This is a genomic window from Streptomyces sp. NPDC090088 (assembly GCF_044747345.1).
In the GTDB taxonomy this organism is placed as follows: Bacteria; Actinomycetota; Actinomycetes; order Streptomycetales; family Streptomycetaceae; genus Streptomyces.
Genome location: NZ_JBIVDZ010000004.1, coordinates 461,374 through 519,044, shown reverse-complemented (window position 1 = coordinate 519,044; position 57,671 = coordinate 461,374). Strand labels below are relative to the sequence as shown.

Sequence of the window (57,671 nt, the reverse complement as noted above, 5' to 3'; positions counted from 1 at the left end):
GCCACGGGCTGAGCTACACCACCTTCGCGACCACCGGCATGACGGTCGAGGCGACCGGGGACGACACCGCCACCGCGCGCGTCACCGTCACCAACACCGGCGACCGGGCGGGCAGGCATGTCGTCCAGGCCTACGTCGCCACGACCGCCGGACCGGTGCGCCGTCCCGCCCGCGAACTGCGTGCCTTCGCCAAGGTCTCGCTGGCGCCGGGTGAGACCCGGGTGGTCGAACTGGCCCTGGAACGCAGGGCGTTCGCCTACTACGACGTCGAGAACAGCAGGTGGACGGTGGCAGCCGGCGAATACCGGATCCAGATCGGCGAAAGCGCCGCGCGCATCGTCGCGGAGCGGTCCGTCACACTGCCCGGCGATGCTTCCACCAAGGAACTCTCCCTGGACTCGTCCTTCGGCGAGTGGCTCGGTCACCCGGTCCTCGGGCCTCTGCTGCGGGAGACCATGGCGGCGGGAATGTCCGAGGAGCGCCGGCGCGCGAGCGAGCTGAACTCCGACATGATCCATCACGTCGTGTCGGTCCCGGTTCGACAGCTGCTGAACTTCCCCGGCATCGAGTTGGCGGAGCAAGACCTGGTCCGCATGCTGGAGAGCACCCGTTGAGCCGTCCGATGGGTTGAACCGTGCGCCCGTCGCCCCGTCCCGCCAGGCAACCATCGGAACACGTGAACGTGCGGCGGCTGTGCCACCAGGGTCCTCGGCCAGACCGGTCAGCGACGCCACCCGCCACCGCGCCACAACAATCCCGGAGGCCCTCGCCGACGTCGGCTGTCATGTGCGCCTCCTGTCGCCGTCGCGGGTTCGCCCGACGGGACGCCGAACCGTCGAGGCTGCTCTCCTCAGCCGACGAGGCGACGCCTGCGCGGGCCCTGCCCGGGCCGTTGTGCGTTCGACCGGGCAGCCGTCGGCATCGGAAAGAGTGACCGGCGATGAAGGAGGACGCCGTGGCGGCGTGGCTCGGCGGTGAGCCCGGAGTCCGCCAGCGCGGTACGGACCGTGGGAGGCTCCGGCGTCACGGGAGCACCGTGGCGAGGTCGTCCTCGTCATCGCCGTGTCGAGGACGACCCCTCTCCAGTGGCGCCGCTACGACTCCTCGTCCTTCCTACGGGGCAGTGGTGGTCGACGTGGGGCCGGGCTCGCAGGCCACCGAGCTGACGGTGCCGCTGCGTTCGATGGCGCGTGCGTCGGTGCCGAGGTAGCTGGCGATCACCCGGGGGTCGTCGCGGACGTCGCCCGGCCGGCCGTCGGCGATGATCCGGCCGGTCTCCAGACAGTAGACGCGATCGCTGATGCTCATGATCAGCGGCATGTCGTGCTCGATCACGAGCATGGCTGCGCCGAGTTCGCGGCGGATCTCCTGGATGAGCGGACCGAACGCCTCGGTCTCACGCTGGGCGACCCCCGCGGTCGGCTCGTCCAGGCACAGCACCCCGGCGTCGAGTGCCAGCAGCCCGGCGAGTTCCACGATGCGCCGTGTCCCTGTCGACAGATCGCCGATGAACGCGTCGGCGTAGCGGCCCAGCCCGAGGAAGTCGATCAGATCGTCGGCATCGGACCTCTTGGAGCGTTCGCGCCTGAAGGTGTGGGGCAGGTGCAGGGCGGTGGCGAGCAGACCGGTCCGCCCACGTGCCTCCAGAGCGATCTGGACGGTCTCGCGAACCGTCAGCTCCGGGAAGAGCGTGGCCGCCTGGAAGGTGCGCCCCAGACCGAGGCGGGCGCGCGTCGCGGGGGAAGACCCGGTGACCTCCTGCCCGAGGAGTTCGACGGCCCCCTGCGAGGGGACGAGACCGCCGATGGCGTTCATCAGCGTCGACTTGCCCGCGCCGTTGGTCCCGATCAGGCCCACGATCTCATGGGGCCGGACCTGGAGGGAGACACCGTCCACGGCCACCCGCCCGCCGAACCGGACCCTGACGTGACTGGTGGCCAGCGCGAGTCCTCCGGAGGGCAGGGGGGCGCGCAGCCCACGGGTGAGGGCCCGGGGTGGTACCGCGCTCATGGACTTGGGCGGGGGATCCGCGCCGAGACGGTGGTCGGCCCAGGCCAGCAGGGCGTCACGGGCACGGTAGGCGAGTTGGACCAGGCCGCCGGGGAAGTAGAGGAGCAGGATCAGCAGGCCCATGCTGGAGGTCAGCAACGGGACGGTGTCGTTGTCCGGGAAGATCGCCGGCAGGCCGATCACCCACAGCGAGCCGAGCACGGATCCGGACACCGAGCCCAGGCCACCGATCACCACGACGGACACCAGGGTCAGGGAATCGGCGGTGAGGAAGTACCGGTCGGCGTAGGGCACGTTCTCGACGGCGCCCGCGAGCAGCGCGCCGCCGAGGCCCGCGATGCCGCCCGCGAGGGCGAAGACGCGCAGTTTCACCCGGGCGGCGCCCACCGTGTACGCGGCGGCCGTCGTCGGGTTGTCCCGTACGCCGATCGTCGTACGGCCCACGCCCGACTTCCGCAGGCGCGCGACGACGGTGAGCACGGCGACGAGGACGACCAGAACCAGGTAGTAGTAGGCGCGCGGCGTGGAGATGTCGATGCCGAACACCGAACCGCGCGGGAACGAGGCGGTCTTGAGACCCGGGTCGAGGAACACGCTGCGCTGGTAGAAGAACTGCTCGGCGGTGACGGCGAAGGCGAAGGTGGAGACCGCGAGCAGCAGTCCTCGTACCCGGAGCGCGCCCGCCCCGACGATCGCGGCCAGCGCGGCGGTGAACAGCGCCGCCGCCAGCACCGAGACGGGGAAGCCGAGAGCACGGACGCTGTAGACGATGTCACCGGCATCGATGCGCAGTCCACGGCTCAGCGCGGCCGCGGTCAGCGCGCCGAGCCCTGCGAAAGCCATCTGCCCCAGGGAGAGCTGCCCGGCCCAGCCGGTCAGGATCGTCACCGACGCCGCGCTGATCGAGTACCCGATGATGATCGTGAAGAGCAGCTGCTCGGAGGGCTGGGCGACGAGGAGCGGGACGACCACCGCGACCAGGGCGAGGAGGACGAGGGGAGAGCGTTCGAGGTGGCGGACCCACCACACGCCTCGCAGCCGCTCCGGGACCGGCCGGACCTTCGGGGCGAAGGAGAAGACCGATGTCTCCGTGTCCCGTCCCCGGCTGACGAAGAACACGGACCCCAGCACGAGCACGAAGATGACGAGTTCGGTGAGACCGGGCTGGTCGAGCCAGTTGAACTGGACGAACGACTGCAGCAGTCCGAGGAACACACCTGCCGTCAGGGCGATACGGAACGAGACCATCCGGGCGATGACCGCCGCGGCCAGGGCACGCAACAGCGTGGCGGGACCGAGTTCGGTGATCTGGGTCAGCGATCCGGTCTGGGCGGAGACGAGAATCAGGCACAGGGTCCCCAGCAGGCCGGCGAGGGACCACACGGCCGTGGACACCAGTTTCGGGCTGATGCCGTTCAGCCGGGCCAGCTCGGGGTTGGACGCGGAGGCCTTGACCGTCTTGCCGAGCGTCGTCCGGCCGAGGATCCAGCTCAGCGCGACCGCTGCCAGGGGGACCGTCACCAGGACGGACAGCTGCGCTCCGGTGATCTGCAGATCGCCGACGGGGGACCAGACGCCCGACCAGGGAACCGGGTAGGAGTCGTCGACGTAGCCGTCCAGACCCGGATACCCGGTGACGACGGTCGACGCGAGCTGGGCGACACCGATGGTCGCGACCAGCACGATCACCCGTGGCGCGTCGAACAGACGGCGGACGACCGCCAGGTCGACGATCGCGCCGAATGCCGTCCCGGCGATCAGGGCGAGGAGCAGTGCGATCCAGTAGGGCACGTGGTAGCGCACCACGAGGACGGCGAAGAGCACCGAGCCGACCAGGCCCATGTTGGCCACGGCGAAGTTGATGACACGGGTGGAACGGTGCACGAGCACGATGCTCATGGTCAGGAGGCCGATGACCAGTCCGTTGACCAGGCCGTCGAACAGAAGTTGCAGTGGGGGTGCTTGCACGGGGGATCAACCGCCTTCCCGGCCGAGGAAGACCGCGCGCGCCAGATCGTCGCGCTCGGCCAGTTCACGCGCGGGCCCGGTGAACCGGACCTGACCCTTCTCCAGGAACACCGCGCGGTCGGCGATGGCGAGGGCGATGTTCAGCGACTGCTCCACCACGACGATGGTGAGTCCGTCGGCCTTGAGGCGCTCGATGACGGCCAGCAGGTCCTGCACCACCACCGGTGCGAGGCCCAGCGACAGCTCGTCGATGAGCAGCACTTCCGGGTCGTGCATCAGCACCATGGCGAGGGCGAGCATCTGCTGCTGGCCTCCGGAGAGCGAGCCGCCGGTCTGGTCCCTCCGGTCGGCCAGATCCGGGAAGAGATCCAGGACGTAGGCGAATCGCTCCCCGCGACGTCTCGTGTCGCCACGGAAACGGAAGGCGGCCATCTCCAGGTTCTCGCGCACGGTCATGTCCGCGAACACGCCCTTGCCGCCGGGCAGCAGGTGAATCCCGTACCGCCCCCGTTGCTCGGGAGCCACGTACGTGATGGCGCGTCCGTTGAGCCGGACCACCCCGCGCGACGGCGTGCCGAGCCCGCAGACGACCTTCAGGATCGTCGACTTGCCGGCGCCGTTGGTGCCGAGCAGCGCCAGCGTCTCGCCACGCCTGACCTCGAAGGCGACGTCGAAGAGGACCTGTACATGCCCGTAGGAGAAGTCGATGTCGTTCACCTGGAGCAGCGGGATGTGCTCCGGGTCCTGTCGCCGGCGCTCGGCTTCCGCCAGTTCCTCACGCAGCTCCCGGACGACTAGGGAGAGGTCGTTCCTGATGAACCGTGCGCTGCGCACCATCAGGAAGCCGCCGAGTGCCGTGGCCGGAACGGCGAGCACCAGTATCGCGACGCGCGGGTTGTAGGCGTCGCTGATCAGACCCGAGACGAGGGCACCGCCGGTGGCGCCGAAGAAGAAGATGTACAGGGAGCCGAGCGCCGCGCCGAGCCCGCGCAGGCGGTACGGGACCACGGAGGTGATGATCGGGGCCGTCATGGCGAAGGCCACCGAGCCGAGCATGCCGCCCGGGATGGCGAGCAGCATGAACGCCCACCCCGTCGGCATGTACCACTGGACCGGTATGAGGACGGCACTCGGCAGGAGGAGGTATCCGAGCAGCGCCACGGCCCGGGACGGGTCGTGGCGGTAGAGCCGGTCGTAGTAGGGGCCGACGAACGGCAGCAGTGCCAGGACCGCGACGCCGCTGACCGAGCCCCACACTCCGCGTTCGAAGGTGGACATGTGGAAGTGGTCGTCCGCCCAGAGGTTGCTCAGAGTCCCGCCGGTGAACAGGGTGAAGCCGAGCGCCGAGAAGGCGAGGATCACCGTCTTCATGGTCCGTACCCGCACCAGGCGCGCGAACGCGGCCTCGACCGAGATCGGCATCGGCCTGTCGTCCTCGACCGTCTCACCGAGGACCGACTTCATCTCGTACTGTCCACGCCGGGGCTCCGGGAGGCGGAACGCCCAGATCGCCACCGCCACCGACGGCAGTCCGAGGATCAGGAACGGCCATCGCCATCCGTCGGCCCCGCCTGCCAGCGCGGCGATCCCCGCCACGACGAGCGGACTCAGCGCCGCGACGGAACGGGCCGAACTGTAGCCGACCGCGGACATGCGTCCGCGTACCTCGATGGGATAGGAGTCCGCCAGCAGGGAGCCGTGGACGGTGTTGGTGCTCGCTTTCGCGACGCCTACGCCGAACCGGGCCAGGAAGAACAGCAGGGCGTTGGCGGCCAGTCCCGAGGCCAGCACCATCGCGGCGAACATGACACCGGCCCAGCCGATGATCCGGCTGCGGCGGAACCGGTCCGCCAGCCAGCCCATCGGCAGCGCCCCGAGGATCAGGAACGCGCCCGAGGCCGCGGAGATGAAGACGATCACTCCGTCGCTCAGCCCGAACGCGTCGCGGATGTCCGGAGCGAGGATGGTCAGCGCGGCGGACTCCAGCTCGTCCAGCGCGGCGAGGGTGGCCAGGGTCAGGAAGGTCGTCGAACCGCCGGCCAGCAGTCCCTGGCGCAGGGTCACCGGCGCTCCGCCGACGCCGGGCAGCAGTTCGTCCGCGAAGAGGACCTCGCGCCGCGACTCGGCCTGCCGGGCCTGACGATCGGCCTCCGCCTCGATGAGCCCGGCGGCCAGGCCGGCGGCCGAGGGTACGCCGTCGTCGTCGTGTGCGGCGGGCTCGGAGGGCGTCGTCACCGTCGACGTCCCTCGACGAAAGGGCGCGGACAATCGCTTGGGCGCATGGGCGTCTCCGTGTACCAGGATGTCGGTCTTGGGGCGAAAGCACAGGAGCGTCGTGCACGGCTGAACTCCGGCACGGCACGGGCAGGCGTCACGAACCGGTTGCTCAGGAGTTCTCAAGAAGGATGTCGGAGACCCGCTCGCGCAGATCCGAGAGATCCTTCGCCGCTGCCGGGCTCCCGTCCCGAGGGGTGCTCCGGGGCGCCAGGTGGAATTCGGAGTACACGACCCTTCGTTCCGCGGTGCGGGGTGGTGTCGACTCGTGGAGGCAGCAGGACAGGTGCACCGTGAGGTCGCCGGGTTGCGTGGCGACGGCGACGACGGGCAGGTAGGGATCGGCCTTCGCGATCTCCACGGGCATCACCACGCGGTGCGATCCGGCGACGACCCTGAGCAGGCCGTTCGCCTCACTGGTCTCCGTGACAGCGATCCCGACCGTCAACGTGGCGCACGTGTACGCGTGACGGCCGAGGTGGCAGTCGCGGTGGAAACTGACGTCGGAGGCACCGACGACGACGCCCACCGGCTTGATCAGCGCTTCCGCGCAGCGACCTTCGACGGGGGCCTGGACGAGGTCGTCGCCGGCGGCGACCACGCGACGCAGTCGCTGCCACTGCTCACCGCGCAGAAGTGCGGCCAGAGCGGGTGAGCGCTCCACGAACTCCTGCATCCTGACGCATCGGCGCGAGTCGTCCGCGAGTGTGGCCCACCACGAACGGCCGTCCCCCTCACGGTAGTCGGGGAGTGCGGCGTCCATCTCGTCCGAGATCCTCGACACACACGCCGGATCGGTCCAGCCGCGCAGGTGCAGGAATCCCGCCGCACGCAGGAAATGCGCCACGTCTGCCGGATCGTCGTCCGGGGTGAAGCACCGGCCGAGGTCGAGTGGGGTGCCACGCCGGTCGCGGAAAGTGATCTGCTCGTCCATGATCGGCCAGCCCTCCAGGAGGGTCAGCCACAGGGAGTCCCAGACGGACACATCGCGCTTGTCGCCGCCACGGTATCGCAGCGTGCGGGCTGTCATCATGGCGTTGAACGACCGTTGGTTCTGTACCCAGTCGGAGAACTCCTGCTCGGTGAGCGTCACGACGAGCGCTCCGTCGGCGACCCCCCTTTCGGCCTCCAGCGCGCAGGCGCCACCGCGGAACGACCACCTGTCCTCCCCGACCTCGACTGCGAGTGGGGGAGCGTCCAGCGCCTCGATGCCACGAGCCACCAACGCGCCATTGCGGGCCGCGAGTTCGGCGAACTCGCCGGTGACGAATGCGTCGATGCCGATGTGGCGCAGGTCCGCATCGTGGCGTGTGCGCCGGTCCAGTGCGACAGACATGGTTCTTCCTCGACCTTCTATGACGCGGACGGGACGAACTTGCTTGTGACCGAGTCGTACGTGAAGAGCCGGAAAGGGACCGCGCCGTGCGGGGTCTTCTCGGTGTAGTCGGCCTTGTCGGCCTTTCCGGGAAGCGGGAAGGTGCCCAGCGAGAAACCGGCCGACTGGAAGGTCTCGTAGTCGAGCTTCCTGCCGGCCTTGCCGGCGATGGCCCCGAAGAGGTTCAGGCTGGTGCACGCGTCGGTCAGCGCGATCTGGGGGGCGAACGCCCCGGGGGGCAGGGTGGCGGGGTCGACGCCGAGCTTGCCCTTCAGTTTCGGGACGGCGTTCTCGACGGTCCCGACGCACTTCTGCACGGTGGACTCCGACCACTGGTCCACGGTCCCCAGCGTCAGGGCGTCGGACAGGGTGGAGTAGTCGTGCTTGGACTTGTTGTCCTCGGCGTAGATGTTGGCTTCGTCGCGGCTGGTGAACAGGAGCCGGGGACGGTACTTGGTCTTCTCCAGCGCCGCCGGGAAGGTCACCGCCGCCCCACCGGCGAGCACGAGCGTGTCGGCCCCCGAGGCCTGGAACTTCGTCAGGAACACGTTGGCCTGCTGGGCCGTCGCCACGGCGTCCTGGGGGTTCGCGTCGCTGATGGCGACCTGCACCGGGGTGACGCCGAGTTTCTTGAGCGTGGGCACGACGGTGTCCTGGACGAGGCTCTGCTCGTTCGCCACTCCGGCGACGGCGACCTTCCTGCCCTTGAGTGCCGCGGCGAACAGCCCGAGAGCGTCGTAGAGTTCGTCGCCTCCGCGATCCGTCGAGAACCACGGCGCCTTCGCCAGGGCATAGTTCTTCGTGGTCAACGGTCCTCCGACCACGGCGGTCCGGTTGTTCTGCACGTAGCAGAGCGGCTCGTTCGTGCTGAGTGTTCCGATCACCGCGAAGACCTTCTCGTCCTGCGTGAGTTTCACGCAGGTCTCCTGCGCGGCGGACGGCGACGTCACGTTGATGGCGCCGTACACCGGGATGATCTTGCGGCCGTTGATGCCACCGCTGTCGTTGAGCTTCTTGATCAACGCGCCGTACGTCGCTCGGTAGTCCCCGTGGTCGATGTGCAGGTACTGCTTGACCGAGGAGAAGTCCGGGTACACGACGCCGATCTTGATGCTGTCATCGGTGACACCGGGCGCGGCCCTGCCCACGGAGGGCGCGGAGACCCCGCCCGGTGAGGCCGCACCAGCGGCGTCCGCCTTCTTCTCCGCCGTGCAGGCGCCGGCCGAGAGCATGGTGGCGGCAGTGAGAAGAGACCAGACGCGGAGCCTGAGACGACGTGAGGTCATGACGAATCCGCTTCTCGAGAGACGAAGGCGGCGACAGACACCGAGGAGCGACGGTGCGAGGCTCACGGTTCGTTGGTGCCGTCGACGTACAAGGACGGTTCGGGGGCGGCGCCCGGTGCTTCGTCGGGAACCGTTGCGTATGAGTGGCCTGCCCCGGCGCCGGGGAGGTCCTTCGAGGCCGAGGTGGCGCGGCGCCCCGGCCGCTGGACTGCGACGGCCAGAATTTGAACGTGAGTAGAAATTAGCGGCTGTGCCAACGCCTCACAAGACTTCGGACGGTCAAAGTCGCATACGGGACAGTCCCGTCGGCAGACGCGCGTCCGACGCCCACCTCACCGAGGCGGCCTGACAGGTCCTGGCAGAAGTCGTTGATCAGGACCCGCTTGCCTCGCCGGGGCCGGCCACGGAGAGCTTGGTCGTCCCTCACCCGTGGCGGCTCCGGCTTCCCGCACTCCACCACCTCAAGCCCCGGCTCCACCTGCCGCCCTGACCACGGATCGGCGCCCTACGCGGGGCCCACGAGGAGAGTCCTGGTGACTGGGGAAAGGCCGTCGGCTCGGACCGTGACCTCGATCCGTCCCTCGCCGGAGGGACGGACGACCGCCAGTGCTCGGCCGTCGAAGGTGGTGCATTCCGACGCGCCGAATGACTCGTCGGTGTCGGGACGTCCGGTGCCCAGACCTTGCAGCACGCCCGCGCCCGACACGGCGACCTCGATCCGGCGGTCGGTGCCGGTGACGAGGACGCCTTCGGCGTCGCGGAGTTCGACGGTGACGAACGACAGGTCCGCGCAGGACGCGGTCAGCTCCGTTCGGTCGGCGCGCACGTCGAGCACGGTGGCCCGGCCCGCCGTCCGCAGGACCGTGCGGGCCTCTTCCCGGCCGGCCCGGTAGGCGATGGCCACCAGCTCGCCCGGCTCGTACTCCAGGGGGAAGCGGGCCCGGTACTCGTGGTCCGGACCTGCCGGCCCACGGCCCACGGTGCGGCCGTTGAGCCGGAGTTCGACCTCGTCACAGGAGCTGTAGACCTCGACGTCGATCGGTGTCTTCTCCTCGACGGGCCAGGTCCAGCTCGCCAGGGCGTCCGGCCAGGACCACAGGCTCATCGCCGGGACCGCCTCGCGTCCGTGGTGGCAGGGGCGCTCCACCGCGAGGTAGGGCTCGTGCCGCAGTCCGAAGACGGTCTCACGGTAGTACGACTGTGGGCGGCGGTGCCCGGTGATGTCGAGGTCGCCGCACCAGGCCGTCAGCCAGGGATACGGAGCCTCGGAGCTGGTCCTGCTCTCGTCGGCGTAGCGGCGGCGGCCGATGCCGGCCTCACCCAGGTAGTCCCAGCCGGCCCAGGTGAAGTCGCCGAGTACCTGCGGGTTCTCCTGGACCAGCCGCCAGTTGCGGGCGATGCCCTGCGGGTAGGTCTCGGTGCCCACGGTGATCCGGTTCGGGTACTGATCACGGTCCAGTTCGTAGCGGCCCGCGGCGTAGTTGAGCCCGGCGATGTCCACCGCAGAAAGCGACTCCTCGACGCGGGCGGCGACCGCCGCTGACTCCGCGACACGGCTCATCGTGTCGCCGGCGGCGTTGACACCGCCGGCCATGGTTCCGCCGTCCATGGCGCCCCCGTTCTCGGTGGCGCGCTCCTTCATCATCGCGATGACGTCGGGCAGAACCGAGACGAATCCATTGACCGCGTTCGTCACCGGGCGCGTCGGGTCGAGCTCGCGCACCTTTTCGGCGAGTTGCCGTCCCAGGGCGGCGCCGAGCGGGCTGCCGGTCTCGGGGATCTCGTTGCCGATCGAGTAGAGGACGACGCTGGGGTGGTTGCGGTCCTTGCGCACCATCGCCCCGATGTCGCGCTCCCACCAGTCCGCGAAGTCGGTGGCGTAGTCGAACGGCGACTTGGGCTGGGTCCACGTGTCGAAGGCCTCGTCCATCACCAGCATCCCGAGGCGGTCGCACGCGTCGAGCATCGCCTGGCTGAGCGGGTTGTGGGCGCTGCGGACGGCGTTGAAGCCGGCCTGCTTGAGCAGTTCCACGCGGCGTTCCTCGGCGCGGCCGATCGCGGCGGCTCCCAGGACGCCGTTGTCGTGGTGCAGGCAGGCTCCGCGCAACTTCACGACCTCGTCGTTGATCCGCAGGCCGTGGAAGGGATCGAGACGAAGTGTGCGGATGCCGAGCGGCACGGTGTCACGGTCCAGCGCCTCCGAGCCGTCGCGCAGGGTGACGCAGACCCGGTGCAGGCAGGGGTCGTTCACGCTCCAGCGGCGGGGCTCGCGGACGTAGACACGGTGACGCACGACGGCGGTCCCACCGGGTCGGACGGTGACCGGTGCCGTGCCGTGTGCGACCCGGTTGTCCTGTGCGTCGGCCACCTCCGCCTCCACGGTGACGGTCCGCGTCGACAGCCCGGCGTTCGTGACGGGGACGGCGATCTCCACCACGGCGCGCTCGTCGTCCACGTCCGGCGTCGTGACGACGATGCCGTCCTGGGAGATGTGCACAAGGCCGGTGACCACCAGGACGACGTCCCGGTGCAGGCCCGCGCCCGAGTACCAGCGGGAGTCGTCGCAGGTGCGTACGTCGACGCGGACGGTGTTGTCGGCGCCGTAGACCAGGAAGTCGTCGAGCGGCACCGTGAACGTCGAGTATCCGTAGGCCCAATGGGCGGCACGGGTGTCGTTGAGGTGAACCATGGCATCCCGGTAGGCGCCCTGGAATTCCAGGGACACTCGCCTGGCGGACCAGGACTCGGGCACGTGGAAGGTCTTGGAGTACTCGTACTCACCGGAGGGCGGGAAGTATGCCGTCCTGCCGCTGCCCTCTGGTGTGCGGGGCCGACCGATCAGCGCGTCGTGGGGGAGCGTGACGGGTTGCGAGGCGGCGCCGGGGTCGGTGAGCTGGGCCCAGATGTTCGGCTTGGGTTTGACGGCCCATCCGCGGTTGAACGAACGACGACGGTTCATATCGGTTTCCTTCCGTGCCCGGTAGGGGCGGCAGGCGCGTCGGCGCGCGCCACCGGCAGGACGGGAAAGGCTGCGCGCAGGGCCGACTCGGCGCCGGGCCGTGTGGCGCTGCTGCGTCGGTTCACCAGGAGGGCGGAACAGGGTCCTTGACTGCTCGTGCCGAGTTCCCGTCCGTGACCGAAGCGGACAGTGATCACTGAGAGGGCGACGCTCTCTCACCTCTGACTACGAAGTCAGTTGGTACCTTGGTGGAGCCGACGATTTGAGTCAAGGGGTATGGCGCTTCCGCCCAACAACCAGTACCAATAGGGTTGTTCACTGCTCCCGGGCGGTCTGGCGTCATCGGGATCCAGGCGTTGACTGCGCAGTTCATCTTCGTTCAGGGCAGGGCAGGGCAGGGCAGGCGCGGCGGGTGCGCCGATCTGCGTCGGCCGCCAACGATCGTTCCTCTCCCAGCCGTCGGGCGCAGCGCCGTCGCACGCCCTCACAGGCCACCTTTCGTCGCCACCCGAAGGGATTCGTTGCCCATGGACCGGACAACCACCGAAAGCGCGGCAGAGAGCGCCGCCGCGCCGGTCACGAGCCGATGGCCCAACCCTCTGATCCCCGGATTCAACCCTGACCCCAGCGTCGTACTCGTCGACGGCACCTACTACTTGGTGACCTCGACCTTCGAGTACCTTCCCGGAATTCCGGTCTACCGGAGCACTGACCTCCTCGTATGGGAACACGTCGGCAACGTGGCGCAGCGCCCGGAACAGGTCGCGGTGGAACGGGCCCCCGCCCGCTGCGGCGTGTACGCCCCGACGATCCGGTATCACGACGGCCTGTTCCACGTCATCGTCACCGTCGTCGCCAGCCCCCGCGGCTGCGTGGTCTTCACGGCGAGCGATCCCGCCGGTCCCTGGAGCGAGGGCACGCCGCTCCAGGGTGTCGACGGCATCGACCCGGACCTCGCCTGGGACGACGACGGAACGGCGTACGTGACCTACTCCGCCCTACGCCTGTCCGGCGCGGATGTCGGCCGACACTTCGGCATCGAGCAGGTGCGGGTGGACCTGGCCGGCGGGAAGGCACTGGAGAGCCCCCGACCGCTGTGGTCCGGTACCGGGCTGCGGTTTCCCGAGGCGCCGCACCTGTACCGGCGCGGCGACTTCTGGTACCTGGTGATCGCCGAAGGCGGGACCGAGCGCGGCCACGCGGTGAGCGTGGCCCGCGGGACGTCTCCGACCGGCCCGTTCGTCGGGCACCCGGCCAATCCGCTGCTGTCGGCGAGCGGTAGGCCGCTGCCGGTGCAGAACACCGGGCACGCCGATCTGGTCCGCACGCCCGACGGAACCTGGGCGATGGTGCTGCTGGGTGTCCGGACGCTGGGCGACGCGCAGGCCTTCTCTCCGTTGGGGCGCGAGACCTTCATCACCGGCCTCGAGTGGACCGACGACGGCTGGCCGGTGGCCTCCCCGGTCGAGCTGGCTGCCCGGCCGGACACCGAGCGCACGGTGTTCTCCTTCGAGGACGGAGCCACCCTGGACGACCCGGGCTGGCTGGCCGTACGCGACATCCCGGGGGCCCTGGCCCGCCTGCGAAGCGGTCGACTCGTGCTGGAGGGGCGGGGCGTCGGCCTGGAGGATCCACGGCCGGTCTTCGTCGGCCGCCGTCAGCGCCACCTGAACGCGACGGTGTCCGCGACCGTGGACGTCAGTGACGGTGCCGGGGGCCTGGCGGCACGCTGCGACGAGCGCCACCATCTCGGCATCGAGGCGCAGACCGGTGACGGCGGCACGGTGGTGACTGCACGGGCGGTGCTCGCCGGGCTGCGGCAGGAATGGCGCCTGACGTTGCCGGCATCCCCGGTCGAGCTGCGTATCGAGATGCGACCGCCTGCGCAGCCGTCACCGGCGCTGGGCGGCGACCGGATCCGGCTGCTGGCCGACGGCACATTGCTCGCCGAGCTGGACGGCCGGTACTGGACAACGGAGACATCCGCGTCCTTCACCGGCAGGGTCATCGGGGTCTATGCCCGCGAGGGAACGGTGCGGTTCGGCGACTACCGTTACACAGGTTGGGAAGGTACGCCCACGGCAGCGTGACGCACCTGCGGCGACACGACCGGGCCGGCCTACCCGAAACCGTGCAACCGCTAGGTTTTCCCGGGGTGTGCACGTTACGGTACCGGCATGACGACGCCACCATCACTCCGCGGGGAATACTCCAAGAGCGCGGCGCGGCGCCGAGAGATCATCGACGCGGCGGTGGCCGTTTTCTCGGCGGCGGGCTTCCACAAGGGGTCGCTGCGGGACGTGGCCGAACGCGCGGGACTGAGCCAGGCAGGCCTCCTGCATCACTTCCCGAGCAAGCACCACATCATCGAGGCCGTCCTCACCTGGCGGGACGCCCGAGCACGGGAAGTGATCGACGAGGCGCGCGCCGAAGGCGGCCTTGTGTACCTCCGCGCCCTGATCACCCTCATCGAGTCCAACCAGCGCGACAGTCCCGCGCTGACCGAGCTGTATGCGGTCCTGTCCGCCGAGGCGACGTCGCGTGACCACCCGGTGCACGACTACTTCGACAAGCGGTACGCCTGGGTCACCGCGTCCGTGCAGAAGTCGTTCCAGGAGATCGCCGAGGCCGGTCAGCTGCGCGCGGGCGTCGACCCCGGCGATGCCGCCCGGTGGATGCTGGCCCTGGTGGACGGCCTGCAGATCCAGTGGCTCTACGACCGGGACGCGGTCGACATGGCGGGCAGTGTCCGCAGGTACCTGCGGACACTGCTCACCGTCGAGCTGTAGTCCCGGTCCCGGGCGGTGGGCTGCTCATGTTCACGTCTGCGGTCGACCGTGCCGAACACCTGGGCGGGGTCGAGGGAGTGGGTTGCGCCCAGCAGCCGGAACATGAGCCGGCTCAGGCGCCGCGCGAGCAGCAGGTCCGGCGCATCGGCGTCATCGCCCCTGGACATCTGTGCGAGTACTGCAACGGTGCTTGTTCTGAGTGCTGGGCAGTTTCCAGGGACCGTGTCCGCGTCGTTCGTAGTGACTCAGGCGGGCCTGACATTGGCGTCGTCGGCGCCAGGTTGACCATTGCAGAATGTGCTCGATCGGTGCTGGCCGGCGCTCGGTGAGGCGGTGGTCATGTGGCGGTGCCGGCCGGGGTGACGGCGGAGTTGGTAGTCGTCCAGGCCGCATTCCCTTGGCGGTCTGGAAGCGTTCCTCGACCGCCCATCGGCTGCCCGCGATGCGGATCAGCTCGTCCACTTCGACGCGCGCCCAGTCGAAGATCCGCCGGCCATGGGCTCCTTCACCGCAGGAGCGGCATGCGGCTTCACCGCCGACACCCGGGGTGGTGGTGGGCGAGGAGTTCGGCGAGTGTGAGCGTGGAGCGGGGGAGCGCACGCGCCAACGCCGCCGGCCACGGGGAGCCGTACCTCAAGGAACGGGTCGAGCGGGGGTGCTGATCAGTTCCTCGAAAGCGTCGTACGCGGCCGTCTCCAGCCGGTCCCAGACGGCCCAGTACGTGTCCGCGGACCGGGACGACGGCCAGTCCTCCGGCAGGTACCGGCCCGGCAGGCCGGGGTCCGCGCGCAGCAGGTGCAGCCAGTCGGCGACGAGGGCGGTGAGTTCCGTGACCGGATTCCCGGAGGGGGTGCGGTCCGTGCCCCAGGTTCGCAGGAAGCTCTCGTGCTCCGCGCGCAGGGCCGTCAGGTCCCAGGCGCGTTGCACAAAGGCCGCCATCGGCGTGCCCGGCAGAGGCCGCGCGACGAATCCACCGGATTCAGCCAGCGCCTCGGCCAGAGGACTGTCCACAAGGATGGTGTCGAGGCCGGGGGTCCCGGGCGCGATCCACAGTCCGTCCCGTAGACACCCGAAACCGGCCCACATCAGTCGAGCCCGCAGCTGATCACGTACCTCGCGTCGGCTCTCGGGCAGGGAGAAGGTGAACAGCGTCCACGTGTCGTCGGCGGACGTGAACGGCGACCGTGACCGCACCCGCTTGCTCGCGTCGCGCAGCATCCTCTCGGCGTTGCCGCGGAGGCCGTACACGGCGACCCGGCCGTCCTTCCGCTTCTCCAGCAGGCCCTTGTTGACCATGCGGGTCAACGTGGCGCGCGTGGCCATCTCGCTGATCCCGAGATCGCCGATGGTCTCGATGAAGACCCGGGAGGGCAACGGTTCCTCCCGCCGATCCAGGACGAACGTGCCGAGCAGAGCCAGCAGCAACTGCTGCGGCCGGCGCCGCGGGCCCGTCGAGTCCTCCGTCCGCGCGTCTGCCATGGGGTGCGTCCTCCTAGCCTCTGTCGCCGGCGATCCTGCCTGATGTTCCGGACCGCCGAACAGCCACAACGATACTTAACAGTTTATTGACGCGCGTGAGATCTGCGTCTAGCTTCACTCGCATCCGCCTCCCCAAGGAGCCGACGTGATCTATCGCAGCCCCCTCTCCGGACTTCACATCCCGCCGGTCTTCCTGTCGGACCACGTGCTCGCCGATGCCGCCTCCCGTTCGGACAGGGCGGCCCTCGTCGACGCGGTCACCGGCGAAGTCGTCACCTACGGCGAACTCGTGCGGGCCGCAGACCGTGGCGCGGCCGGGCTTGTCGCTGGCGGTATCGCGCCGGGCGACGTCGTCGCGGTGATGAGCCACAACCAACCCCGGTTCGCGGTGGCGGTGCACGCCGTGCTCCGAGCCGGGGCCGTGATCTCCCCACTCAACCCGGTGCTGACCGTAGAGGAGATCGTCAAGCAGCTCATCGACTCAGGTGCCCGCGCACTGATCGTGGCGGAGTCCTCCGCGGACAGGGGCACCGAGGCCGCGCGAGCAGCCGGTGTGCCACATGTGTTCGTCCTCGGCACCCACCCCGAGAACGGCTCCTGGGACGATCTGGTGGCAGATGCCCGGCCGATGCCTCCGGCCCTCACCGCGAACCCCGCCGAGGCGCTCGCCGTCCTCCCGTACTCCAGCGGTACCACGGGCACGGCGAAGGGCGTGATGCTGACGCACCGCAACCTGGTCGCCAACCTTGAACAACTGGCCCAGTGCTGGCGGTTGACCGAGGACGACGTGCTGTGTGCCGCACTGCCGTTCTTCCACATCTACGGCTTCACGATCATCCTCAACTCGGCACTGCTCGCCGGCGCGACCGTCGTCACGCTGCCGCGCTTCGAACTGCGTCCTTTCCTGGACGTCGTACAACGACACGGCGTCACCCGGGGGCATCTCGCCCCGCCCATGGTCCTGGCTCTTGCCCAGGCGGGAGAGGTCGACGAGTACGACCTCTCGTCGATGCGTACGGCGATCTGCGGTGCCGCACCACTGGACGAGGCGCTGGCGGAGCGGGCCGAGAAGCGCATCGGCTGTGTGATCCGTCAGGGATTCGGGATGACCGAAGCCAGCCCCGGCACACACTGCGCCCACGACGAAGTCTTCGCCTCGACGCCGGCAGGCGCGGCAGGACAGCTGTTGCCGAACACCGAAGCACGGCTTGTCGACCCGGTCGGCGGCGAGGACGTGCCGCCGGGTGAATCCGGGGAGTTGTGGGTCCGTGGACCTCAGGTGATGGCCGGGTATCTGGCCAATCCGCAGGCGACCGCTCAGACCCTTACCGACGAGGGGTGGCTGCGCACCGGCGACATCGCCCGCGTCGACGAGCACGGCTACTTCTTCGTTGTCGACCGCCTCAAGGAACTGATCAAGTACAAGGGGTACCAGGTCGCGCCCGCGGAGCTCGAGGCACTGCTGCTCACCCATCCCGACGTCACCGACGCCGCCGTCGTCGCGATGCCCCACCCGACGGGCGGCGAGGCGCCCAAGGCCTTCGTCGTGACCAGCGGGGCCGTCGATCCCCAGGAACTCCTCGACTGGGTGGCCGCAAGGGTCGCCCCCTACAAGCGCATCCGGGCCGTCGGGTTCATCGACGCCATCCCCAAGTCGCCGGCCGGGAAGATCCTTCGGCGCCGCCTCAAGGGCGTGTGATGAAGACCCGGGAAGGAACGAAGGAAACCGACATGAATCTCACCGGCAAGGTCGCGGTGGTGACCGGCGGTGGTCAAGGTCTGGGGCTGGCGTACGCCTACGCCCTGGCCCGAGCGGGCGCCCACGTAGTGATCAACGACATCGACGCCGAGGCGGCTGAGCAAGCCGTCAAGGCCGTCCGGGCCGGTGGCGGGCAGGCCGTCGCGCAGGTCGCGGCGGTCGGCAGCAGCGAGACGGCCGACGCCCTGGTCGCCCGCGCCCTCGACGCCTTCGGACGGCTCGACGTCATGGTGACCAACGCCGGGCTGCCGCGCGACCGGGTGCTGTGGAACATGACGGACGAGGACTTCGACTCCGTCATCGATGTCCATCTGCGCGCCACCTTCACCTGCGCCCGCGCCGCCATGCGACACTTCCGCACGGCCGGGGAAGGCGGGCGGCTGATCCTCGCCGGCTCACCCGCCGGACAGCGCGGCAACTTCGGCCAGACCAACTACGCGGCCGCCAAGGCCGGAATCGCCGCGCTGGCCCGCACCTGGGCCATGGAGTGCGCCAAGGCCCAGGTCACCGTCAACGCACTGATCCCGAACGCGGCCACTGCCATGACCCGTTCCGTTCCCTTCCTCGCGCCGTACGTGGACTTGCTCGACCGGGGCGAGCCGATCCCGCCCGGGATCCGCCGTGCCCTGTCCTTCGGGGGACCCGAGGACTGCGCGGGTCTGGTCGTCTTCCTCGCCTCCGACGCCGCGTCCCGGGTAACCGGCCAGTGCATCGGCATCGGCGGCGACCGCCTGTCGCTGTGGTCGCACCCGACCGAGATCCGTTCCTCGTTCAACGACGGGGGCTGGGACGCCGACACGATCGCCGATTCCTGGGCCTCCGGTGTCGGAGAACACCCCGAGACCTACGGCATCCCGGTGGCGCAGCTGCCCGCTACCCTCCAGGAGGCCACCGGATGACCGCCCCACTCGACGTCGCCTCACTCACGGCCATCGACGTCCATGTCCACTGTGAGGTCTCCAGGGAGGGGCGCCCCTCCCTGCCCCCGGACCTCCTCGCCGCCTCCGAGAAGCACTTCGGGCCGGGCGGCCAGCGCCTGCCACAGCTGGCCGAGGTCGCCGAGCACTACCGTGAACGGCACATGGCATGCGTGGTGTTCACCGTGGACGCGGAGAGCACCACCGGATACCCGGCCATCCCCAACGAAGAGGTTGCCGAGGCCGCCGCCGAACACCCGGACGTGCTGATCCCGTTCGCGAGTATTGACCCGGCCAAGGGACGTAGGGGCGTGCGCGCCGCGCGGCGCCTGGTCGAGGAGCACCAGGTCCGCGGCTTCAAGTTCCACCCCAACATGCAGGCGTTCTTCCCTGACGACCGAGCGGTCTATCCCCTGTACGAGGCGCTTGAGGAACTCGGTGTGCCGGCGCTGTTCCACAGCGGCCAGAGCGGCATCGGCGCCGGACTGCCCGGGGGCGGCGGCATCCGCCTGAAGTACTCCAACCCGCTGCATCTCGACGATGTCGCCGCCGACTTCCCGAACCTGAAGATCATCATCGCTCACCCGTCCTTCCCCTGGCAGGACGAGGCCCTCGCTGTCGCCACGCACAAGCCGAATGTCTGGATCGATCTGTCCGGCTGGTCGCCGAAGTACTTTCCGCCGCAGCTCGTCCAGTACGCCAACACCCTGCTTCGCGACAAGGTGCTCTTCGGCTCGGACTTCCCCCTGATCACCCCCGATCGCTGGCTGAAGGACTTTGCCGCGCTGCCCGTCAAGGACGAGGTGCGGCCGAAGATCCTCAAGGAGAACGCGGCCCGGCTGTTCGGCCTCACCAAGGACTGAACCCGTCCTCGACCCCACTGCCCCCTGTTTGGAGCCCTTCATGACAGCCCTCCGCACCGTCACCGGCCTTGACGAGATCAAGGCTCTGGCCGGCACCGATCTCGGCCGCACCGACTGGCTGGAGATCACCCAGGAGCGGGTGCATACCTTCGCTGACGCCACGGGTGACCACCAGTGGATCCACGTCGACCCCGAGCGCGCGGCGCTGGGCCCCTTCGGCGGGCCGATCGCTCACGGCTACCTGACGCTGTCCCTCGTGATCCCCCTGTTCAACGACCTGCTCGCGCTCGACGGGCTCTCGATGAGCATCAACTACGGCCTGGACAAGGTCCGTTTCCCGAGCCCGGTGAAGGTCGGCGCGAAGATCCGCCTGCACGGCAAGGTCGACTCCGTGGAGGACGTCAAGGGCAACGGCGTCGAGATGCGTCTCACCTTCACGATCGAGGTGGAGGGTGCGGAGAAGCCGGCGTGTGTGGCAGCGGCGGTCTACCGGCACTACGCGTAGCGGAGGCCGATGGGCTCCTGCGCGTGCCGGCCTCGTCACGTGTCGCCCGCCGCCGGGGGAGACCGCTCTGCTGCTCGTGTGCCACGCGGTCCGGAATGGCCGGCGGGAGGGACGTAGGGGGCCGATCATGGTTCTGTGAGGACACCCGTGGGTGATTCTGTCCTGTCGCGGGCGGTGCGGATCTTCGAGGCGTTCACGCCGGACGAGCCGGCTCTGACCGTCTCCGAGATTTCCCGACGTACCGGGCTGCACTTGGCGACCGCTTCGCGGCTGGTGGCCGAGTTGGTCTCGCACGGGTTCCTCGCGCGGGACGCGAACCGCCGGGTGCGGATCGGCGTACGCCTGTGGGAGCTGGGGACGCGTGCCTCGCCCACCCTGTCGCTGCGGGATGCGGCGATGCCGTTCATGGAGGGCGTGCACGACGTGGTGGGGCACCACGTTCAGATCGGTGTGCTGGAGGGCGACGAGGTGCTGTTCCTGGAACGGCTCACGGCGCCGGGAGCGGTCATCAACTACACCCGCATCGCGGGCCGGCTGCCGCTGCACGTGTCCTCCAGCGGCCTGGTACTGCTCGCCCACGGTTCCGTCGATCTGCAGGAGCGCGTGCTCGCCGGGCCGCTGCGCGGATACACGCCGCACACCATCACCACGGCCACCGCACTGCGCCCCACCCTCGCCGCCATCCGGAAGCAGGGATACGCGTACTGCCCCGGATACGTCCACGAGGACGCCCTCGGCATCGCGGCGCCCGTGCGCGACGGCGGGGGTGATGTCGTGGCCGCCCTGTCGGTGATTGTCCCCAACGACGCCGGGGCGGCTTCCGTCGTGCCGGTGGTGCGGACCGCCGCGCGCGGCGTCTCCCGGGCCCTGGCGGCTCGGGGTGCCCGTGCCCTGCCCGGCTGAGGGGCCCGCAACTTCGTCTCTCACTGAATGAGAGTGCCGTCGCGCCTTCCGGACGCCTGCGCGCATTCTCCCCGTAACCCAATGACGGGAGGCGACAACGTGATCGTGACGCTGGAGATATCCGCCAAGGAGGACGTGGCCGAGAACGTGATCGCGCTGACCCTCGTCCATCCGACGGGCGCGCGGCTGCCGGACTGGACACCCGGCTCCCACATCGAACTGGTACTGCCCGAAGGAACGATCCGGCATTACTCGCTGTGCGGGAACCGGTGGGACGCGTACACGTACCGGATCGCCGTTCTGCGTGAGCCGCAGGGCCGCGGCGGGTCCGCGTACGTGCACGACGCACTGCGCCCGGGCGATCGGGTCGGTGTCGGCGGGCCGCGCAACCACTTCCCGCTGGTGCCGTCGGAGACATACTTGTTCGTCGCGGGCGGCATCGGCATCACCCCGCTGCTGCCCATGATCCACCAGGCCGAACTGCTCGGCGCCGGCTGGCAGTTGCTGTACGGCGGACGGACCCGGGCGTCCATGGCCTTCGGCGAGGAACTGTCGAGCGCCTACGGCGAGCGGGTGCACATCGCACCGCAGGACGAGTGCGGACTGCTCGACCTCGCCTCCTGGCTCGGCACCCCGCGCGCGGACACCAAGGTCTACTGCTGCGGTCCCGCTCCGCTCCTCGCCGCCGTGGAGGCCAGCTGCGCCGACTGGCCGCCGTACGCGCTGCGCACCGAGCGGTTCACCGCCGCCGAACAGGCCGCACCGGTGCGGGGCACCTCCTTCGAGGTCGCCCTGCGGCGTACGGGACGCACGGTCACCGTCACCCCGGACGTCTCGGTGCTGGAGGCGGTGCGCCGAGCCGGGGCGGAGGTGCTCTCCTCCTGCGAGCAGGGCACCTGCGGCACCTGCCTCACCCCGGTCCTGGAGGGCCGCCCCGACCACCGCGACTCGATCCTCGCCGATCACCAAAGGGCCGCGAACGACTGCATGTTCCTGTGCGTGTCCCGCTCCTGCGGCGACCGCCTGGTTCTCGACCTCTGAGACCTCCGAGATCTCTGAAACCTCCGAGACATGTGACCCACCGCTGTATTCGAGCCGCGCCCAGGAGCCGCCATGTCCGCAACCGCCGAGCGAGCGCCGGCAGTACCCGTCTGCGACGCCGACCCCTTTTCGCCCCCTGTCCTTGACAAGCCGGAAGAACTCCACCACGTCCTGCGGGCCGCGGGGCCCGTGGTGTACCTCTCCCGCTACGACGTCCACGCCCTGGCTCGCTACGAGGAGGTGCACGCCGCCCTGGTGGACTGGCAGCACTTCGAGTCGGGGGCCGGGGTCGGGCTGGCCGACTTCCGGCACGAAGAACCATGGCGTCCGCCGAGCCTGCTGCTGGAGGCGGACCCACCCCGGCACGACGCCCCACGCCGGGTGCTGCGGGACATCCTCGCCCCGCCCGCGCTGCGCCGCCTGCGCGAGACATGGCAGGCGGCGGCCGAGGAGATGGTCGACCAAGTCCTCGGCAGGGGAAGGGAGTTCGACGCCTTCACCCAACTGGCGAGTGCCTTCCCGCTGCGGGTCTTCCCGGACGCCGTGGGCATCGGTTCCGAAGGCCAGGAGAACCTGCTGCCGTACGGCAACATGGCCTTCAACGCCTTCGGGCCCGTCAACGATCTGGTGAAGGCCGACGCACACCGGGTGGCCGAGCTGTCGGCGTGGGTGAACGGTCGGTGTGCCCGTGAGGCGCTGACCGAGGACGGATTCGGGGCGCGGATCTGGGCCGCCGCCGACCGCGGCGACCTCACCCACGCGCAGGCGCCGCTGGTGGTGCGCTCGCTGCTCACCGCCGGGGTCGACACCACGGTGCACGGCCTCGCGGCCTGCCTGTACGCGTTCGCCACCCACCCCGAGCAGTGGCAACGGCTGCGGGAACGGCCCGAGTCGGCGCGGGTCGCCTTCGACGAGGCGGTGCGCTGGCAGTCACCGGTGCAGACCTTCTTCCGCACCGCCACCACCGACGTGAGTGTCTCCGGCACCGTCATCCCCGAAGGCACGAAGATCCTGATGTTCCTGGGAGCAGCCAACCGCGACCCCGCCCGCTGGGCCGACCCGGACCGGTTCGACCTCGCCCGCGACCCGTCCGGGCACGTCGGCTTCGGCATGGGCATCCACCAGTGCATCGGCCAGCACGTCGCCCGTCTGGAGGCCGAAGCCCTGCTGACCGCCCTGGCCCGTCGCGTCGACCGGATCGAACTCACCGGCGCGCCGCGCCGCCACCTCAACAACACCCTGCGCTCATGGGCATCCCTGCCCGTGCGCGTCCACCCGGCCACGTGAACCGCATCACGGATCGAGAGGAACCACGCATGTCCCACCTGCACGAAGGCGGTCAGCCCGCCACGCCGAGCAGAGCGACTCGGATGCGCGTAAGGATCACGTGCTGGCTGGCCGCCGCCGCGAGCGTGGCCGCCGCCGCGCTGGTAGCGGCCCCTGCGGCCGACGCCGACACACCCACGAGCTACTCGGGCAGTACGTCGTCCGGGGGGACCTGGGTAGCCGACGTGCCTCGTGCGTGGAACGGCACGCTCCTGCTCTTCAGCCACGGATTCGGCCCCGTGGAGGCCGCGGACGCGCCGGACGAGGCCACGAAGCAGGCATTGCTGAACAGGGGCTACGCCCTCGCGGGCTCCTCCGAAGGGCCGTCGACCGGAAACTGGTGGACGCTGGGTGTCGCGCTGGACGATCAGTTCGAGACCCTGGCCGGCGTCCGCGCGAAGCTGCCCGCCCCGGCCCGGCAGGTGATCGCCGTCGGGCAGTCGATGGGCGGCTTGATCAGCGCACTGGAGAACGAGCACGCCCAGGGACGTCTCGACGGTGTCCTGACGGCGTGCGGGCTGGTCGAGGGAGCCGACCCGATCCTCCAGTACCAGCTCCTGGGCCAGTACGCGATGAGCAGGCTGCTGGCTCCGGGAGAGCCCATCAAGCTGGTGAACTTCCCGGGAGCCGCCGCCGGGAGCGGACCGGCGCAGGGGCTGGCGACCGGCAAACAGCTGACGGAGTACGCGCAGCAGGCGCAGCGCACGCCGCAGGGCCGGGCCCGGCTCGCGCTCGCGATGGCGTTCCTCAACACAGCACCGTGGGCCGCCGGCGATGCGAAGCCGGGGCCGAAGGACTACGCCGAGCAGGAGCGGCAACAGTACAAAGTCCAGTTCACTACTGACTCCGGGATGACCCCCATCGAATTGGTGGAGTTGGCCCGCGGCTACATGGAGGAGGCCGCCGGCGGAAACGCGTCCCGGACGGCGGGTGTCGACTTCGCCCGGGAGCTGGGGCGCTCGCCCTACCTGCCGCAGGTTCGCGCCCTCTACCGCAGCGCCGGGCTGAACCTCGACACGGACCTCGCCGGCCTCACCGCCACCGCGGACATCAAACCCGACGCGGCCGCGACCCGGTGGTATGCACGAACCTCACAGCCGTCCGGCCACCTGACGGTTCCCCAACTGAACCTCCACACGATCTCCGACCAGCTCATCCCCGTACAGGCGGAGGACTACTACGGCCGGACCGCGGCCCGCGCGGAGAGTGATCCGCTGCTGCGTCAGGCATACGTCGAGCGCGTAGGCCACTGCGACTTCACACCGGCGGAACTCGTGGCCGGTGTACGCGCGGTCCAGCACCGCGTCGAGAAGGGCCGCTGGGACGACGTCGCCACGCCAGGGAAGCTGGACGCGGTCGCCAAGAGCCTCGACCTCGGCGACGCGGCATACATCCCGTTCCGCCCCGCCCCGCTGACCGGCGTAGCGCCGACGGCGGGCTGAGGACGCGTCCCGCGTCGCCCCGTCGACCACACCATCTGGCCACAGGTGTTCGCCCGCGACTTCGAAGCCATCCCCGTCGACGGCCCTCGCCGATCAGCAGGGCGGGACTGCAAATCGTTCGGCTCTTTCCCGTAATCGGCGGTAGCGCTGTGTAGTGATCACTGGAGGAGGATGCGGTGGCGGAGCAAGGGGAACCCGGCTCGGCCGTGCATCTGCCTCATGATCCGCTTGGTTCGCGTGTCGACGCCCTCGGTGCGGCCGTTGTGGTCGGGGAAGCTGAGTCCGGCGTCGGCGGCGGCGCGGTCGAGTTCGAGGCCGTTCGCGAAGGAGCGCAGGTGGGGCAGGTCGGCGGCGCGGACCGTGAGGCGCACGAGTTCGGTCATCTCGGGGCAGGCTTCGGTGGGTTCCCGCAGCAGTGGGGTGTCCTTGTCACGCAGGTTCCCGGAGGAGCTGGAGGACGGGGACTGCCGGATCTTCCGCGCGGCGGGTGCGCGGATCTGCTCCTCACCAGTTCGTCTCTCCGGCGAAATACTTGGCTGCCTGCACGGTCCCGCAGCACCCACTCAGGCAGGGTCGCCCGGTTGACGCCCAGGTCGGCGGCATCGGCCTTGAACTCGTCCGAGTGGTCCTTCATCGCCATCGGCGGTCTTCTCGCCTCCTCCGGATCAAGCAGATCCAGTATCAGCGTGTCCACCACTCAGGGGGAGGTCCCAAGGCCGGGGCCGAGTTCGTGGGTGAGACCGCTGACGGCCCGGCGATTCAGACAGGTGGAGTCTTCCTGGAGCAGTGCCAGGATGCGGTGTCCGCGCCGCGCCGCAGGGGCGGCGTGCCGGTCGTCCCGGGAGGCTGTGGGCAGTGCGGGTGTGTGATCCGCGGGGATGATGCCGGTGGCCTGGATTACCTCGTTCATGATCGTGTGGCGGAGCGCGTAGTACGCCGATTCATGTTCCCACCGCTGGTGATAGAGACCCACCAGCGCGGTGGCGGGGCTGGTACTCCAGCAGTGTTTCGCTACCTGGCCTGGTCAGAGGCGTCGTCGGGAGTACTGGGTCGCGAACCGCCGCCGCCTGCGCTTCGGCGGCCTGTCAGCTGTTGCCGGAACGGTGGGGCCGGGGTGCGCCGCGTCCACGGCAGCCGACCGTGTCCAGGGCGATCACGGCGTACCTCCGGGCGACCTCCGCCTCGGTCAGCGGAGCGTCCGTCCGGTACCACGTGGCGACCGCCTGGCACATGGACAGGACGGCCCGAGCCGCCTCAGTGGGATAGGCGGTGGTGAACACGCCGTCCGCGACGCCGTCCGTCACGATACGGCGCAGCATCACCGAGAGTTCCTCGCGCTCCGCGCGGTAGCGTTCCCGGTTGCCGGCTTCCAGATTGCGGATCTCCCCGTCCAGAAAAGCAAGGTGGCGCCGGTGGGTCATGTACAGCGTGACCGCCTCGACGACGTCGGCCAGTTGATCCTGGGGCCGGTCGCCCGCCCCCTCCAGAGCGCGCCGGGTGCGGACCAGCACGTCGTGCATCGATCCCATGAGGAGGGCCACGAGCAGCCCCTGCTTACTGCCGTGGTGGTAGTAGAGCGTGGGCAGGGTCACTCCGACCCGACCGGCGATGGCCCGGATCGAACCCCCGTGGTACCCGTGGGCGCGGAACTCCTCCAAGGCGGCTCCGAGGAGGGGCGGGAGTTCCAGTGCGTCGTAGTGCCGCCAGTCCGGTCCCGGATCTGACTCGAATCCGGGTGTCGGCTCGGCGCGCCGCATCCTGTTCGGCTGCTTGGTCCGGGCCTGCTGCCGTACCACGGTGCATCTCCTTTCGGGCCAGGGTTCCTCACAGGCCGCGACGGACCCCGGTTCACCGTACCGAGACCGTCCTCAGATGCGACCCCTGCCGGCGCAGCTGAAGTTCTTCGCCTGATCCATGTCGCCGTGACCCTTGTAGCGCGGCCACAGCGGATACTCGCACAACGGGCGGGTGCGGCCCGCGGTGGCGGGGTTGGCGTCGGTCGCCACCGGACGGACCGGCGAGGCCCCTCCGCCCGCCCACTTGTCCAGGGCCGCGAGCGAGTCCCAGGCCAGGTCGAAGCGGCCGCTCGCGTGGCCGTAGCCGGGCTGGACGTAATACCGCACGAAATCACGGACCGACGGGCCGTAACGCTCGGTCAGCCGGTCGTAGTAGGCGTCGGTGGCTGCCTGAGGGACGAGCATGTCCTCGGTTCCCTGCACGATGATGAGTTTCCCGCCATGGCGTGCGAAACGGTCGATGTCGGGATCCGTGGCGTCGTAGAGCCTGGACAGGGCCTTGACACGCGCCGAGTAGCGTCGGTAGTCGAAGTTGTCCGAGGAGCCGGCCGCGTCCTGCTCGATGAAGTAGCGGATCACCGGATCGGTGAAGTAGTGATACCCCGTGGCCGTCCCGTCGCCCGCGCTGTCCAACCAGGCGCCGCCGAGGTCGGCGCCCCGCAGGACGGGATAGGGACCGATCCGGGTGACTCCGTTGGCGAGCGGGAAGGCGAACCTGTAGGGGGAGGCGGCCGACTTCAGCGTCTCGATCTGCCGTTGCGACAGGCAGTGGTCACCGCTGTCGGTACCGCCGGGGCAACGGAGGGACTCGACAGAGAAGGCATGGTCGCACCCCCTGACGTCGGAGACGATTCCGTCTGCCGCGCCGTCGAGGCCGTCGCACGTGCGGACGACGGCGTCGTGGACCAACTGCTGCTTGGCCGCGTTCAGATAGCCGCCGGGACGGGAGTAGGCCTGTCGCCACATGTGGTACCAGCTGAGCACCAGGGCCTGGTTCTGGTCGGCCGGGTAGTAGGCGATGATCCCGTCGTAGTCGCCGCCGTACCTCTGGGCTGCGACCAGCGCTTCGTGGCCTCCCTTGGACCCTCCCACGTAGTACTGCTTCTCGGGCTGTCGGCCGTAGTACCCGCTCGCGATGTCGATGGCGGCGTCTCGGGTGCGCTTGACGCTCTCACCCGCGTAGTTCGCGAGAGCCTCCTTGTTCAGGGCGAACGACCCGGGAGGATTGGTGCCCACGGCGACGCCGCCGTCACTTCCGAACGTCGCGTAGCCCAGGTCGAGCGGAGGCCGGCCCCGTGCCGCGGAAGGGTTGCCGTACTGGGGAGGCACGTCGAGCCCGGTGACCAGGTCACCGTTGAAGCCTGCGCCGCCGAACTGCACCGACTTCCTGTTCCAGGAAGTCGGCAGGTTCAGCTCGAAGTCGATGTCGGGTGCCGTGCTGTCGTGGCTGTTCACCTTGCCTCGTACCAGGCAGAACTCGGGGCGGCCGGTCTTCGGGTCGGCGGCGGTGAGTGTCGCCGACCCGACATCGGCACCCCGGGTCGGCAGGCCGATCTCCGAAGCGGCCACGTGCTGTCCCGCGAGCGACGCGCACTTGGTCCTGGCGTCGGTCGCGGTCGTCGGTGCCCCGCCGAAGGGCGAAGCGGTGGCCGTCGGCGAGATACCCCGGACCAATCCGAGGCCCGGCACTGTCAGCAGCGCGACGACGGACACGAGGATGCGTTTGTTCACATGTCCTCCTGTGGGGATCGGCTCATGAGTTCTATCTAACGAACGATATAGATGATTGATCCGCGAAGAGCAAGGGCAGCGGCATCGGCAACGGCAACGGCATCGGAAGATTCCGAGGCCGGAGTGAGAGCTGATCGTGAGAGCGAGCGCGTCGTCGGCAGCAGACGGCTTCGGCTGGTTCCACGGAGGCCCGGCGGCGAACCGCCCTTGTGTTTCCGCGCCGCGGTGTCCGGCACGCCACTGGACCTCGGCCACCGCCTCATGGTCCACCTGCGACTGCATCGCGCGCTGGGGCGCAACATCGCGGCCGCCCCGTGGATGTCCGGGGCTCATGTCATGATCCGGCCTTCCTCGGCGACCGGCCCCTTTATCGGCGTCGGCACATGACAGGTCCCGTCGGTGAATTCCTTCGGGTACTCGCCGGGGCTGGCAAAGTCGTACGAAATACACATGGAGAAGCTCTGGTCCGCCATCGATGTAAGCGGGCCCGATTGCCTTCGGTCCACCTTTGCGCCACCGTACGAGTGGCACTTTCGGGCAATGAAGGCACCGTTTGCCGTTCTGGATTTCTTTCGGCCGGTCGGCCTAGCTCAGGGCCGCTTGTCGTACAGCGCCTCGATGTCTTCGGCATACGCCTCGGCGATGGCGTTCCGCCGGAGCTTCAGCGACGGCGTGATATGACCTTCTTCCACGGTGAAAGGACGGGCCAGGACGCGGAACGTCCGGATGGACTCGGCCTGGGAGACGAGGGTGTTGGCGGCCATGACCGCGCGCCGAATCTCTGCCGTGAGGTCCGCGTCGGCCACGAGTTCCGCCGCGGTGAGTGACGGTTTGCCGCGCATCGACAGCCAGTGCTTCACCGACTCGGGGTCGAGGGTGACGAGCGCGGCGATGTAGGGGCGGTCGTCGCCCACGACCGCGCACTGAGCGACCAGTAGATGGTCCTGCACCCGTTCCTCCAGCAGGAGCGGGGACACGCTCTTGCCGCCGGAGGTCACGATGATCTCCTTCTTGCGGCCGGTGATGGTGAGATAGCCGTCCTCGTCGAGGCTTCCCAGGTCGCCCGTGTACAGCCACCCGCCGCGCAGGGTCTGCCGGGAGGCCTCCTCGTCGTTGAGATAGCCGTTGAACAGGGTGTGCCCGCTCACCAGGACCTCGCCGTCGTCGGCGATACGCACGGTCGTCCCCGGAATCGGTTGGCCCACGGTGCCGTAGCGTGTGCGTTCCGGCGGGTTGATGGTGACGGATGCGGCTGACTCCGTGAGGCCGTACCCCTCGTAGACGGAGATGCCGGCGCCGGCGAAGAACAGTCCGAGGCTGCGCTTCATGGCCGAGCCGCCCGACAGGGCATGGCGCAGCTGCCCGCCCATGGCGGCCCGCAGTTTGGCGTAGACGAGCCGGTCCCAGAACTGATGCCGCAGTCGCAGGCGGGCGGACGGACCGGGTCCCGTTCCCCACGCGCGGGCCTCCACGGCCTCCGCGTATTCGACCGCGACGGAGACCGCACGGTCGAAAGCCTCCCCCTTGCCCGCCTTCTCGGCCGTACGGCGGGAGGAGTTGAAGATGCGCTCGAAGATGTAGGGGACGGAGACGATGAAGGTGGGCTTGAACGTCGCCAGGTCCGGGAGCAGCGCCGACGCGGTCAGTTCCGGCTGATGGCCGAGGCGGACACCGCCGCGGATCGCCGCGACCTGCACCATCCGTCCGAAGACATGCGCCAGCGGAAGGAACAGCAGTGTCGAGGCCTGGTCGTTCTTCCGGGAGTGGAACACCGGGTCCCAGCGGCTGACGACGGTGTCCGTCTGGTGCATGAGGCTGCCGTGGGTGATGACGCAGCCCTTGGGAGGTCCCGTCGTCCCTGACGTGTAGATGATGGTGGCCACCGTGTTCGGGACGACCGCCTGCCGTTGCCGGTGGGCCGTGGCGTCGTCGATGCTCGTTCCGGCGTCGAGCAACTCCGGCAGCACGCCCGCGTCGAGCTGCCACAGGTGCCGAAGATGCGGGAGCCGGCTCATGGTCCGGGCCACTGTCATGGCGTTGATCTCGTTCTCCACCACGACCGCCGTGGCCTGGCTGTCGTGGAGGATCCAGGTGATCTGCTCGGCCGAAGCGGTCGGATAGATCGGGACGACCTGGACGCCGATCGTCCAGCAGGCGAAGTCGAACACCGTCCACTCGTAGCGGGTGCGGCACATGATGGCGACCCGTTCGCCGAAGCGGACACCTTTCGCCAGCAAGCCCTTCGCCACCGCCAGCACCTCGATACCGAATTCGGCAGCCGTGACGTCGAGCCACTGGCCATTCTCGTCTTTCCAGCCGAGCGCGATGGCTCCCGGTTCTTCGGCTGCGCGATCGAATACGGCGTCTGCCAGGCCGCCGACCGGCCGGACCGACTCTAATGAAGATGCAGAAAACTCGCGCATTTCGCGACTCCCTTGCGCGCTCTATTTGGCGCGAAGGTAGCGCAGTTCTTCAGGTGTAACTCCCGGTAAACTGAAGTTGCTTAAATGCGGCAAACGGGATGAACGGGGGCGCGCAAATAAACCTGTACACCATCAAAAGGGCACATAATTGCCTCGACTGGGCACGGGATCTCGACATGACCTGCACTGCGGGTTCACACGGCAGGGTCTCGTGTGCCTCGATTACTTCAGCGCCGTCGGCTCCCGAAATGTCACTCCGGATTTCTGAGGCGAATTCTGAATGTAATTCAATGACTCTTGTTCAATGCCGGCGGGCTCGCACATGGTGCGCCGGATCCGTCGTCCGGGGATCGTGGCGAAGGTGTGCGAGCCGGCTCGGCGTCCCCCGGCGTCATCGAGTACACGGGCGCGCCTCACAGTCGGACCCGCCTGGTCGACGCCTCCGATCACGCCGCGCCCTACGGGAACTGCTTCATCCGCAACCGTCCGGCACCGCGGCGCGTATCCACCGACCCTCTTCCGGCCATCGGCCCGTTGCACGGGGACGACCTCGCGGAGGCTGTTGTGCCGGCGCGACGGAACAAGCTCACCGGCCGAGTATCACCGGTGAGCTTGTCCCGAGACGCGGTGTCTGTCCTGTCACAGACGCAGGCTGGTCATGCCCCCGTCGACGCGGAGGATCGTTCCGGTGGTGGATCCAGCGTGCGGAGAGACGAGCGAGGCGACGGCGTGGGCCACCTCCTCGGCGGTCACCAGGCGTCCCAGTGGTTGCCGTGCCCGGAGCGCCTCGGCTGCCGCGTCCGGGTCATCCGCGCTGTCGAGCAGGCGGGCGACCCACGGTGTGTCGGCGGTACCGGGGGCCACGGCGTTGACCCGGATCCCGTCCTGCGCATGGTCGGCGGCCATGGCGAGCGTCAGGGCATGGACCGCACCCTTGCTGGCGCTGTAAAGAGCCCTTTGACGTACGCCGACGAAGGCGACGGCCGAACAGAGGTTCACCACTGCCGCGTGTGGTGAACGTCGGAGGTGCGGCAGCGCGGCCGTGGTGACCCGGGCGATGCCGGTGACATTCACGTCGAGGACGCGGGCCCACTGGGTGTCGTCCTGGGCGTCGATGGCACCGACCGCGCCGATTCCGGCGTTGTTGACCAGTACGTCGAGACGTCCGAAGAGCTCTGCGACCTGGGCGACGGACGCATTGACCGCGCGCGTGTCGGTGATGTCGCAACGCACGGCTGTGACGCCTGCGGGCGCCTTCTCGGTGTGCAGGTCCAGGACCGCGACCTGTGCGCCCTTGTCCCGTAGGAGTGTGGCGGTGGCCGCTCCGATCCCACTGCATCCACCCGTGACGAGTGCGGCGAGACCGTCGAGTTCAGTCAAAGCAGGCTCCTGGATCAGGGAAGGCGCGGATCGACGTGGATCTTCGGGCCGGGGCCGGCGTTCGACGGACGCCGACCGGAGAGGACGGCACCGACCTGGCCGAGGCCGACGGTGGCGGCGACGAGCGGTGTCGGGTCGACGGTCCTGTCGGCGTAGGCCCGGATGGTGGCGGCCAGGCCGGGGGAGGCGGACAGGATGCCGACGGCGGTCACGTCCTTCAGGGCCAGGGTGCGGGTGTCGATCCGGCTGGGCTCGCCTGCCAGTCCGATGTAGACGACCCGGCCACCGGGCTCTACCAGGTCGAGTGCGGCGGCCGGCAGGTGGACGGCGTTCGAGGCGTCGACGACGGCGTCGAAGCGCAGGGCGGGAATCTCCTTCTCCCGCCAGACGTGCTCGAAGCCGAGGCTGCGGGCGAACGCGAGGGACTCTTCGGTCTGTCCCATCAGGTGCACTTCGGCACCGGTGGTGAGGGCGAACATCGCGACCAGCAGGCCGATCGTCCCGGGACCGAGGACCAGAGCGCGGGATCCGGGTCCGAGGTCGGCGGCCTGCGCGGCCCGCAGGGCGTTGCCGCCGGGTTCGACCAGGGCGCCGAGGACGGAGTCGACGCCGTCGGGCAGGACGTGCAGCGAGGTGACCGGAACGGCCAGACGTTCGGCGAGCGCACCCGGCCGGTCCCCTCGGACTCCGACCTCCTGGCGCTTCTCGCACAGGTGCTGGCGCCCCTTCAGGCAGCGCCTGCAGGTGCCGTCGCCGAGCATGGTGTCGCCCATGACCCGTCGGCCGATCCAGGAGCGGGCCACGCCGTGACCGACCGCCGCCACGCGTCCGGACCACTCGTGGCCCGGACGCAGGGGGTAGGAGGCGTGACCGGTGTGGAGGTAGGCCATCTCACCGGTGAAGAACTCGACGTCGGTCCCGCAGACGCCGACCCGTTCGATGTCGACCACCACCTCGCCGGGAGCCGCCACCGGTGCGGGTACCTCCCTGACCTCGTACGCGCCGGGCCCCGTCAGGACGAACGCGCGCATGGATGCGTCGTTCACCGCGGCCCGAGCACGTGCTGCCGCTGGCTGCCCAGCTGCTGGATGCCCAGTTCCATGACGTCGCCAGGCTGTAGCCACACCGGAGGGTTGAAGCCCATGCCGACGCCGGGCGGGGTCCCGGTGTTGATCAGGTCACCCGGTTCGAGGACGAGGAACTGGCTGAGGTAGTGCACGATGAAGTACGGGTCGAAGATCATCGTCTTGGTGCTGCCGTCCTGACGGCGCACGCCGTTGATGTCCAGCCACATGTCCAGGGCGAGGACGTCGTCGATCTCGTCGGGGGTGACGAGCCACGGACCGGCGGGATTGAAGGTCTCGGCGGACTTGCCCTTGGCCCATTGTCCGCCGCGCTCCATCTGGAAGGCGCGCTCGCTGACGTCGTTGACGACCAGGTAGCCGGCGATGGCGTCACGCGCGTCGTCGACCGAGTCGAGGTAGCTGGTGCGCCTGCCGATGACGATGCCCAGCTCCACCTCCCAGTCCGGCTTGGTGGAGCCGCGGGGGATGCGTACGTCGTCGTTCGGTCCGATCAGCGTGTTGGGCGACTTGGTGAACAGGATCGGTTCGTCGGGCACGGCCTGTCCGGTCTCGGCCGCGTGGTCACGGTAGTTCAGGCCGATGCACAGGATCTGGTGCGGCCGGGCGACCGGGGCGCCGATCCGCTCCCCGGCGAAGCGGGAGAGCTGACCGGCGGCGACGCGCTCGGCCACCACGGGACGGACACGGTCGATGCCGCCGGAGCCGAAGAAGGCTTCGTCGAAGTCGGTCACGACATCGGACAGGTCGACGTAGGTGTCACCGTCGAGACGGGCGACGGGCTTCTCGGCGCCCAGGGGGCCGATGCGCATGAGGTACACGGAATGGTTCTCCTGACGAGTGGTGACGGGTCGGTGCGGACTGAGGTTCAAGGAGGCCGTAGGGGACCGGCGCACGGATCGACCGAGGCCCCGTGGTCCGGAGGCGTCCGCCGGCCGGTTCCCGCGCGATGCCGAGCCGCGCGGTGTGCGCGCGGACGGCGGTCCAGTGCGGTATTCCGGCAGGTCGACGGGGCGTGGGGTGTCGGAGCCCGGTCAGTGCACAAGGCTCCTGGGCGGAACGGAGGTCACGGGCGAGCCGTCGTGCCCAGGATGCCGAGCAGTTCCCTGATCTCCCCGACGGCGTCCGTCAGCGTCGTCAGCGGAGTGCGGTACGCCAGGGCGCTCACGCTGACGGCGCCGGTGGGAACCGATGGCGCGCCCGCGTAGACGGGCAGGGCGATGCAGTTGACCCCGGTCTCGTTCTCCTGGTCGTCGACCGCGTAGCCCTGCTGCCGCACCCGTTCGAGTTGCCGATGCAGGTCCGCTGCCGTGCGCGGGGTCCGCGCCGTCGGAGACGGAAGCGGGCCCGCGTCGAACCAGACCGCGACAGCCTCCCGGGTGGGCAGCCGGTGGGCGAGCAGAAGTTTGCCGACGGCGGTGGAGTGGGCCGGGTTGCGTCCCCCCACGGTGGAGGTCAGCCGGACCGCGCCGCTGGGCGGATCGACCTTGGCCCGGTAGACCACTTCGCGGCCTTCGAGCACGGCGTAGTGCGCGGTCTCTCCGAACCGGGCGGCCAGGGTCTCCAGCAGGGGCGTGATGCGTTTGTGCTCCGGGCGAGCCTCGTGGTACGCGAACGCCATGCGGAGGAACTCGTCCCCCAGCAGGTAGTGGCCTCGTCCGTCCTGGTCGGCGAGGCCGGCCCGGCGAAGGGCCCCGAGCGCCCGGTGAACCGTCGGCTTCGGAGCTCCGATCGCCCTGGTCATCTCCTCCAGCCCCACGCCGTCGGAATGCCGGGCGAGCTCCTTGAGTACGGCCAGGACCCGGTCCGAACCCACCAGGCGATTGGTGTCCGCGGGATCGGCGGTGCTGTGGTCCGCGGCGGCTGTTGACATCTCGGTGCGCTCCATCGTGTTCCAGACTGTAGACCGCCGTACCGGTAGATGAAAAGAGCTTTGGTGGGATAGGTTCCGTGGCCGAGGTGGTCCGGGAGGCCAGAGGCCGACCCCCTGTTCGGGCATGCGTTCCACGCGGCGCTGTGGAGAAGTGCCGTTCGGGCGTCTGCCTTGACGTGGCTGACTCAGTGGTGCCAGCGTGACGCCCCTGTAAACCGAGCGTGCACTCGGTCGGTTTCGGGGAGGGTGATGAGGATGCGAACGAACCGCCTTCGTGCCCGGGCCGCACCGGCACGGGCGCTGGACGGTCGCCCGGTGACCATGGCCGGCGGCGGCACCCTGATCTCCTACGGCAGAGCGGTGGCCGACCCGCTCCGGGAGTCCGCACATCGCCTGAGTGTCACCGGCCGCTGGGCCTGCTCGCGGCGAGCGCACGGACCTCGGTCATCGCGCCTCTTACGCCTCCACGGCCGGCTCGCCGTCCATCGAAGAAGGAGAAAAGCATGCGGTTGTCCGTACCGTGGCTCCGGCCTCCAAGGGCCGGGCGCAGACCTCGCGCGGTCGTCGGCGGAGTCCTCGCGGCGCTCCTGCTCACCGTGATGAGCGGGCTTCCGGCGTCCACCGCCTCCGCGGCCCAGTCCTCGGAGGCGTCGGTCCCCGCCGAGGCGCCCCTTGTCGTCCGCACCGACAAGGGGAAGGTCCAAGGCGCGTACGCGACGAGCACCCGATCCTTCCAGGGCATCCCCTACGCCGCTCCTCCGGTGGGCTCTCTGCGCTGGAGGTCGCCGACGCCGGCGGCGCCCTGGAAAGGCGTCCGAGCTGCGACCTCACCCGGTGACATGTGTGCGCAGACGGTCGGCTCGCCCGATGGCTCGGTCCTGGGGAGCGAGGACTGCCTCTATCTGAACGTGACGACGCCGCGGACCGTGTCGCGCAAGCTGCCGGTGATGGTCTACATCCCCGGTGGGGCATTCGTCTCCGGCGCCGGCTCGTGGTACGACCCGTCGCCTCTGGTCGACCGCGGCGACGTCATCGTCGTCACGATGAACTACCGGCTGGGCATGTTCGGCTTTCTGGGACTGCCCCAGCTGACCGCTGAAGGCGGCGCCCACGCCTCCGGTCTCTACGGGATCGAGGACCAGCAGGCCGCGATGGCCTGGGTCCGGCACAACATCTCCGCCTTCGGCGGCGACGCGCACAACGTCACCGTGTTCGGTGAGTCCGCCGGAGCCGCGAGCGCCTGCATCCAACTGGTCTCGCCGCCGGCGAAGGGGCTGTTCGACAAGCTCGTCGCCGAGAGCGGCTGCGGTCTGAAGGGATCTTCGCTGGCCCAGGGCGAGGCGCAGGGCACGACCCTGGCCACCGCGGCCGGCTGCACCTCGGGTGACGTCGTCGCCTGTCTCCGCGGCAAGCCGACCGCCGAACTGATGGCGCGCCAGAGCGCATCGATCGTCAACTCATGGGGACCGCTGTGGGGTGGCGCGGCCCTGCCGGAGAAGGTGTCCACCCGCTTGGCCAAGGGGGACTTCCCCCGGGTACCGGTCCTCCAGGGCGCCAACCACAACGAGGGCCGGCTCTTCGTCGCCCAAGGCGCCTTCGGCACCGTGACCGCGGACAACTACCAGACGCTGATCGCCTCCATGTGGGGGAACGCCGCCCCGGCCATCGCGGCCGAATACCCGATCAGCGCCTATTCGAGTCCCGGACTCGCCCTCGCGACCCTGGTCGGCGACGGAGCCTTCGCCTGTCCGGCGCTGAAGTCGAGCAGACTCATCAACGGGCGGGCGCCGCTCTACGCATACGAGTTCAACGACACGCACGCACCCCCGATCGTGTCCTTTCCCGCCGACTTCCCGTTGGGCGCCACCCACACCTCCGAGCTCTCCTATCTCTTCGACTTCGGCCTCACCATGGACGCCGCTCAGCGAGCGTCCGCCGACCGGCTGATCGACTACTGGGCGAACTTCGCCCGTAAGGGCAGGCCGAACGGTCCGACCGTGCCGCACTGGCCGACCTACGCACCCGCCGGACAGGTCCAGTCGCTGGGGAGCACGACCGCCCGACCGGTGCCGGCCGCCGGCCGAGCCATCGACCATCACTGCGCCGTGTGGGAGAAGGTGATCGACTAGTCAGGGCCGTTCCGACGGATCCCCGTGGCGGAAGGAGCGCCCTCCGGTCGCTCCTGCCGCGTGCGCCCGCCGACCGCGTGCCCCGGCGGGCGCGACGCCATGGGGTCGGTCCGAGAGTCCGGCGGTATGCGACCCCGGCCTCGGCCGGGTCCTGACATCGGGGCCCACCCGGTCGCGAGTGCCGGGCACGACGCGGTCGCTCCACGACCTTCGCGAGCCCTGGGCAGATGGCCGACTACGGGCGCCACGGCGACGAAATGCCCTCCGGTGCGGTGTTTTCCGCCCGGGGGGCTGTCGGTCGCGGGGCAGATCTGCTTATGCTCCCCGTGTTCCAAATCCTAGACCGTTGTACCGATTAATGAAAAGAGCCGTCTGTGAAGCTCCGCAGCGCACAGTGGTACGCGGGTCAGGACCGCAACGCCTACATCCACCGGGCCTGGATGCGCCGAGGCGTGCCCGCCGACGCGTTCACGGGCCGACCGCAGATCGCCATTGCGAACACCGCCTCCGACCTGACCCCGTGCAACGCGCACCTGAACGAGGTCGCCGCCTCCGTCCGCAACGGTGTGTACGAGGCGGGCGGCATCCCGCTGGACCTTCCCGTGATCTCCCTGGGCGAGACCCAGATGCGCCCCACCGCCATGCTCTGGCGCAACATGGCGGCCATGGCCACGGAGGAGATGCTCCGGGCCAACCCCATCGACGGCGTCGTCCTGCTCGGCGGCTGCGACAAGACGATCCCCTCGCTGCTGATGGCCGCCGCCTCCGTCGACCTGCCCGCCGTCGTCGTCCCCGGCGGCCCCATGCTGACCGGCACCTTCCGGGGCGCGCCGCTCGGCTGCGGCACCGATGTGTGGCGGCTGTCGGAGGAGGTCAGGGCCGGCACGCTGTCGAACGAGGAGTTCACCCGCTCCGAGTCCGCGATGATCCGCAGCCGCGGACACTGCAACACCATGGGCACCGCGTCCACGATGGCCATCGTCGCCGAGGCGCTCGGCACGACCGTGCCCGGCACCGCGGGCATCCCCGCCCCCGACAGTCGCCTCCTGGAGGCCGCACACGGCACCGGCCGCCTCGCGGTGGACATGGTCGCCGCCGACCGCAGGCCCGGAACCTTCCTGACCAGGGCCTCCTTCCACAACGCCATCGTGGCCCTCGCGGCCGTCGGCGGCTCCACCAACGCCGTCGTCCACCTCTTGGCGATCGCCGGCCGTCTCGGCATCGACCTGACCCTGGACGACTTCGACCGCATCGGCTCCCGGGTACCCGTCCTGGTGGACCTGCTGCCGGCCGGACGCTTCCTCATGGACGACTTCCACCGGGCCGGCGGTCTGCTCGCCGTTCTGCGTGAGGTCCGCGACCTGCTCGATCCCGAGGCACTGACCGTCACCGGCACCCCGTTGGTGGACCATCTCGACGACGCCCCGATCTGGGACCCCGAGGTGATCCGCACCAGGGAGAAGCCGCTGGTGGCCGAGGGCGGCATCGCCGTCCTGCGCGGCAGCCTCGCCCCGCAGGGCGCCCTCGTCAAACCGGCGGCGGCCTCGCCCCACCTGCTGCGCCATCGCGGCAAGGCGGTCGTCTTCGACAGCATCGAGGACTTCCACGCCCGCGTCGACGACCCGGACCTGGACATCGACGCCGACTCCGTCATGGTCCTGCGCGGCTGCGGCCCCAAGGGCTATCCGGGCATGCCGGAGGTCTCCAACATGCCCCTGCCGAGGAAGCTGCTCGAACAGGGCGTGCGCGACATGGTCCGCGTCTGCGACGGCCGGATGAGCGGCACCGCCTACGGCACGGTCGTGCTGCACGTGACACCCGAGGCCGCCGCAGGCGGACCCCTCGCCCTGGTACGCACCGGAGACATCATCAGCCTGGACGTGCAGGCCCGCCGTATCGACCTCGAAGTGCCCGCCGACGAACTCGCCCGACGCACCCCCAACGAGGCGACCGTCGCCGGCTTCGCCGCCCCGGGTCGCGGCTGGGAGCGGCTCTACGTCGACCACGTCCAGCAGGCCGACACCGGAGCCGACCTGGACTTCCTCACCGGGTCCAGCGGCTCGGAGGTCAGTCGTGAGTCGCACTGACCGCCCCCGGGTCGCACCGGCGGTCCAGCCCGGCCACCCGCTCGCCGCCGACGCGGCCCTGCTGGCCCGACTGGAGTCGGCGGCTCCGGGCGCGGTCACCGGCCGCGCCTCGGACCGGCTGTCCTTCGCCCACGACGCCTCGCACTACCTGCTCGTCCCGCAGGCCCTCGTCGCCCCTCGTGACATGGCCCAGGTCGCCGCTCTGATGAGGACGGCCGGCGCGCACGGACTCCGGCTGACCTTCCGTTCCGGTGGTACCAGCCTGTCCGGGCAGGCCACCAATGACGGCGTCCTGGTCGACACCCGCCGCAACTTCCGGGGGATCGAGATCCTCGACGACGGCGCACGCGTCCGCGTACAGCCCGGAGCGACCGTGCGCGCGGTCAACAACCGGCTCGCCCGCCACGGCCGCAGGCTCGGCCCGGACCCGGCCAGCGAGTCCGCCTGCACGATCGGCGGAGTCGTCGCCAACAACTCCTCCGGCATGACGTGCGGTACAGAGGCCAACACCTACCGGACGCTGGAGTCCGCCGTCCTGGTGCTGCCGAGCGGTACCGTGCTCGGCACCGGAGCCGCCGACGCCGACGACCGCCTGCGCGCCCTGGAACCCGACCTCCATGAGGGTCTCGCCCGTCTGCGCGACCGGGTGCGGGGCAACCCGGCGTCGGTCAGGACCATCGAGAAGCTGTACTCGATCAAGAACACGATGGGCCTCGGAGTCAACTCCTTCGTCGACCACACCCGTCCGGCCGACATCCTCCTGCACCTGGTGATCGGCAGCGAGGGCACGCTCGCCTTCGTCGCCGAAGCGACGTTCCGCACCGTCCCGGCCCACCCGCATGCCGCCACCGCGCTGCTGCTCTTCTCCGACCTCGCCGCCGCCACCGGGTCGTTGCCGGCCCTCGTCGACACCGGCTTCACCACGATCGAACTGCTCGACGCCACCAGCCTGAGCGTCGCCCGTCAGGACCCCCGCGCGAGCGCCGCGCTGCGCGAGCTCACGGTACGGGACCACGCCGCGCTGCTGGTCGAGCACCAGAGCCCGTCGGGCGAGGAACTCTCCGACCTCGTCGACACCTCGTCGCGCCTCATCGCAGGCCTTCCCCTGGCGGCCCCCGCGGAGCTGAGCACCGATTCGGTCGCCCGGGCGGCACTGTGGCACATCCGCAAGGGGCTCTACACGGCGGTCGCCGGCGCCCGCCCGTCCGGGACGACAGCGTTGTTGGAGGACATCGCCGTCCCGGTCGAGGCGCTGTTGCCGACCTGCTCGGAGCTGACCGGACTGTTCGACAGCCACGGCTACGGCGGCAGCGTCATCTTCGGCCATGCGAAGGACGGCAACGTCCACTTCCTGCTCAACGAGGACTTCGACGCGCCCGGCAACGTCGACCGCTACCTGCGCTTCACCGAGGACATGGCCGACCTGGTGCTCGGCGCCGGCGGCACCCTCAAGGCAGAACACGGCACGGGACGCATCATGGCGCCCTACGTCCGCCGGCAGTACGGCGACGAGCTCTACGACGTCATGTGCGAGGTCAAACGGCTACTCGACCCGCTCGGCCTGCTCAACCCCGGAGTGCTGCTGGACGAGGACCCGGCCGGGCACATCAGCCACCTCAAGTCCACGCCCACCGTCGAGGCCGAGGTCGACCGGTGTGTGGAGTGCGGCTACTGCGAACCGGTCTGCCCGAGCCAGGACCTCACCACCTCCCCACGCCGACGGATCGTGCTGCGCCGGGAGATCGCGCGGGCCAAGGAGACGGGCGACACCGGGCTGCTCGCCGAACTGGAACGGGAACACCAGTACGACGCAGTCGACACATGTGCCGTCGACGGCATGTGCGCGACCGCCTGCCCGGTCGGCATCGACACCGGTGACCTGACACGCAGACTGCGTGCGGAGCAGCGTGGCCGGACCGAACAGAAAGTGTGGGCGTACGCGGCCCGGCACTGGGACGGCGTCACCAGAGGGGCCGCGACAGCGCTGACCGCCGCGAGTACCGTGCCCGACGCGCTGCCCACGCGGATCACCGCGGCCGGGCGGGCGCTGCTCGGCGCGGACACGGTGCCCGCCTGGTCCGCCGACCTGCCGCGTGGCGGCAGCCGGCGCCGCCCCGTGCGGACGCGGACACCACAGGCGGTGTACTTCCCGGCCTGCCTCTCCACGATGTTCGCACCGGCCGACCCCGAGGCGGGACCGGGAGTCCGGGACGCCTTCCTGGCCCTGTGCCGGCGAGCCGGTGTGGAAGTCCGGGTGCCGGCCGAGATCGCCTCGCTGTGCTGTGGCACGCCCTGGAAGTCGAAGGGCCTGACCGACGGACACACGGCCATGCGCGACCGCGTCCTGCCCGTCCTGCGCGAGGCCACCGACAACGGTGCGTTGCCCGTCGTGGTCGACGCCGCCTCGTGTACCGAGGGACTGGCCCGCATGCTCGCCGAGGAGGCCCTCCGAGTCGTGGACGCGGTGGAGTTCGTCGACACGACCGTGCTGCCCGGGCTGCCCCGGGCCCGCCGTCTTCCCTCGGTGGTCGTCCATCCCACCTGCTCCTCCACACAGCTCGGCCTCAACCCGGCGCTGCTGCGGGTGGCGGCCGCGGTCGCCGAGGAGGTCGTGCAACCCGAGGACTGGAGCTGCTGCGCCTTCGCCGGTGACCGGGGCCTGCTGCACCCGGAACTCACCGCATCGGCGACGGCGGCCGAGGCACGAGCCGTACTGCGGCATCCGGCAGCCGCCCACGCCTCCGTCAACAGGACCTGCGAAATCGGCATGACCAGAGCGACCGGCCATCCTTACCGCCATCTGCTGGAGCTCCTCGACGACGCGACACGTCCTCACCTGTGAGCAGGGCGGCTCCGGTGGAATCGAGAGCCCGCAGCACGTCGTCGGACATCGAAGGGACACTGCCGATCGCCTCGGCCAGGACCGAGCGCGGCTCCGATCGCCTCTTTCCAACGACGGTGCGGCCAAGAACCGGGGCTTGGGACGGCCCAGTCTCCTCAGCCGTTCACGGGACTCAGCCTCATGACCGCCGTATCCGGAGCTCCGATTCACTCCGCTCCTTCGAATCACCAGGCCACACCCACCCGACCGGAAGGCAGGACACCCTATGAACGCCAGAACCGCCCTCGTGACAGGCGGTGCGCGCGGGCTGGGCGCCGCCGCCGCCGAGCGTCTGCGCGCCGACGGGCTGAAGGTGACGACACTCGACCTCGGAGATGCCGACGTATGCGTCGACATCACCGACGAAGCGGCACTGCGTGATGCGGCCGACGGCGTAGGGCCGGTGGACGTGCTGGTCAACTCGGCCGGCATCGTCGGGCCGAACAAGCCACTGCTGGAGACCGTGCGCGACGAATGGCAGCGCGTCCTCGACGTCAACGTCATGGGGACGGTGAACACCATGCGTCTGTTCGTGCCAGGCATGCGGGAGAGGGGCTGGGGCAGAGTCGTCAACTTCGCCAGCATGGCCGGCAAGGACGGCAACCCCAACCTCTCCGCCTACTCGGCCTCCAAGGCCGCCGTCATCGCGCTCACCAAGGCCGCCGGCAAGGAACTTGCCACCAGCGGGGTCCTGGTCAACGTGATCACGCCCGCCGTCATCGCCACACCGATGAACGCGACCACCGCGCCGGAGGTACTGGAGCGCCTCGCCGGCCTGATCCCCATGGGTCGCATCGGACGCCCTGAGGAGGTGGCCGAACTCGTCGCGTTCCTCGCCTCCGACCGCGTCAGCTTCTCCACCGGCGCCGTGTACGACATCAGCGGGGGGCGTGCCACCTACTGAACCGCTGTACACCGGCCGTGCACGGTCCGGCTCTGGACGGGTCCATCACCGTGCGGCGGAGAGGGAGAGCCGCGGCGCAGAGCGGCAGTTCGTGTCTCCTATAAGGACGCGTCGGACGCCGCGCTGATCTGCCCGCCGCCCACGGCCACGGGGAAGGATCCGGACCGGCGTGCTCCGGCGCATGGCGGCGGGCGCCGACCGCGTTCGTGCGTGAGGGCTCCTAGCCGGTGCTGCTACAGCCAGCCCAGGTCTCGTGCGCGCGGCGCTGCCTGGAACCGGGTCGTGGCGCCGAGTTCGCGCATGAGGTGGGCGACCCTGCGTTGCGCGGTGCGAAGGCTACAGCCGAGCGAGCGGGCGATGTGCTCGTCGGTGAACCCTGCGGACAGCAGGGCGAGCATGCGGCTGGGCGACCTCTTGCCGCTGTGAGCGTTCGGTGGCGGCCGGAGAGAGCCATCACGGTCACAGCCGTGGCGGGGTCATGATGAAGTGCGCTTCGACGTGTGCGGTCACGGTCTGCCGTTCGGGTCGGAGATCGATGGCGAGGGATGCTTCAGGAGCGAAGCCGTCCCCGGCACCGCGCGGTGCCATCTGGTCGAAGAGGTCGTCGTGGGTGGACGGGGCGCCGGTGGTCAGGCCGCTGTCGGAGAGTTCGACGAGAGCGACGAGGCCGGCGTCGAGGGTGGAGGCGTATTCACGAGCGCGTTGCACGGCATCGTGGACGGCGGCGCGGCGGCACTGGCGGTGCACGGGTGATCCGGGGCGCAGGCCCCACCAGCAGCCGTCCACGTCGGTGAGGTCGAGGTCGGCGAGCCGGGCGGTGAGTTCGCCGAGTGCGGAGAAGTCGGTGAGTTCGACGATGGTGTGGACGTGGCCGTGGTAGGCGCGGACGCGTTCGCGGCGGCCGTGTTCGGCGAGTTCCGGGGTGATGGACAGGACGCTGGTTTCCATGCGTTCGACGGCGTTGCCGTAGCCCAGGACGAGGTCGGCTGCGAGGGCGTTTCGGCGGCTGAGGTCGGCGAGGGTGGCGCGGCGGTCGGTCCCCCGGGCTCTCACGGTGACGCCGATACCGGCGAATTCGGGGTCGACTTCGAGGTGCGCTTCTCCACGGACGGCGACGCGTGGGGCGTCGGGAGTGCCGTAGGGGTGGGCAGGTTGCTCCTGCATGGCGGGGCCGTTCCTCAGGGCGGTGGGAGTGGTTCTCATGCTCGGCGGTTCTGGGGGCAGCGCAGCCGCGGCCCGGCCGTCGGTGTCCACGCGGTTGCGACCGTGCGGCCGGTGCCGGCGTCGTGTCAGACCGGCACGCAGCGGGTGGGCTCGTCAGCAGGTCCTGCCGCCGCCGGTGACGAGACGAAGGTTGACGGGCGGGCCCTGCGACGGCACTCCGTGGAGCGAGGTCTCCCAGGTCGGGCCGAGCCTGTCCCCGCCGAGCAGGGTCGCGACGCTCGGGTAGTACGCGTCGCCCATGTTGCTCTCGTCAGTGGCCCAGATGAGGATGAGCTCGTCGTCGAACGCCCCGTGCATCGACGGGACGCGCCGAATGCCGATCTTGGCGGTGAACTTTCCGACCAGCGGATTCGCCTTGGTGCGGTTGAGCGGGGCGAAGCAGGAGCCCTTCGCGCTGCGGACGGCGCTGGTCGCGTTGGTGATCCTTCCGGTCAGTTGTCCGCGCTCCGGCGAGCCCGCGAACTCGATGCGGACGGGAAGGGTCGCGGTGAGGCTGTAGTCGCCCTGGCGGGTGCGGACACCGATGGTCCCCTCCATGGCCCGGCCGCCGAAGACGGCGCGAAGGACGGCGTTCTCCTCGATGTCCGCAACCGGCTTGATCTCGGTGACCTTGCCCTTGGCGATGGTCGCGAGATAGATCGTGTTCGCATAGTCGGTACGGCCGCCGTTGGCCTCCGCTTCCAGCCTCCTGGTGACGGCGGCGGTGAGCGGCAGGTCACCGCCGCGGGTGTGGAACGCCGGGACGCCGCGCTTGAGGGCTCCGTAGCGCTGGGTTCGGGACGGGTCGCCCGGGAGCCGTACCGGCTTCGTCCCGGGGAACGGTTTCGTGCAGTGCACGATGCCGTTTCGCTGGGTGGAGGCTGCGCAGATCCCGGAGAGGGCCCTCGGCGAGGTGCTGCCGCCGCCCGGGTCCGTGGCGGCATTGCTGATTCCGCATCCGGTGAGCACCAGGGCGGCGAGCGCGCCGGCCGCGGTCAGGCGCCTGGCAGGGGGGCTCGTGGTCGTGTTCATGGCCGAGAGCTTGCCCGGCAGTGCCTGAAACGGTCCTGAGAGGGGTCTTCAGGATTCCTTCAGGTCCGATGGTGGAAGCTGGGTCGATGCGCTTGCTACTGGTCGAGGACGAACAGCGACTGGCCGACGTCATCAAGTCCGGACTGGTGGACAAGGGTTTCGCCGTGGACGTGGTCGGTGACGGCAGTGAGGCTGTCTGGATGGCCGGCGAGCACCGGTACGACGCGATCGTGCTGGACGTGATGCTGCCGGGTCTCAACGGTTTCGCCGTGTGCCGGAAGCTGCGCGAAGCCGGCAACTGGACGCCCATCATGATGCTGACCGCGATGGACGGTGAACTCGACGAGGTTCAGTCGCTGGACAGCGGCGCCGACGACTACCTGGCCAAACCGTTCTCCTTCGCGGTGCTGCTGGCCCGGCTGCGGGCCTTGGTCCGCCGCGGGGCGCAGGAACGACCCGCCGTCATCGAGGTGGGGGATCTGCAGGTGGACCCGGCGGCGGCATGCGCCCGGCGTGGCGGCGTACACATCGCGCTGACCCCCAAGGAGTTCGCGGTGCTCCATCTGCTGGCCCGCCGGGCGGGCCAGGTGGTGACCAAGGCGGAACTGCTCCAGCACGCCTGGGATTTCGCTTTTGAGGGCGATCCCAACATCGTCGAGGTCTACGTCAGCGCCCTGCGCCGGAAGATCGACGCGCCGTTCGGCGTCCGCACCCTGGCGACCGTGCGGGGCAGCGGCTATCTGCTGGAGCTTCCGTGAACCGGCTGTCGGTGCGGATACGGGTGACCCTGGCCGCGACCGTCATCGTCGCCACGGTGCTCACCTCGGCATCCCTGGTGTTGATCCTCACGATGCGCCACAGTCTGGAAGCCGGCGTCGCCGATCAGGCCACCCGGAAGGTCAGGGCCAGCGCCTCGGCGCTCAAGGAGGACCCGCCCGTCGACGCGGCTCCACCGGGCGGGGTGGACGGCTCGGAGCCGACGCCGGAGGAGAGCGACCACACCGCCGGGACGGACGAGGAGAAGGTGGTGCTGGCCGACGGCTATGCGACCGCCAGCACGGTCGTGGACACCGCCGACGGCCCGAAGACGGTGAGGGCCAAGGTCTCGCTGGCCCCCGTGCGGAACGCCCTCAGCACGCTCGAACGACTGCTCCTGCTCGGTGTTCCGGCACTGGTGGCGCTGATGGCCGCGATGACGTGGCAGCTGATGGGCCGCGCGATGGCCCCCGTGGAGTCGATCAGGGCGACCTTCGCCGACATCACCGCCAAGAACCTCCACCGGCGGGTGCCCGAGCCGATGACCCGCGACGAGGTGGCACGTCTCGCGCAGACCATGAACGCCACCCTGGGCCAACTGGAGTCGGCGGTCGAGCGGCACCAGCAGTTCGTCGCAGATGCCGCCCACGAACTGCGCAACCCGGTGGCCACCCTGAGCGCACGACTCGAACTCGGGATGCGTCAGGCGCCCGGCCTTGTCACCGAGGCGCTGACCGACGTGGCCCGCATCAAGGAGCTGACCGGTGATCTGCTGCTGCTCGCCCGGCTCGACGGCGGCGAACCCCTGATCGGCACCGAGGTCGATCTGGCTCAGGTGGCGGCCGAGGCCGTCGCCCGCCCGGCCCCCGTGAAGATCGCACTGGAGCTGGAGTCCGACGTCCTGGTGACCGGCTCCCGCTCTCACCTGGAGCGCATGGTCGCCAACCTCGTGGCCAACGCGGTCCGCCATGCCGCCTCCCGGGTCACGGTCCGGGTCACCGCCGATGGGATCGACGTCATCGACGACGGCCCGGGCATCCCGGCCGCCTCCCGTGAGCGGGTGTTCCAGCGCTTCCACCGCCTGGACGAAGCCCGGGCACGGGACGCGGGCGGCTCCGGACTCGGCCTGGCCATCGCCCGCGACATCGCCACCGCCCACGGAGGGACCCTCGTGGTCAGGGACACCCCCAAGGGCGCGCACCTGTCGTTCCGCATCACCGCGCCGGACGGGCCGGGCAGCCGGGCGACAGGCAGCCTGATCCGAGGAGGCCATCCGACGCCGAGGTGAGGGGGGAGAACTGCGGGAGCCGGCCCGGGCACGCGATGTTCCGGGGCCCGCACAGTGCGGAGGGTGGCCGACTGGCGGGTCGGCCACCCTCCTGTGAGACGCGGCCCGGCTCAGCTCGGTGCCGACCCGAGCCGCTGGACGATCGGTTCGAACTCCGCGTAGGTGCTGACCAGCGGGGCCGACTCCCACGTCTGCTGGGCCATCACGCGCAGGCGCGGGAAGAGCGACTCGGCGGTCTTCTCCTCGGTCCAGGTGCTGGACGCGGCGCCGTCGTTCCAGAAGTGCACGGCGGAGCCGAGGAGGTTGGGCTCGGTGGCGTCGAGGTCGTGGAACGGAAAACCGGTGCCGTAGTCGTCGAAGTACGCGAAACCGTGGAACCTGTTGGCGGTCCAGTTCTCGTACAGGGCGCGCGGGGTGGCCGCGGCGGGCTTGAGGTAGTCGGGGTAGTCGTACGTGGGGAAGAAGCTGGCGTTGAAGACGGTGTAGCCCTGGGAGACGAGGTCCTGGGGTGCCACCGGATTGGTGCTCGGGATCGGGGTGTTGAGGTCGGTCCACCACTGCACGACGACGCTCTCGTCGACCGGGAAGGCGACATCGGCGGTGAAGGTGTCGTTCCAGACGCGGAGCGTCTTTCCGCGGGACCGAACCAACTTGTTGAACTCGTTGACCAGATGGCGGATTCCGTCCTGCGCCGTGGCCGACGAGCCGAGTTCCTGCTGGGCGTACCTCCCCAGCTGGGGGTAGTTCGCGAACTGCGCTTCGCCGAGGAACTCGTCGGCGCCCATGTGCCAGTAGGGACCGGGGAACAGCGGCAGGTACTCCTCGACGAGGTCGCGCAGGAAGCGACGCGCGGCGGGGACGGAGTAGTCGATCTTGGTGGCGGTGACGTTGCCGTCCGCGTCCTTGAGCTGGAACTCGGGGTGGGCCTTGAGGGCATAGCCCAGGTGGCCCGGCATGTCGATCTCGGGCACCACGGTGATGTGGTGCCGCGTCGCCAGCTCGATCAGGCTGCGCACCTGCTGCTTGGTGAGGTGCTCCGCCGACTCCAGACCGTGGCGGCTCTCGATACGCCAGCCCTCGTCGTCGCTGAAGTGCCAGTGCAGGTAGTTGAGCTTCAGGTAGGCCATGTCCTTGATCTGCGACACGAACCAGTCGTACGAGTGGTGCTTACGGGCGGTGTCGATCATCAGGCCGCGCTCGGCGTAGCGGGGCCAGTCACGGGCCGTGCCCGCGGCGATGCTGGTGTCCTGCCGCAGGAGTTGGAGAAGGGTGCGGGTCCCGTAGAAGACGCCGGCCGACGCCCTCGCGCTCACGCGGACACTCTTGTCCACGGTCAGCTGATACCCCTCGGTGCCGAGCACGGCGTCCGCCGCACGCAGGTCGAGCGCGATGTCACCGTCGCGCGGCGCGGCGTCCGTCACCACGACCGGGGCGTCGTGGCCGGTCAGCGCCCGCAGATCCTCGGCGAAGACCTGGGCGTCGCTCCGCAGACGGCGCGAGTCGGCGGCGCGGACGACGATGCGTGCGGACGGGCCGATCCGGAAAGCACCCGAGCCGGCGGTCCACTCCCGAAGCGCGGGGATCGTGGACGGCCTGGACGCCACCTCGTCGGCAGTGGAGGACGAGGAGAGTGGAGCGGCGTTCGCCGTCTGCGCCACCGCCACGCCGGCGAACACGCCGAGCCCGCCCGCCAGTATGCGGCGTCTGCTGAAACCGTTGTCGGTCAAAGCCAGTTCCCTTCTCGATGGGATGCCCGGCCGACTGGCCGGGCATCGAGATCACGGACATGAACAGGGAGCCCTCGCGCTCCGTCGGAACGCCGGTTTCGGGGCTACTTCACGGCACCCGCCGAGAGCCCGGACTGCCAGAACCGCTGAAGCAGCAGGAACGCGACGACGAGGGGGATGATCGATATCAGGGCACCGGTGATGACCACGGAGAACAGTGCCTGCGCTCCACCGCCCGCGTTGGCGGTGGCGTTCATCTGGGCGAGTCCGACCGTGACCGGGTACCACTTCGGGTTGCTGATCATGACCAGCGGCAGGAAGTAGTTGTTCCAGGTCGACACGAGGGAGAACAGGAACACCGTGGTGAATCCCGGCACGGTCATCGGCAGTGCGATACGGAAGAAGATCTTGGCTTCGCTCGCGCCGTCGATGCGCCCGGCCTCCAGGATCTCGTCGGGCACCGAGTCACCCACATAGGCCCGCATCAGGTAGATGCCGATGGGGTTGACCAGCGACGGCAGGATCACGGCCCAGGGGGTATCGGTCAGTCCCGCCTTGCTGAACAGCAGGTAGGTCGGGATGGCCAGCGCTGTCGTCGGCACGGCGATCGTGCCGAGGATCAGGGTGAACATCCCGGACCGGCCGAAGAAGGCGAACTTGGAGAACCCGTACCCGGCCGAGGTCGCGAGCAGGGCCGCCCCCAGGGCGCCGGCGATCGAGTACCAGGCGGAGTTGGCCATCCAGTGCCAGAACACGCCGTCGGAGTAGGCGAAGACGGCCCGGACGTTGTCGAACAGGTTGAAGTGTCCGGAGAACCAGAACCCGAAGGAGTCGAAGAGATCTCCGTTCGTCTTGGTCGCGGAGACGACCAGCCAGAAGAACGGCACCAGGAAGTAGCAGAAGAAGGCCAGGAGGAAGGCGGTCGCGATGACCGACTTACGGTCCTTGCGCCGCCGGGTCCGGGCGGCCGGTGGCGCCGGTGCGTGTGCGACGGCGGGTGCGTCGAGGGTCTTGGTCACCGCGGCCTCCTCAGCTTTCCGAGGCCGAAGACCACGTACGTCGCCACGAGGATGACGAGGCCGAGTGCGAAGGACACCGCGGCGGCGTAGTTGGTCTGCTGATCGGTGAAGGCGAGGTTGTAGACATACAGGTTCGGTGTCCAGTCGGGTGTGATGGCCGCCCCGGCGGACGGGATGAGCACCTGCGGTTCGTTGAACAGCTGGAACGCGCCGATGATCGAGAACAGCAGGATCACTCCGAGGGCCGGCCGCAGCAGGGGCAGCTTGACGTACAGCGCGGTGCGGATCGGACCGGCGCCGTCGAGCGCTGCGGCCTCGTAGAGCTCTCCGGGAATGGCCTGGAGCGCCGCGTACAGGATGATCATGTTGTAGCCGGTGAACTCCCACGTCACGACGTTGGCGATCGAGGGGAGCAGGTGGCCGGCCGACAGGAAGTCCGGGTTGGCCAGTCCCATGTGCTCGGCGAGCTGGGTGAAGGCGCCGAACTTCCGGCCGTACATGTAGCCCCACAGGAGGCTGGCGACGACCGCCGGAACCGCGTACGGGACGAAGAACGCCAGCCGGAACACCTTCGGTGCCCACACCCGTCCCGAGTCGATGAGGAGGGCGAAGACGGTGGCGAGCACCATCGAGAGGGGAACTTGGACGAAGAAGAACTTCACGATCCGGGCCAGGCCCGCGCGCAGTTGTGGGTCGTGGAAGGCGTCGACGTAGTTGTCGAGGCCGGTGAAGACCGTTCCTCCGACGATCTGGGTACGGAACAGGCTCAGGTACCCGGCATAACCGAGCGGAGCCACGAACATCGCGACGAACACGATCATGAACGGTGCGACGAAGAGGAAGCCTGCCAGGCCGTGCGGCCGGCGCTGTCGGGGGCGTCCGCGACGCCCGGGAAGTGCGAGAGCCATGACTCAGCCGGTCACCTTGAAGCCCTGCTTGCGGGCGTAGGAGGTGAGCGATTCCTGCCACGCGTCCAGGGCGTCCGACAGGGACTTCTTGCGTGTCAGGGCGGTGCCGACGGTCGGGTTGTAGCTGCTGGTGACGTAGTCGTTGAACGGGCTCCACTGGAAGTCCGGGCTGACCGTCGCGGAGTACTGCGAGAACAGCTGGTTGACCTGCTGGCCGCCGAAGAAGGCGGACTTCTGCCCGACGTACGCGGGGTTGCTCAGCGTGCTGCGCAGGGGCGGGAACAGCGACAGGTCGGTCGCCATGCTCAGGGACGACTGCTTGTCGTGGTTGATGAACATGGCGAGGGCGGCGGCTGCCTCGGGGTGCTTCGTCTGCGCGGTGACCGCGTTCGTCGAGCCGCCCCAGTTGCCCGACACCGATGCCCCGTCGCTCCACTGGGGAATGGGCGCCACACGCCACTTGCCGGCGCTCTTCGCGGCGGCGCCCTGCAGGAAGAGCGGAGCCCAGCCGGCGGTGACCCAGGTGGCGTAGGTGCCCTTGGTCAGACCGGCGTACCAGTCGTTGTTGAAGTCCGGGTCGGCCGAGACGATGCCCTGCTGCACGAGGGGGGTCCAGAAGCCGGCCAGCTGCTTCATCTTCGCGGAGTTGACGCCGATGGTGACGTTCGTCCCGTTCACCGAGAAGGGGCGGGCGCCCGCCTGCCAGGCCAGGCCCAGCCAGTTCGGGGCGTCGTTGTCGGGCAGGTTCGTCATCGAGATGCCGGAGTTCGCGGCGTGCAGCTTGCGGCCCTGCGCGGCGAACTCCTCCCAGGTCTCGGGAACGCGCAGACCGTAGTGGTCGAAGACGTCCTTGCGGTAGAGCATGCCCATCGGACCGGTGTCCTGCGGAATCGCGTAGACCTTGTCGCCGGTGGACACCTGCTTCCACGTCCAGTCGACGAAGTCGTCCTTGAGGTCACCCGCGCCGTACGGCGCCAGGTCCAGCAGGTCCTTGGTGATCACGAACGCGCTCAGGGTGTCGAGCCCGATCTGGACCACGTCCGGCGCACCCTGGCCTGCCTTGAGCGCCGTCCTGAGCTTCTTGTACTCGTCGGCGCTCTGGCCGGCGTTGACGATCTTGACCTTGATGCTGGGGTACTTCGCCTCGAACATCGCCACTTGCTTCTTCAGATCGACCCAGGTCCAGAAGGTGATCTCGGTCGGCTTCTTCAGCGCGGCCGCCATGCTCGCCGACGACATGGGCTTGACGGACTTGTCGGACGAGCTGCCGGAGCCGGAACAGGCGGTCAGCGCGGTTCCCGCTGTGGCCATCGCGCTCGTGGCGAGGAAGGAGCGGCGACTCCATGCTCTCGAAGTGTTCTTCGGCTGACTGGTCATGACTGGCGCTCTCCCTCTTCCGGGCGATCTGACGCCCAGGTGCTGTCGAACATCGACCGCGTCGGACACTGCATGTCGGCATACAGCGGCTGCGTCGCCCGGTCTGGGACGCATGGGTTCACATCACGCCGCCACCGAGGTGTCGGCGGACGGCGACCCTGGTTCCGAAGGTCACTCAAGCCGGTTCCTCGGCCCGGGTGACACTCACCGTGGGATTCGGAACCGTCACCTGGCCCGTATCGCCGGGCCGCGGGACCGGGCGCGACGGCGACCGCTCTGCGATCCCCGTCCGCGCTTTGACTACGAAGTCAAGCGGTACCTTGAATCGTCGGACGCACTGAAGTCAAGAGGGGCGTCGTGCCTATTTTTCCGGCTTTGGATGACGGACAGGTTACGCCGGACGGGCGGCGATCTGAGTTCTTCCCATTCCGCGGTTGACTACGTAGTCTGAGCGCGTTCAGCTGCCCGGTGCGAAGCCGCCGCCGGGCGGGGCGAGATGTGAAGGGATCGGTGAGCCGTGGTACCCACCGGCGGGGACAGGGGCGTTCCTCGGCCTGCGAGCACCGACGTGGCACGCCTGGCGGGTGTGTCACAGAAGACCGTGTCGCGTGTGATGAGGGGCGAGCCGCATGTCCGACCCGAGGTGCGTGAGAAGGTACTCCTCGCGGCGCAGCAGTTGCGTTACCGCCCCAACGCGGCGGCTCGCAGCCTCACCTCCGGCCGGACAGGCCGGATCGGTGTCGTCGCGCTCGACGCCCGGTTGTACGGACCGTCGACCCTGCTCGTCGCGGCGGAAGCGGCAGCGCGCCGACTGGGTTACGCGACGATCGCGGCACACACGGGCGAGGACGACACCCACGCTCTCGCCGGCCCGATCGAGCGACTCCTGGAGCAGGGCGTCGACGGCATCATCCTGCCCGAGGACATCGATGAGGGGCCCATCGCGGTGACCATCGACGTGCCGGTGCTGACCATGGGACGGTTCCACAGCGTCTCCGCCCCTCGCCGCATAGAGGCGGCTGAGCGTGCCGACCGCAGCGGTTATGTGGCGACCCGTCACCTCATCGACCTCGGCCACACCGAGATCCGCCACCTCGCCGGGCCCGACCGCTGGTGGGCGGCACGGGACCGTGCCGACGGCTGGCGCTCCGCGCTGACCGACGCCGGTCTGCCGGTGGTCGAGCCCATCGAGGGGGGCTGGACCTGCGAGGGCGGCTACGAGGCGGGGCTCCGTCTCGCGGAGGACGCGGCGATGACCGCAGTATTCGTCGCCAACGACGAGATGGCGATCGGCCTGATCCGAGCCCTGCACGAAAACGGCCTTCGCGTGCCCGACGACGTCAGCGTCGTGGCCATGGACGACATCCCCGCGGCCCGCTTCCTCAACCCCGCTCTCACCACCATCGTCCACGACCTGGACGCCATGGCGGCCGAAGGCGTCGCACTCCTGGTCGAGGAGATCGCCGCACCCACCGCCACCGGCCGCCGGATGCATCTCGGTGAACCGGTCCTCGCAGTCCGCGAGTCGACCGCACCGCCCCGGCGCGCAGCGACCACACACAGTCAGGAGTCTTCGTGACGAGCACGTCGCGCCTGCCCCGCCGCGTCCTCTTCGGAGCGGCCTACTACGCCGAGTACCAGCGTGGCGAGCGGGTCACCGAGGACTTCGACCGGATGGCCGCGGCCGGATTCAGCGTCATCCGCGTCGGTGAATCCGTGTGGTCGACCTGGGAACCCGAGGACGGCCGCTTCGACGTCGACTGGCTGCAGCCGGTCCTCGACCACGCTCACGCCCGCGGCATCCACGTCATCCTCGGAACCCCCACCTACGCGGTTCCGCCGTGGCTCGCGCGCAAGTACCCCGAGATCGCGGGCGAGACCGCCGGCGGCGAACGCGTCGGCTGGGGCGCGCGCCAGGAAGTCGACTTCACCCACGCCGCCTTCCGCTTCCACGCCGAGCGCGTCATCCGCGTCATCATGGACCGCTACGCCGCCCATCCCGCGGTCATCGGCGTCCAGGTGGACAACGAACCGGGCTTCCACCTGCTGCACAACCACGGTGTCTTCCAGCGCTTCGTCGACCACCTGCGCCACCGTTACCGGGACGTCGAGACCCTCAACAAGGAGTGGGGTCTCGTCTACTGGTCGCACCGCCTGTCCGACTGGTCCGACCTGTGGAGACCGGACGGCAACGCGCAACCGCAGTACGACCTGGCCTGGCGCCGGTTCCAGGCCGAGCAGACGGCCGAGTTCATCCGCTGGCAGGCCGACATCGTGCGCGGCTACACGGAGCCCGGCCAGTTCGTCACGACCTGTATTGCCTATCAACTCCCCGCCATGGATGACGAGTTGACGTCCCGCGAACTCGACATCACCTCCGGCAACGCCTACTACGGCATGCAGGACGCGCTGCTGCTCCCGCAACCGCACCCCACCCAGCGGCACTGGTTCACCACCGGCGTGCCCGCCCTGCACCTGACGGCGGACCGCATGTACGCCTCCCGGCAGGCGCCCTTCCTGGTCACCGAGACGGTCGCCCTGTCGGTGAACGACTCCGGGCACATCAAGCCCGCCTACGACGGGCAGTGGCGCCAGGCCGCCTGGGCCCTGGTGGCACGCGGCGCCACGATGATCGAGTACTGGCAGTGGAACACCCTGCGCTTCGGCGCCGAGACGTACTGGGGCGGCGTCCTTCCGCACAGCGAGGTCCCCGGCCGCGCCTACCGCGAGATAGCCGCGCTGGGAGCCGAGTTCGCCGCCGCCGGCGAGACGGTGGCCGACCTGACACCGCACAGCGACGTCGTCCTCCTGTACTCCACTGCCAGCAAGTGGCTGATGGAGAAGCAGCCGCCGCTGGCCGACGCCCACGGAGCCCCCGACCGGCACGCCTACCGGGAGATCTTCGACGCCTTCTACCAGGGTGCCTTCGACGCCCGGCTGCAGGCCCGGCTGGTCCACGACCACCAGATCCTCCACGGAGCGCCGGGTCAGGAGCGCCCGGATCCCGCGCGGTTCGCGGCACAGCACCCGCTGCTCGTCGCCGCGGGGGCGCAGGTGACCGAGCGGCCTCTGCTCGACTGGCTCACCGCCTACGCCGCGGCGGGCGGACACCTCGTCCTGGGACCGCGTACCGGTTACACCGACGAGGAGGGCCGGGCCCGGGCGGAGGTCGCGCCCCCGGTCCTGTCCGAACCCGCGGGTGCGGTCTACGGCGAATACAGCAACCTCGACGGTGACGTCCCGCTGACCGTCGTGCCGGGCAGCGGACTGCGACTGACGGAGGACGCCACCGCCACCCGTTGGGCCGACGGTCTGGTGGCCACCGACGCACAGGTCCTGGCCGGCTACGAGCACCCGCACTTCGGGCAGTTCGCGGCCGCGACGACCCGGCCCCACGGCGAGGGACGCATCACGTGCGTGGGCACCCTGCCCAACCCCTCCTTCGCCAAGGCCCTCTTCGAGTGGGCGCGCCCCACAGCCGCGCTCTGGGGTGAACTTCCGCAGAGCGTCACGGTCAACAGCGCGACGAACAACGGCGGTCGGCGCGTGCACGTCCTGCACAACTGGGCGTGGGAACCCCAGGCGGTCACCGCGCCCGTCGACCTGGAAGACGTACTGGCCGCCCGCAAGTTCCGCGCGGGAGACGCCGTCGAGCTGGGCCCGTGGGACGTCGTTGTCACCGTCGAGCTGGTGACGGCATGACCGGCCGGCCCAACCCCCTGATCCCGGGCTTCAACCCCGACCCGAGTGTCATCCTCGTCGACGGCGTCTACTACCTGGTGACCTCGACGTTCGAGTACCTTCCCGGCCTGCCGGTGTACCGCAGTACCGATCTCGTGACATGGGAGCACATCGGCAATGTCGCCGAGCGCCCGGAGCAGGTCGCCGTCGGCTCGGTCGTCACCGGCGCCGGCGTGTTCGCGCCCACCATCCGCTACCACGACGGACTTTTCCACGTCATCGTCACGGTGGTCGGCAGCCCCCGGGGCTGCGTGGTGTTCACCGCCACCGACCCCGCCGGCCCGTGGAGCGACGGACTGACCATCACCGGCGTCGACGGCATCGACCCGGACCTCGCCTGGGACGACGACGGCACCGCCTACGTCACCTACTCCGGACTACGGCTGTCGGGGGAGGAGGCGGGACGCCACTACGGCATCGAGCAGGTCCGGGTCGACCTGGCCACGGGCCGGGCCCTCGAAGCTCCCCGCTCGCTGTGGTCCGGGACCGGGTTGCGGTTCCCCGAGGCCCCCCACCTGTACCGGCACGGCGACCACTGGTACCTGGTGATCGCCGAGGGCGGCACGGAACGCGCTCACGCGGTGAGCATCGCGCGCGGTGCGTCCCCCGCGGGCCCGTTCACCGGGTACCCGGCCAATCCGCTGCTGACGGCGAGCGGACACTCATGGCCGATCCAGAACACCGGTCATGCCGATCTGGTGGAAACCCCCGACGGTGGCTGGGCGCTGGTGCTGCTGGGCGTGCGTCCGGTCGGTGCGGCGGAGGCATTCTCTCCGCTGGGCCGGGAGACGTTCATCACCGATGTGGTCTGGGCCGACGACGGCTGGCCGACTGTCGCTCCCGTCGAACTCGCTCCGCGTCCGGGCACCGAGCACGTCGTGTTCACGTTCAAGGACGAGACCGCCCTCGACGATCCCGGCTGGCTGGCCGTCCGCACCACACCCCGCGCCGTGGCCCGTGTCGCCGATGAGCACCTGGAACTGCGTGGGCAGCAGGCCGGCCTCGGCGATCCGCAGCCGGTCTTCGTCGGCCGTCGTCAGCGCCACCTGAACGCCGTGGTGACGACCACGGTGGACGCCTCCGACGGCGTGGGAGGTCTGGCCGCGCGCTACGACGAGCGGCATCACTTCGGCCTGGAGGCGAGGACGGAGGACCGCATCACGGTCGTGACCGCCTGGGCCGCGCTTGCCGGTCTGCGACAGGAGTGGCGCACGACGTTCCCCTCCGGCCCGGTCGAACTGGGCCTCGAACTGCGAACGCCGCCGGAGGAGGCCACGGCCGTGGGCGGGGACCTGGTCCGGTTGCTGGCCAACGGGACACCGCTCGCGGAGCTGGACGGGCGGTACTGGACGGCGGAGACCTGCGCGTCGTTCACCGGCCGGGTCATCGGGCTCCATACGAGCGAGGGAGTGGTGCGTTTCGCGGAGTTCCGCTACGC

General features: G+C 69.6%; 42 protein-coding genes and 2 pseudogenes (2 of these 44 only partly in view). 20 read left to right on the top strand and 24 right to left on the bottom strand.

Translation table 11 applies throughout. From position 1 onward, the window contains the following. Positions 1 to 614 carry the 3' end of a glycoside hydrolase family 3 C-terminal domain-containing protein gene (locus tag ACIPSJ_RS22395; RefSeq protein ID WP_401348071.1) on the top strand. The gene continues 1,648 nt to the left of window position 1, outside the view, so the window shows 614 of its 2,262 coding nt (coding positions 1,649-2,262); its start codon lies beyond the left edge, outside the window; the stop codon is at positions 612 to 614. A gap of 499 nt (positions 615 to 1,113) precedes the next feature. Here ACIPSJ_RS22395 and ACIPSJ_RS22390 read toward each other — a convergent pair whose 3' ends face one another. From ACIPSJ_RS22390 to ACIPSJ_RS22370, 5 genes are all read right to left on the bottom strand, one after another. Then, positions 1,114 to 3,978, bottom strand: coding sequence for an ATP-binding cassette domain-containing protein (locus tag ACIPSJ_RS22390; RefSeq protein ID WP_401348069.1), 2,865 nt, complete (start codon positions 3,976 to 3,978; stop codon positions 1,114 to 1,116). 6 nt (positions 3,979 to 3,984) lie between these two features. Continuing rightward, positions 3,985 to 6,213, bottom strand: a complete 2,229-nt coding sequence (locus ACIPSJ_RS22385) for an ATP-binding protein (RefSeq protein WP_401348067.1) — start codon at positions 6,211 to 6,213, stop codon at positions 3,985 to 3,987. A 151-nt stretch (positions 6,214 to 6,364) separates the two neighbouring features. Then, on the bottom strand, positions 6,365 to 7,588 hold the full coding sequence (locus ACIPSJ_RS22380; RefSeq protein ID WP_401348066.1) for a phytanoyl-CoA dioxygenase family protein: 1,224 nt from the start codon (positions 7,586 to 7,588) through the stop codon (positions 6,365 to 6,367). 17 nt (positions 7,589 to 7,605) lie between these two features. Further along, the gene (locus ACIPSJ_RS22375; protein ID WP_401348063.1) at positions 7,606 to 8,913 is read right to left on the bottom strand and encodes an ABC transporter substrate-binding protein; all 1,308 of its coding nucleotides are present in this window, start codon (positions 8,911 to 8,913) and stop codon (positions 7,606 to 7,608) included. Positions 8,914 to 9,418: 505 nt separating this feature from the next. Further along, the gene (locus ACIPSJ_RS22370) at positions 9,419 to 11,872 is read right to left on the bottom strand and encodes a glycoside hydrolase family 2 TIM barrel-domain containing protein (RefSeq protein ID WP_401348061.1); all 2,454 of its coding nucleotides are present in this window, start codon (positions 11,870 to 11,872) and stop codon (positions 9,419 to 9,421) included. 527 nt (positions 11,873 to 12,399) lie between these two features. Between ACIPSJ_RS22370 and ACIPSJ_RS22365 the strand changes: the two genes are divergently transcribed. Together ACIPSJ_RS22365 and ACIPSJ_RS22360 are read left to right on the top strand one after the other, a co-directional pair. Continuing rightward, a complete protein-coding gene (locus ACIPSJ_RS22365) occupies positions 12,400 to 13,962 on the top strand; it encodes a family 43 glycosylhydrolase (RefSeq protein WP_401348058.1) in 1,563 nt (520 codons plus the stop codon). A gap of 87 nt (positions 13,963 to 14,049) precedes the next feature. After that, complete coding sequence (locus tag ACIPSJ_RS22360) at positions 14,050 to 14,661, top strand: TetR/AcrR family transcriptional regulator (RefSeq protein ID WP_401348056.1); 612 nt, start codon at positions 14,050 to 14,052, stop codon at positions 14,659 to 14,661. A gap of 329 nt (positions 14,662 to 14,990) precedes the next feature. Here the strand turns inward: ACIPSJ_RS22360 and ACIPSJ_RS22355 are convergent. Further along, positions 14,991 to 15,180: pseudogene (locus tag ACIPSJ_RS22355) on the bottom strand (IS701 family transposase); the annotation flags it as partial. Between the two features lie 114 nt (positions 15,181 to 15,294). Beyond that, positions 15,295 to 16,140 carry a PaaX family transcriptional regulator C-terminal domain-containing protein gene (locus ACIPSJ_RS22350; protein WP_401348054.1) on the bottom strand — a complete coding sequence of 282 codons (846 nt, stop codon included), beginning with the start codon at positions 16,138 to 16,140 and terminating at the stop codon, positions 15,295 to 15,297. Positions 16,141 to 16,285: 145 nt separating this feature from the next. On the opposite strand from ACIPSJ_RS22350, the gene ACIPSJ_RS22345 reads away from it, so the two are divergent. The 8 genes from ACIPSJ_RS22345 (at position 16,286) to ACIPSJ_RS22310 (ending at position 24,896) form a co-directional block, all read left to right on the top strand. Then, positions 16,286 to 17,839, top strand: coding sequence for an AMP-binding protein (locus ACIPSJ_RS22345; RefSeq protein ID WP_401348052.1), 1,554 nt, complete (start codon positions 16,286 to 16,288; stop codon positions 17,837 to 17,839). 32 nt (positions 17,840 to 17,871) lie between these two features. Further along, a complete protein-coding gene (locus ACIPSJ_RS22340) occupies positions 17,872 to 18,798 on the top strand; it encodes an SDR family NAD(P)-dependent oxidoreductase (protein WP_401348049.1) in 927 nt (308 codons plus the stop codon). Beyond that, positions 18,795 to 19,679: an amidohydrolase family protein gene (locus ACIPSJ_RS22335; protein ID WP_401348047.1), complete on the top strand. Its 885-nt coding sequence runs from the start codon at positions 18,795 to 18,797 to the stop codon at positions 19,677 to 19,679. Before ACIPSJ_RS22340 ends, ACIPSJ_RS22335 begins: the two co-directional genes overlap by 4 nt. A 40-nt stretch (positions 19,680 to 19,719) precedes the next feature. Then, positions 19,720 to 20,184, top strand: coding sequence for a MaoC family dehydratase (locus ACIPSJ_RS22330; protein WP_401348044.1), 465 nt, complete (start codon positions 19,720 to 19,722; stop codon positions 20,182 to 20,184). A 147-nt stretch (positions 20,185 to 20,331) separates the two neighbouring features. Then, complete coding sequence (locus ACIPSJ_RS22325; protein WP_401348042.1) at positions 20,332 to 21,087, top strand: IclR family transcriptional regulator; 756 nt, start codon at positions 20,332 to 20,334, stop codon at positions 21,085 to 21,087. 81 nt (positions 21,088 to 21,168) lie between these two features. Beyond that, the gene (locus ACIPSJ_RS22320; RefSeq protein WP_401348040.1) at positions 21,169 to 22,128 is read left to right on the top strand and encodes a PDR/VanB family oxidoreductase; all 960 of its coding nucleotides are present in this window, start codon (positions 21,169 to 21,171) and stop codon (positions 22,126 to 22,128) included. A gap of 72 nt (positions 22,129 to 22,200) precedes the next feature. Then, the gene (locus tag ACIPSJ_RS22315; RefSeq protein ID WP_401348038.1) at positions 22,201 to 23,415 is read left to right on the top strand and encodes a cytochrome P450; all 1,215 of its coding nucleotides are present in this window, start codon (positions 22,201 to 22,203) and stop codon (positions 23,413 to 23,415) included. An 83-nt stretch (positions 23,416 to 23,498) separates the two neighbouring features. Then, on the top strand, positions 23,499 to 24,896 hold the full coding sequence (locus tag ACIPSJ_RS22310) for an alpha/beta hydrolase (RefSeq protein ID WP_401348035.1): 1,398 nt from the start codon (positions 23,499 to 23,501) through the stop codon (positions 24,894 to 24,896). Positions 24,897 to 25,054: 158 nt separating this feature from the next. Here ACIPSJ_RS22310 and ACIPSJ_RS22305 read toward each other — a convergent pair. The 10 genes and pseudogenes from ACIPSJ_RS22305 to ACIPSJ_RS22260 form a co-directional block, all read right to left on the bottom strand. Next, positions 25,055 to 25,336: pseudogene (locus tag ACIPSJ_RS22305) on the bottom strand (ISL3 family transposase); the annotation flags it as partial. 257 nt (positions 25,337 to 25,593) lie between these two features. Continuing rightward, positions 25,594 to 25,806, bottom strand: a complete 213-nt coding sequence (locus ACIPSJ_RS22300; RefSeq protein ID WP_401348033.1) for a hypothetical protein — start codon at positions 25,804 to 25,806, stop codon at positions 25,594 to 25,596. Positions 25,807 to 25,981: 175 nt separating this feature from the next. Further along, positions 25,982 to 26,692 carry a TetR/AcrR family transcriptional regulator gene (locus ACIPSJ_RS22295; protein ID WP_359219362.1) on the bottom strand — a complete coding sequence of 237 codons (711 nt, stop codon included), beginning with the start codon at positions 26,690 to 26,692 and terminating at the stop codon, positions 25,982 to 25,984. Positions 26,693 to 26,764: 72 nt separating this feature from the next. Continuing rightward, a complete protein-coding gene (locus ACIPSJ_RS22290) occupies positions 26,765 to 28,423 on the bottom strand; it encodes a tannase/feruloyl esterase family alpha/beta hydrolase (protein ID WP_401348031.1) in 1,659 nt (552 codons plus the stop codon). A gap of 329 nt (positions 28,424 to 28,752) precedes the next feature. Then, positions 28,753 to 28,896, bottom strand: a complete 144-nt coding sequence (locus tag ACIPSJ_RS22285) for a hypothetical protein (protein ID WP_401348029.1) — start codon at positions 28,894 to 28,896, stop codon at positions 28,753 to 28,755. 117 nt (positions 28,897 to 29,013) lie between these two features. Next, positions 29,014 to 30,846, bottom strand: a complete 1,833-nt coding sequence (locus ACIPSJ_RS22280; protein WP_401348027.1) for an AMP-dependent synthetase/ligase — start codon at positions 30,844 to 30,846, stop codon at positions 29,014 to 29,016. Between the two features lie 639 nt (positions 30,847 to 31,485). Further along, positions 31,486 to 32,226: an SDR family NAD(P)-dependent oxidoreductase gene (locus ACIPSJ_RS22275; RefSeq protein ID WP_401348025.1), complete on the bottom strand. Its 741-nt coding sequence runs from the start codon at positions 32,224 to 32,226 to the stop codon at positions 31,486 to 31,488. Positions 32,227 to 32,240: 14 nt separating this feature from the next. Then, a complete protein-coding gene (locus tag ACIPSJ_RS22270; protein ID WP_401348023.1) occupies positions 32,241 to 33,257 on the bottom strand; it encodes a zinc-binding dehydrogenase in 1,017 nt (338 codons plus the stop codon). A gap of 11 nt (positions 33,258 to 33,268) precedes the next feature. Next, positions 33,269 to 34,129 (bottom strand): fumarylacetoacetate hydrolase family protein, encoded by an 861-nt coding sequence (locus tag ACIPSJ_RS22265; protein WP_401348022.1) that lies wholly within the window; start codon positions 34,127 to 34,129, stop codon positions 33,269 to 33,271. Positions 34,130 to 34,374: 245 nt separating this feature from the next. Further along, complete coding sequence (locus ACIPSJ_RS22260) at positions 34,375 to 35,196, bottom strand: IclR family transcriptional regulator (RefSeq protein ID WP_401348019.1); 822 nt, start codon at positions 35,194 to 35,196, stop codon at positions 34,375 to 34,377. Positions 35,197 to 35,684: 488 nt separating this feature from the next. On the opposite strand from ACIPSJ_RS22260, the gene ACIPSJ_RS22255 reads away from it, so the two are divergent. The 4 genes from ACIPSJ_RS22255 to ACIPSJ_RS22240 all read left to right on the top strand — a co-directional run bounded on the left by ACIPSJ_RS22255 (position 35,685) and on the right by ACIPSJ_RS22240 (position 43,182). Then, positions 35,685 to 37,310 carry a carboxylesterase/lipase family protein gene (locus ACIPSJ_RS22255; RefSeq protein ID WP_401348017.1) on the top strand — a complete coding sequence of 542 codons (1,626 nt, stop codon included), beginning with the start codon at positions 35,685 to 35,687 and terminating at the stop codon, positions 37,308 to 37,310. A 374-nt stretch (positions 37,311 to 37,684) separates the two neighbouring features. Next, positions 37,685 to 39,397 (top strand): IlvD/Edd family dehydratase, encoded by a 1,713-nt coding sequence (locus ACIPSJ_RS22250; protein WP_401348015.1) that lies wholly within the window; start codon positions 37,685 to 37,687, stop codon positions 39,395 to 39,397. Continuing rightward, positions 39,384 to 42,239 carry an FAD-binding and (Fe-S)-binding domain-containing protein gene (locus ACIPSJ_RS22245; RefSeq protein WP_401348012.1) on the top strand — a complete coding sequence of 952 codons (2,856 nt, stop codon included), beginning with the start codon at positions 39,384 to 39,386 and terminating at the stop codon, positions 42,237 to 42,239. Before ACIPSJ_RS22250 ends, ACIPSJ_RS22245 begins: the two co-directional genes overlap by 14 nt. 265 nt (positions 42,240 to 42,504) lie before the next feature. Then, positions 42,505 to 43,182 (top strand): SDR family NAD(P)-dependent oxidoreductase, encoded by a 678-nt coding sequence (locus tag ACIPSJ_RS22240; protein ID WP_401348010.1) that lies wholly within the window; start codon positions 42,505 to 42,507, stop codon positions 43,180 to 43,182. Positions 43,183 to 43,415: 233 nt separating this feature from the next. On the opposite strand, the gene ACIPSJ_RS22235 is transcribed toward ACIPSJ_RS22240, so the two are convergent. The 3 genes from ACIPSJ_RS22235 to ACIPSJ_RS22225 form a co-directional block, all read right to left on the bottom strand. Then, the gene (locus tag ACIPSJ_RS22235) at positions 43,416 to 43,580 is read right to left on the bottom strand and encodes a LuxR C-terminal-related transcriptional regulator (RefSeq protein WP_401348009.1); all 165 of its coding nucleotides are present in this window, start codon (positions 43,578 to 43,580) and stop codon (positions 43,416 to 43,418) included. Positions 43,581 to 43,641: 61 nt separating this feature from the next. Further along, positions 43,642 to 44,346 carry an SIMPL domain-containing protein gene (locus ACIPSJ_RS22230; RefSeq protein WP_401348007.1) on the bottom strand — a complete coding sequence of 235 codons (705 nt, stop codon included), beginning with the start codon at positions 44,344 to 44,346 and terminating at the stop codon, positions 43,642 to 43,644. 153 nt (positions 44,347 to 44,499) lie between these two features. Beyond that, complete coding sequence (locus tag ACIPSJ_RS22225; RefSeq protein ID WP_401348005.1) at positions 44,500 to 45,417, bottom strand: hypothetical protein; 918 nt, start codon at positions 45,415 to 45,417, stop codon at positions 44,500 to 44,502. 86 nt (positions 45,418 to 45,503) lie between these two features. Between ACIPSJ_RS22225 and ACIPSJ_RS22220 the strand changes: the two genes are divergently transcribed. Then, the gene (locus ACIPSJ_RS22220; protein WP_401348003.1) at positions 45,504 to 46,175 is read left to right on the top strand and encodes a response regulator transcription factor; all 672 of its coding nucleotides are present in this window, start codon (positions 45,504 to 45,506) and stop codon (positions 46,173 to 46,175) included. Next, positions 46,172 to 47,461 (top strand): ATP-binding protein, encoded by a 1,290-nt coding sequence (locus ACIPSJ_RS22215; protein WP_401348001.1) that lies wholly within the window; start codon positions 46,172 to 46,174, stop codon positions 47,459 to 47,461. The genes ACIPSJ_RS22220 and ACIPSJ_RS22215 overlap by 4 nt, the downstream gene beginning before the upstream one ends. 110 nt (positions 47,462 to 47,571) lie before the next feature. Here the strand turns inward: ACIPSJ_RS22215 and ACIPSJ_RS22210 are convergent, their stop codons facing one another. The 4 genes from ACIPSJ_RS22210 to ACIPSJ_RS22195 all read right to left on the bottom strand — a co-directional run bounded on the left by ACIPSJ_RS22210 (position 47,572) and on the right by ACIPSJ_RS22195 (position 52,492). Then, entirely contained in the window at positions 47,572 to 49,188 is a 1,617-nt protein-coding gene (locus ACIPSJ_RS22210) for a family 20 glycosylhydrolase (RefSeq protein ID WP_401348000.1), read from the bottom strand. A 104-nt stretch (positions 49,189 to 49,292) separates the two neighbouring features. Beyond that, the gene (locus ACIPSJ_RS22205; protein ID WP_359219327.1) at positions 49,293 to 50,207 is read right to left on the bottom strand and encodes a carbohydrate ABC transporter permease; all 915 of its coding nucleotides are present in this window, start codon (positions 50,205 to 50,207) and stop codon (positions 49,293 to 49,295) included. Next, positions 50,204 to 51,115: a carbohydrate ABC transporter permease gene (locus ACIPSJ_RS22200; protein ID WP_401347997.1), complete on the bottom strand. Its 912-nt coding sequence runs from the start codon at positions 51,113 to 51,115 to the stop codon at positions 50,204 to 50,206. The genes ACIPSJ_RS22205 and ACIPSJ_RS22200 overlap by 4 nt, the downstream gene beginning before the upstream one ends. Positions 51,116 to 51,118: 3 nt before the next feature. Further along, positions 51,119 to 52,492: an extracellular solute-binding protein gene (locus tag ACIPSJ_RS22195; protein ID WP_359219323.1), complete on the bottom strand. Its 1,374-nt coding sequence runs from the start codon at positions 52,490 to 52,492 to the stop codon at positions 51,119 to 51,121. Between the two features lie 517 nt (positions 52,493 to 53,009). On the opposite strand from ACIPSJ_RS22195, the gene ACIPSJ_RS22190 reads away from it, so the two are divergent. The 3 genes in view from ACIPSJ_RS22190 to ACIPSJ_RS22180 are tightly spaced (each overlapping or abutting the next) and all read left to right on the top strand, a layout consistent with a single transcriptional unit that may run on beyond the window. Beyond that, entirely contained in the window at positions 53,010 to 54,071 is a 1,062-nt protein-coding gene (locus ACIPSJ_RS22190) for a LacI family DNA-binding transcriptional regulator (RefSeq protein WP_401347994.1), read from the top strand. Next, positions 54,068 to 56,194 (top strand): beta-galactosidase, encoded by a 2,127-nt coding sequence (locus tag ACIPSJ_RS22185; protein ID WP_401347992.1) that lies wholly within the window; start codon positions 54,068 to 54,070, stop codon positions 56,192 to 56,194. The genes ACIPSJ_RS22190 and ACIPSJ_RS22185 overlap by 4 nt, the downstream gene beginning before the upstream one ends. Further along, positions 56,191 to 57,671, top strand: the 5' portion of a protein-coding gene (locus ACIPSJ_RS22180; protein WP_401347990.1) for a family 43 glycosylhydrolase. The gene runs 31 nt beyond the window's last position; the window shows 1,481 of its 1,512 coding nt (coding positions 1-1,481); its start codon is at positions 56,191 to 56,193; its stop codon lies off the right edge, out of view. Before ACIPSJ_RS22185 ends, ACIPSJ_RS22180 begins: the two co-directional genes overlap by 4 nt.

Bases quoted from the DNA above. Each gene is read 5' to 3' on its own strand.
- ACIPSJ_RS22380 (WP_401348066.1), bottom strand. From the start codon at position 7,588: ATGTCTGTCGCACTGGACCGGCGCACACGCCACGATGCGGACCTGCGC.
- ACIPSJ_RS22375 (WP_401348063.1), bottom strand. From the start codon at position 8,913: ATGACCTCACGTCGTCTCAGGCTCCGCGTCTGGTCTCTTCTCACTGCC.
- ACIPSJ_RS22370 (WP_401348061.1), bottom strand. From the start codon at position 11,872: ATGAACCGTCGTCGTTCGTTCAACCGCGGATGGGCCGTCAAACCCAAG.
- ACIPSJ_RS22365 (WP_401348058.1), top strand. From the start codon at position 12,400: ATGGACCGGACAACCACCGAAAGCGCGGCAGAGAGCGCCGCCGCGCCG.
- ACIPSJ_RS22360 (WP_401348056.1), top strand. From the start codon at position 14,050: ATGACGACGCCACCATCACTCCGCGGGGAATACTCCAAGAGCGCGGCG.
- ACIPSJ_RS22350 (WP_401348054.1), bottom strand. From the start codon at position 16,140: ATGGCAGACGCGCGGACGGAGGACTCGACGGGCCCGCGGCGCCGGCCG.
- ACIPSJ_RS22340 (WP_401348049.1), top strand. From the start codon at position 17,872: ATGAATCTCACCGGCAAGGTCGCGGTGGTGACCGGCGGTGGTCAAGGT.
- ACIPSJ_RS22335 (WP_401348047.1), top strand. From the start codon at position 18,795: ATGACCGCCCCACTCGACGTCGCCTCACTCACGGCCATCGACGTCCAT.
- ACIPSJ_RS22330 (WP_401348044.1), top strand. From the start codon at position 19,720: ATGACAGCCCTCCGCACCGTCACCGGCCTTGACGAGATCAAGGCTCTG.
- ACIPSJ_RS22320 (WP_401348040.1), top strand. From the start codon at position 21,169: ATGACGGGAGGCGACAACGTGATCGTGACGCTGGAGATATCCGCCAAG.
- ACIPSJ_RS22315 (WP_401348038.1), top strand. From the start codon at position 22,201: ATGTCCGCAACCGCCGAGCGAGCGCCGGCAGTACCCGTCTGCGACGCC.
- ACIPSJ_RS22310 (WP_401348035.1), top strand. From the start codon at position 23,499: ATGCGCGTAAGGATCACGTGCTGGCTGGCCGCCGCCGCGAGCGTGGCC.
- ACIPSJ_RS22300 (WP_401348033.1), bottom strand. From the start codon at position 25,806: ATGAACGAGGTAATCCAGGCCACCGGCATCATCCCCGCGGATCACACA.
- ACIPSJ_RS22285 (WP_401348029.1), bottom strand. From the start codon at position 28,896: ATGGCGGACCAGAGCTTCTCCATGTGTATTTCGTACGACTTTGCCAGC.
- ACIPSJ_RS22280 (WP_401348027.1), bottom strand. From the start codon at position 30,846: ATGCGCGAGTTTTCTGCATCTTCATTAGAGTCGGTCCGGCCGGTCGGC.
- ACIPSJ_RS22270 (WP_401348023.1), bottom strand. From the start codon at position 33,257: ATGCGCGCGTTCGTCCTGACGGGGCCCGGCGCGTACGAGGTCAGGGAG.
- ACIPSJ_RS22260 (WP_401348019.1), bottom strand. From the start codon at position 35,196: ATGGAGCGCACCGAGATGTCAACAGCCGCCGCGGACCACAGCACCGCC.
- ACIPSJ_RS22255 (WP_401348017.1), top strand. From the start codon at position 35,685: ATGCGGTTGTCCGTACCGTGGCTCCGGCCTCCAAGGGCCGGGCGCAGA.
- ACIPSJ_RS22240 (WP_401348010.1), top strand. From the start codon at position 42,505: ATGAACGCCAGAACCGCCCTCGTGACAGGCGGTGCGCGCGGGCTGGGC.
- ACIPSJ_RS22235 (WP_401348009.1), bottom strand. From the start codon at position 43,580: ATGCTCGCCCTGCTGTCCGCAGGGTTCACCGACGAGCACATCGCCCGC.
- ACIPSJ_RS22230 (WP_401348007.1), bottom strand. From the start codon at position 44,346: ATGCAGGAGCAACCTGCCCACCCCTACGGCACTCCCGACGCCCCACGC.
- ACIPSJ_RS22225 (WP_401348005.1), bottom strand. From the start codon at position 45,417: ATGAACACGACCACGAGCCCCCCTGCCAGGCGCCTGACCGCGGCCGGC.
- ACIPSJ_RS22220 (WP_401348003.1), top strand. From the start codon at position 45,504: ATGCGCTTGCTACTGGTCGAGGACGAACAGCGACTGGCCGACGTCATC.
- ACIPSJ_RS22200 (WP_401347997.1), bottom strand. From the start codon at position 51,115: ATGGCTCTCGCACTTCCCGGGCGTCGCGGACGCCCCCGACAGCGCCGG.
- ACIPSJ_RS22195 (WP_359219323.1), bottom strand. From the start codon at position 52,492: ATGACCAGTCAGCCGAAGAACACTTCGAGAGCATGGAGTCGCCGCTCC.